The 57,671-nt window shown below is 57.5% G+C and carries 50 protein-coding genes (1 of these 50 running past the window's edge); all 50 read left to right on the top strand.

Annotated features, from left to right (window positions below):
• Window positions 1–226 precede the first annotated feature (226 nt).
• Window positions 227–1,474 carry a serine hydroxymethyltransferase gene (locus PD282_RS25230; RefSeq protein WP_274654321.1) on the top strand — a complete coding sequence of 416 codons (1,248 nt, stop codon included), beginning with the start codon at window positions 227–229 and terminating at the stop codon, window positions 1,472–1,474.
• Window positions 1,475–1,686: 212 nt separating this feature from the next.
• Window positions 1,687–2,316, top strand: a complete 630-nt coding sequence (gene upp, locus PD282_RS25225; protein WP_274654319.1) for a uracil phosphoribosyltransferase — start codon at window positions 1,687–1,689, stop codon at window positions 2,314–2,316.
• Window positions 2,317–2,529: 213 nt separating this feature from the next.
• Window positions 2,530–3,669 (top strand): non-hydrolyzing UDP-N-acetylglucosamine 2-epimerase, encoded by a 1,140-nt coding sequence (wecB, locus tag PD282_RS25220; RefSeq protein ID WP_274654317.1) that lies wholly within the window; start codon window positions 2,530–2,532, stop codon window positions 3,667–3,669.
• Between the two features lie 295 nt (window positions 3,670–3,964).
• Window positions 3,965–4,183 carry an AtpZ/AtpI family protein gene (locus PD282_RS25215; protein WP_274654315.1) on the top strand — a complete coding sequence of 73 codons (219 nt, stop codon included), beginning with the start codon at window positions 3,965–3,967 and terminating at the stop codon, window positions 4,181–4,183.
• Complete coding sequence (locus tag PD282_RS25210) at window positions 4,184–4,585, top strand: ATP synthase subunit I (protein ID WP_338045229.1); 402 nt, start codon at window positions 4,184–4,186, stop codon at window positions 4,583–4,585. It begins immediately after the preceding gene.
• 2 nt (window positions 4,586–4,587) lie between these two features.
• Complete coding sequence (gene atpB, locus PD282_RS25205) at window positions 4,588–5,370, top strand: F0F1 ATP synthase subunit A (protein WP_274654310.1); 783 nt, start codon at window positions 4,588–4,590, stop codon at window positions 5,368–5,370.
• Window positions 5,371–5,435: 65 nt separating this feature from the next.
• A complete protein-coding gene (gene atpE / locus PD282_RS25200; protein ID WP_274654308.1) occupies window positions 5,436–5,660 on the top strand; it encodes a F0F1 ATP synthase subunit C in 225 nt (74 codons plus the stop codon).
• A gap of 149 nt (window positions 5,661–5,809) precedes the next feature.
• Window positions 5,810–6,310: a F0F1 ATP synthase subunit B gene (gene atpF / locus PD282_RS25195; protein WP_274654307.1), complete on the top strand. Its 501-nt coding sequence runs from the start codon at window positions 5,810–5,812 to the stop codon at window positions 6,308–6,310.
• Window positions 6,307–6,846 carry a F0F1 ATP synthase subunit delta gene (locus PD282_RS25190; RefSeq protein WP_274654305.1) on the top strand — a complete coding sequence of 180 codons (540 nt, stop codon included), beginning with the start codon at window positions 6,307–6,309 and terminating at the stop codon, window positions 6,844–6,846. The genes atpF and PD282_RS25190 overlap by 4 nt, the downstream gene beginning before the upstream one ends.
• Window positions 6,847–6,870: 24 nt before the next feature.
• Window positions 6,871–8,385 (top strand): F0F1 ATP synthase subunit alpha, encoded by a 1,515-nt coding sequence (gene atpA / locus PD282_RS25185; RefSeq protein WP_274654303.1) that lies wholly within the window; start codon window positions 6,871–6,873, stop codon window positions 8,383–8,385.
• Between the two features lie 95 nt (window positions 8,386–8,480).
• Window positions 8,481–9,344, top strand: coding sequence for an ATP synthase F1 subunit gamma (gene atpG / locus PD282_RS25180; RefSeq protein ID WP_274654301.1), 864 nt, complete (start codon window positions 8,481–8,483; stop codon window positions 9,342–9,344).
• 87 nt (window positions 9,345–9,431) lie between these two features.
• A complete protein-coding gene (atpD, locus tag PD282_RS25175) occupies window positions 9,432–10,838 on the top strand; it encodes a F0F1 ATP synthase subunit beta (RefSeq protein WP_274654299.1) in 1,407 nt (468 codons plus the stop codon).
• A 24-nt stretch (window positions 10,839–10,862) separates the two neighbouring features.
• Window positions 10,863–11,270 carry a F0F1 ATP synthase subunit epsilon gene (locus tag PD282_RS25170; RefSeq protein WP_274654297.1) on the top strand — a complete coding sequence of 136 codons (408 nt, stop codon included), beginning with the start codon at window positions 10,863–10,865 and terminating at the stop codon, window positions 11,268–11,270.
• A gap of 261 nt (window positions 11,271–11,531) precedes the next feature.
• Window positions 11,532–13,064, top strand: a complete 1,533-nt coding sequence (locus PD282_RS25165) for an alkaline phosphatase family protein (RefSeq protein ID WP_274654295.1) — start codon at window positions 11,532–11,534, stop codon at window positions 13,062–13,064.
• Window positions 13,046–13,834, top strand: coding sequence for a glycosyltransferase family 2 protein (locus tag PD282_RS25160; protein ID WP_274654293.1), 789 nt, complete (start codon window positions 13,046–13,048; stop codon window positions 13,832–13,834). Before PD282_RS25165 ends, PD282_RS25160 begins: the two co-directional genes overlap by 19 nt.
• Window positions 13,835–13,921: 87 nt before the next feature.
• Window positions 13,922–15,604 (top strand): glycosyltransferase family protein, encoded by a 1,683-nt coding sequence (locus PD282_RS25155; protein ID WP_274654292.1) that lies wholly within the window; start codon window positions 13,922–13,924, stop codon window positions 15,602–15,604.
• Between the two features lie 157 nt (window positions 15,605–15,761).
• A complete protein-coding gene (locus PD282_RS25150) occupies window positions 15,762–16,550 on the top strand; it encodes a hypothetical protein (protein ID WP_274654290.1) in 789 nt (262 codons plus the stop codon).
• A gap of 20 nt (window positions 16,551–16,570) precedes the next feature.
• Entirely contained in the window at window positions 16,571–17,665 is a 1,095-nt protein-coding gene (locus PD282_RS25145; RefSeq protein WP_274654288.1) for an FTR1 family iron permease, read from the top strand.
• Window positions 17,666–17,829: 164 nt separating this feature from the next.
• On the top strand, window positions 17,830–18,303 hold the full coding sequence (locus PD282_RS25140) for a DinB family protein (RefSeq protein ID WP_274654286.1): 474 nt from the start codon (window positions 17,830–17,832) through the stop codon (window positions 18,301–18,303).
• A gap of 184 nt (window positions 18,304–18,487) precedes the next feature.
• Complete coding sequence (locus PD282_RS25135) at window positions 18,488–18,859, top strand: NADH-quinone oxidoreductase subunit A (protein ID WP_274654284.1); 372 nt, start codon at window positions 18,488–18,490, stop codon at window positions 18,857–18,859.
• A complete protein-coding gene (locus PD282_RS25130; RefSeq protein ID WP_274654282.1) occupies window positions 18,844–19,362 on the top strand; it encodes a NuoB/complex I 20 kDa subunit family protein in 519 nt (172 codons plus the stop codon). Before PD282_RS25135 ends, PD282_RS25130 begins: the two co-directional genes overlap by 16 nt.
• The gene (locus PD282_RS25125) at window positions 19,359–20,336 is read left to right on the top strand and encodes an NADH-quinone oxidoreductase subunit C (protein WP_274654280.1); all 978 of its coding nucleotides are present in this window, start codon (window positions 19,359–19,361) and stop codon (window positions 20,334–20,336) included. The genes PD282_RS25130 and PD282_RS25125 overlap by 4 nt, the downstream gene beginning before the upstream one ends.
• A 6-nt stretch (window positions 20,337–20,342) precedes the next feature.
• On the top strand, window positions 20,343–21,443 hold the full coding sequence (locus tag PD282_RS25120) for an NADH-quinone oxidoreductase subunit D (protein WP_274654278.1): 1,101 nt from the start codon (window positions 20,343–20,345) through the stop codon (window positions 21,441–21,443).
• Entirely contained in the window at window positions 21,443–22,453 is a 1,011-nt protein-coding gene (nuoH, locus tag PD282_RS25115; RefSeq protein WP_274654275.1) for an NADH-quinone oxidoreductase subunit NuoH, read from the top strand. Before PD282_RS25120 ends, nuoH begins: the two co-directional genes overlap by 1 nt.
• A gap of 112 nt (window positions 22,454–22,565) precedes the next feature.
• A complete protein-coding gene (gene nuoI, locus PD282_RS25110; RefSeq protein ID WP_274654274.1) occupies window positions 22,566–23,021 on the top strand; it encodes an NADH-quinone oxidoreductase subunit NuoI in 456 nt (151 codons plus the stop codon).
• Between the two features lie 3 nt (window positions 23,022–23,024).
• A complete protein-coding gene (locus tag PD282_RS25105) occupies window positions 23,025–23,543 on the top strand; it encodes an NADH-quinone oxidoreductase subunit J (RefSeq protein ID WP_274654272.1) in 519 nt (172 codons plus the stop codon).
• Entirely contained in the window at window positions 23,544–23,846 is a 303-nt protein-coding gene (gene nuoK, locus PD282_RS25100) for an NADH-quinone oxidoreductase subunit NuoK (RefSeq protein WP_274654271.1), read from the top strand.
• 7 nt (window positions 23,847–23,853) lie between these two features.
• Window positions 23,854–25,725: an NADH-quinone oxidoreductase subunit L gene (gene nuoL, locus PD282_RS25095; RefSeq protein WP_274654269.1), complete on the top strand. Its 1,872-nt coding sequence runs from the start codon at window positions 23,854–23,856 to the stop codon at window positions 25,723–25,725.
• On the top strand, window positions 25,725–27,359 hold the full coding sequence (locus tag PD282_RS25090; protein ID WP_274654268.1) for a complex I subunit 4 family protein: 1,635 nt from the start codon (window positions 25,725–25,727) through the stop codon (window positions 27,357–27,359). The genes nuoL and PD282_RS25090 overlap by 1 nt, the downstream gene beginning before the upstream one ends.
• A 3-nt stretch (window positions 27,360–27,362) precedes the next feature.
• Window positions 27,363–28,907: an NADH-quinone oxidoreductase subunit N gene (locus PD282_RS25085; protein WP_274654266.1), complete on the top strand. Its 1,545-nt coding sequence runs from the start codon at window positions 27,363–27,365 to the stop codon at window positions 28,905–28,907.
• A gap of 276 nt (window positions 28,908–29,183) precedes the next feature.
• A complete protein-coding gene (locus PD282_RS25080; RefSeq protein ID WP_274654264.1) occupies window positions 29,184–32,327 on the top strand; it encodes a S8 family serine peptidase in 3,144 nt (1,047 codons plus the stop codon).
• Window positions 32,328–32,343: 16 nt separating this feature from the next.
• The gene (locus PD282_RS25075; RefSeq protein ID WP_274654263.1) at window positions 32,344–32,595 is read left to right on the top strand and encodes a DUF1146 domain-containing protein; all 252 of its coding nucleotides are present in this window, start codon (window positions 32,344–32,346) and stop codon (window positions 32,593–32,595) included.
• A gap of 265 nt (window positions 32,596–32,860) precedes the next feature.
• Complete coding sequence (gene murA, locus PD282_RS25070) at window positions 32,861–34,276, top strand: UDP-N-acetylglucosamine 1-carboxyvinyltransferase (RefSeq protein ID WP_274654262.1); 1,416 nt, start codon at window positions 32,861–32,863, stop codon at window positions 34,274–34,276.
• Between the two features lie 172 nt (window positions 34,277–34,448).
• On the top strand, window positions 34,449–35,624 hold the full coding sequence (gene spoIID, locus PD282_RS25065) for a stage II sporulation protein D (protein WP_274654260.1): 1,176 nt from the start codon (window positions 34,449–34,451) through the stop codon (window positions 35,622–35,624).
• 175 nt (window positions 35,625–35,799) lie between these two features.
• Window positions 35,800–36,537, top strand: coding sequence for a M23 family metallopeptidase (locus PD282_RS25060; RefSeq protein ID WP_274654258.1), 738 nt, complete (start codon window positions 35,800–35,802; stop codon window positions 36,535–36,537).
• A 191-nt stretch (window positions 36,538–36,728) separates the two neighbouring features.
• Window positions 36,729–37,016, top strand: coding sequence for a sporulation transcriptional regulator SpoIIID (gene spoIIID, locus PD282_RS25055; RefSeq protein WP_274654256.1), 288 nt, complete (start codon window positions 36,729–36,731; stop codon window positions 37,014–37,016).
• A 106-nt stretch (window positions 37,017–37,122) separates the two neighbouring features.
• On the top strand, window positions 37,123–38,118 hold the full coding sequence (gene mreB, locus PD282_RS25050; RefSeq protein ID WP_274654254.1) for a rod shape-determining protein MreB: 996 nt from the start codon (window positions 37,123–37,125) through the stop codon (window positions 38,116–38,118).
• A 122-nt stretch (window positions 38,119–38,240) separates the two neighbouring features.
• Window positions 38,241–39,101: a flagellar hook-basal body protein gene (locus PD282_RS25045; RefSeq protein ID WP_274654253.1), complete on the top strand. Its 861-nt coding sequence runs from the start codon at window positions 38,241–38,243 to the stop codon at window positions 39,099–39,101.
• Window positions 39,102–39,141: 40 nt separating this feature from the next.
• Entirely contained in the window at window positions 39,142–39,963 is an 822-nt protein-coding gene (locus tag PD282_RS25040) for a flagellar hook-basal body protein (RefSeq protein WP_274654251.1), read from the top strand.
• A 16-nt stretch (window positions 39,964–39,979) separates the two neighbouring features.
• A complete protein-coding gene (locus PD282_RS25035; protein ID WP_274654249.1) occupies window positions 39,980–40,330 on the top strand; it encodes a DNA-directed RNA polymerase subunit beta in 351 nt (116 codons plus the stop codon).
• Window positions 40,331–40,529: 199 nt separating this feature from the next.
• Window positions 40,530–41,114: a CDP-alcohol phosphatidyltransferase family protein gene (locus PD282_RS25030; RefSeq protein ID WP_274654247.1), complete on the top strand. Its 585-nt coding sequence runs from the start codon at window positions 40,530–40,532 to the stop codon at window positions 41,112–41,114.
• Between the two features lie 182 nt (window positions 41,115–41,296).
• Window positions 41,297–41,728 carry a 3-hydroxyacyl-ACP dehydratase FabZ gene (fabZ, locus tag PD282_RS25025; protein ID WP_274654245.1) on the top strand — a complete coding sequence of 144 codons (432 nt, stop codon included), beginning with the start codon at window positions 41,297–41,299 and terminating at the stop codon, window positions 41,726–41,728.
• Window positions 41,729–41,791: 63 nt separating this feature from the next.
• Window positions 41,792–43,495 carry a phospho-sugar mutase gene (locus tag PD282_RS25020; RefSeq protein WP_274654243.1) on the top strand — a complete coding sequence of 568 codons (1,704 nt, stop codon included), beginning with the start codon at window positions 41,792–41,794 and terminating at the stop codon, window positions 43,493–43,495.
• Between the two features lie 85 nt (window positions 43,496–43,580).
• Window positions 43,581–45,698, top strand: a complete 2,118-nt coding sequence (locus PD282_RS25015) for a DUF5693 family protein (RefSeq protein ID WP_274654242.1) — start codon at window positions 43,581–43,583, stop codon at window positions 45,696–45,698.
• Window positions 45,647–46,858 (top strand): polysaccharide pyruvyl transferase CsaB, encoded by a 1,212-nt coding sequence (gene csaB / locus PD282_RS25010; protein WP_274654240.1) that lies wholly within the window; start codon window positions 45,647–45,649, stop codon window positions 46,856–46,858. The genes PD282_RS25015 and csaB overlap by 52 nt, the downstream gene beginning before the upstream one ends.
• Before the next feature lie 18 nt (window positions 46,859–46,876).
• On the top strand, window positions 46,877–47,656 hold the full coding sequence (locus tag PD282_RS25005) for a WecB/TagA/CpsF family glycosyltransferase (RefSeq protein ID WP_274654239.1): 780 nt from the start codon (window positions 46,877–46,879) through the stop codon (window positions 47,654–47,656).
• A 102-nt stretch (window positions 47,657–47,758) separates the two neighbouring features.
• Window positions 47,759–48,892 (top strand): glycosyltransferase family 4 protein, encoded by a 1,134-nt coding sequence (locus PD282_RS25000; protein WP_274654237.1) that lies wholly within the window; start codon window positions 47,759–47,761, stop codon window positions 48,890–48,892.
• Between the two features lie 157 nt (window positions 48,893–49,049).
• The gene (locus PD282_RS24995; RefSeq protein WP_274654236.1) at window positions 49,050–53,207 is read left to right on the top strand and encodes an S-layer homology domain-containing protein; all 4,158 of its coding nucleotides are present in this window, start codon (window positions 49,050–49,052) and stop codon (window positions 53,205–53,207) included.
• A 497-nt stretch (window positions 53,208–53,704) separates the two neighbouring features.
• On the top strand, window positions 53,705–56,653 hold the full coding sequence (locus PD282_RS24990; RefSeq protein ID WP_274654234.1) for an S-layer homology domain-containing protein: 2,949 nt from the start codon (window positions 53,705–53,707) through the stop codon (window positions 56,651–56,653).
• Window positions 56,654–56,832: 179 nt separating this feature from the next.
• Window positions 56,833–57,671 carry the 5' end (the start) of a hypothetical protein gene (locus PD282_RS24985; RefSeq protein ID WP_274654232.1) on the top strand. The gene runs 1,765 nt beyond the window's last position, so 839 of the gene's 2,604 nt are visible here — the first part of the coding sequence; it begins with the start codon at window positions 56,833–56,835; the stop codon falls past the right edge of the window.

The following is a 57,671-nucleotide window of genomic DNA, read 5'->3' as shown; positions in this document are numbered from 1 at the left end:
ACTCTAAGCATATGCTTCCGAAGTGAGTTTTTGCTCGCACGGATGCAGTTCAGAGAAGCTATCACAAAAACTCTAAGCATATGCTTCCGAAGTGAGTTTTGCTCGCACGGATGCAGTTCAAAGAAGCAATCATAAAAAACTCTAAGCATATGCTTCCGAAGTGAGTTTTTGCTCGCACGGATGCAGTTCAAAGAAGCTATCACAAAAACTCTTAGGAGGTCCCATCATGGAAAACCTGCGTAAACAAGATCCCGAACTGGTGAAAGCGCTCGGTCTCGAGCTGCAGCGCCAGCGCGACAACATCGAGCTGATCGCTTCCGAGAACATCGTCTCCGAAGCGGTGCTGGAAGCGATGGGCACCGTGCTCACGAACAAATACGCCGAAGGCTATCCGGGCAAACGGTATTACGGCGGCTGCGAGCACGTCGATATCGTCGAGGATATCGCCCGCGACCGTGCGAAAGAGCTGTTCGGCGCCGATCATGCCAACGTTCAGCCGCATTCCGGCGCGCAGGCGAATATGGCGGTTTATCTCGCGGCGCTGAAGCCGGGCGATACGGTGCTCGGCATGAACCTCGCGCACGGCGGCCACCTGACGCATGGCAGCCCGGTCAACGCCTCGGGCCTGCTGTATAATTTCGTCGCTTACGGCGTAAACGAAAACACCTTTACGATCGACTATGAAGAAGTCCGCAAAACGGCATTTAAGCATCGTCCGCGCCTGATCGTCGCCGGCGCATCCGCTTATCCGCGCACGATCGATTTCGAGAAGCTCGGCAAAATCGCGACTGACGTCGGAGCCTTGTTTATGGTCGACATGGCCCATATTGCCGGACTCGTCGCTGCGGGCCTGCATCCGAATCCGGTGCCGCATGCGCATTTCGTCACGACCACGACGCACAAAACGCTGCGCGGACCGCGCGGCGGCATGATTCTCTGCACGAAGCCGTGGGCGCAGGCGATCGATAAAGCGGTTTTCCCGGGCACCCAGGGCGGCCCGCTGATGCACATTATCGCGGCAAAAGCCGTTTCCTTCGGCGAGGCGCTTCAGCCGTCGTTCAAAACCTATGCGCAGAACGTCATCGACAACGCCAAAGCGCTGTCGGAAGCATTGGTCGTACACGGCTTGAACCTCGTGTCCGGCGGTACGGACAACCACCTGATGCTGATTGATCTGCGGAACCTGAACATTACCGGCAAGGATGCCGAGCATGTGCTCGATTCCGTCCAAATTACGGTCAACAAAAACGCCATCCCGTTTGATCCGACGAGCCCGTTTATTACGAGCGGCATTCGTATCGGCACGCCGGCGGCGACTTCGCGCGGCATGGGCGTCGACGCGATGAAGACGATCGCCGAGGTGATCGCGATGACGCTGAAAAATCCGAAGGACGAAGCCGTCCTCGCCAAAGCGCGCGGCATGGTCCGGGATTTGACGGCGCAGTATCCGCTCTATCCGCAGCTGAACTACTGATCACAGACGCCCTTCGCGGCTGCTTATCGCTTTCCGCAAGGCCGCTCCTACCGTCCTCCACGGACGCGGAGCGGCCTTCTTTTTGTACCGCAAAAGCGGGCCTTCGTTCGGAGTGCACAAACCGGTGCCGGATGCTATAATAAACAGGATTGTTCGGAAAAAACCGCTCAATTCGAGTGCCGACGATGCTTCCACGGGAGGGCGAACGACCTTTGGGCAAACTGACGATTTGCGACCATCCGCTTATTCAGCACAAGCTGACGCATATCCGCGACAAGCAGACGAATACGAAAAATTTCCGCGAGCTCGTCGACGAAGTGGCGACGATGATGGCTTATGAAATCACGCGAAATTTGCCGCTTGAGCCGGCTCCGGTTTCCACGCCGGTGGCGGATGCGGTCGGCAAGGTCATTGCCGGACGCAAGCTCGGGCTGGTTCCCGTGCTGCGCGCGGGGCTCGGCATGGTGGACGGCATCCTGAAGCTGATTCCGGCGGCGAAGGTCGGCCACATCGGATTGTACCGCGATCCCGATACGCTGAGCCCGGTCGAATATTACGTCAATCTTCCGACGGATGCGACCGAGCGGCTGTTGGTCGTCGTCGATCCGATGCTTGCGACCGGCGGCTCCGCCTGCGCGGCCGTTCAGACGCTGAAGGACCGGGGCTGCACGCAAATTGTGCTGATGTGCCTCATCGCCGCGCCCGAAGGCGTAAAGGCGGTGCAGGACAAGCATCCCGACGTCGATATTTTTGTCGCCGCGGTTGACGAGAAGCTGAACGAACACGGGTATATCGTACCCGGACTCGGGGATGCCGGCGACCGGATGTTCGGCACAAAATAAAGGGCTGACGAAGCCGCTTTTTTCTACGGAAACGAAAGTTCATGCTAACGAAGTCGCGTTTTCTACGAAAACGCCAAAGCCTATGCTTACGAAGTCGCGTTTTCTCCGAAAACGCCTGAGTTTATGCTTACGAAGCCGCGAATTCTCCGAAAACGCCAAAGATTATGCTTACGAAGTCGCGTTTTCTCCGAAAACGCCTGAGGAGTGACCAGATTGAAAAAGCTGAACGTAATGACTGTCTTCGGCACGCGCCCGGAAGCTGTGAAAATGGCTCCGCTCGTGCTCGAGCTCGAAAAGCACCCGGAACACATCGAATCGATCGTATGCGTGACGGCGCAGCACAGGCAGATGCTGGACCAGGTGCTCGATTTCTTCAACATCAAGCCGAAATACGACTTGAACGTGATGAAGGACCGCCAAACGCTGATGGAAACGACGCTTCGGGTGCTTCAGGGGCTCGAGCCCGCATTAAAGGAAGCGAAGCCGGATATCGTGCTCGTCCACGGCGATACGCATACGACCTTTCTGGCCAGCTATGCGGCCTTCCTCCAGCAAATCCAGGTCGGGCACGTGGAAGCCGGTCTCAGGACGTGGAACAAGCTTTCCCCTTACCCGGAGGAGATGAACCGGCAGCTGGCCGGTGTGCTGTCGGATATTCATTTTGCGCCGACGGACCAGGCCGCGGATAACCTGCGCAAGGAAAACAAACCGGAATCGGCGATTTACGTAACCGGCAATACGGCAATCGATGTTTTCCAATATACGGTCGACCGGGCGTTCGCGCATCCCGTCCTCGATTGGGCGAAAGGCAGGCGAATGATTCTGATGACGGCGCACCGCCGCGAGTCGCTCGGCGAACCGCATCGGAACATTTTCCGCGCGGTCAAGCGGATTGCCGACGAGTTCGAGGATGTCGCCGTCGTTTATGCGGTCCACTTGAACCCGGCCGTGCGCGAACCCGCAAACGAAATTCTCGGCGGCCATCCCCGCGTCAAGCTGGTCGACCCGCTGGACGTATTCGAAATGCACAATTTTTTCCCGCATACGTATATGATTATGACGGATTCCGGCGGGCTTCAGGAGGAAGCGCCTACCTTCGGGGTGCCGACCCTCGTGCTCCGCGATACGACGGAACGGCCGGAAGGGATCAAAGCTGGAACGCTGGAGCTTGCGGGCACTGACGAGGAGCACGTGTACGAACGGGCCCGCGCGCTGTTGACCGACAAAGAGCTGTATGACCGGATGAGCGGCGCGTCCAATCCGTACGGCGACGGACAAGCCTCCAAACGGATTGTCGGCGCGATTTTACATCATTTTGGCAGGGGCCAGAGACCCGAGTCGTTCAATTCATGAACAATGTGTGAAAACTATACATCATACAGTGATACTGTACGGTTTTGCGGACTGCGAGAAAACGCTGCCAACCTTTGATTTATCGCGGTTTTTGCATTTTTTTGAACGCCAGAATAAGAATTGACAAAAGCGATTCCCTTTGGATAAAATAAATGAGGATTCCGAGGGGAAGGCGCTTCTTGGCCGCGAAAATTGTTATATTCCTTCCGGTATTTGGTCATAATGACCAAGTGTGTCAACAGGGCCGAGCAAACTTTTTTGCAGGATGTCACAACGTTCCGGTGGTGATCGGCTGTTGGGAAAAGCAACAGGACCTTGGAAAGCCGTGGGTTTGGTCGGTTTGATCGGCGCGGATCTTGCTTTCACGACCGTCGGAGGGTTTTTGGTGGGCCGGGCGATAGACCGGGCTGCCGGTACGGAACCCGCATTTCTGATTGTCGGCGTGCTGGTTGGACTCGGAGTTGGGATTTATTCGATCACGAAGCTGGTCAAGCCTTTTCTTGGGGATGGTTAAATGATTCCATTCTCTCTCTTCATGCGAGGGATATTTGCTACCGCTTTCTTTTTGCTGGCGGCAACCGTTTTGGGCTGGATGCTGTATCCTTCAGGCCGCGTTTACTTTGCGGGATACGGGCTGGGACTGTTTTTCAGCCTGTTGAACGGACTGATCACGATGCAAAAGACGATCAAGACCGGCGAATATGCGCAGGGTCTGATCAAAAGGCGGCCGGGCATCGGCACGCTGCAGCGTTTTTTGCTCGCGGGATTTGCCGGATACGTCGCCATGAAATTTCCGGGGTTGTTCCATTGGGCGGCTGTCATTGTAGGGCTCACTACGGTGACTATGATTTCGCTGGTCATTGCGCTGGTCTATCATTACCGACAGAAAAAATCCGTGGAAAGGGGTGAAAGATAGACATGGAAGAACCACTAAGTCCCACGCGAGAGTGGCTGGGAATGGTATTTGACTGGTCGACCTGCCTTATGATGGTCGTTACCTGCGCGCTTGTATTTCTTATTATTTATCTGGGAACCCGTCGAATGACGAGCAAGACGCCGAAAGGCATGCAAAATTTTCTCGAGTGGGTCATTGATTTCGTCCGCGGTATCGCCGGACAGATGATGGACACCAAAACCGCGGAACGTTATGTCGGACTCGGGCTGACGCTTTTCCTTTACGTGTTCATTGCCAACCAGCTCGGTTTGATTCTCAATTTCGTTACGGTTCACCCGCATCCAAGCGCAGCGATCGGCATTACGCAGTCCCTTATTGACGAAGCCGTTTCTGGCGGAGTTCACGTCAACTGGTGGAAATCGCCGACTGCGACCATCAGTATTCCGGTTGCGCTGGCGATCATCATTTTGCTGTATACGCATTGGCTCGGTCTGCGGCGCGGAGTAGGCTCCTATCTGAAAAGCTATGTATCGCCTCACTGGGCGCTACTGCCGCTTAACCTTGTGGAGGAGCTGTCCAAATTCTTGTCCTTCCCGCTGCGGCTCTTCGGCAACATCTTTGCCGGCGAAGTTCTGCTTTGGGTGCTGCTGCCGACGATTGTCATGGGCGGGCTGTCCACGGTCATGGCGATACCGCTCATCATCTGGATCGGCTACTCGATTTTCGTCGGTGCGATTCAGGCGTTCATTTTCACGATGCTGACGATGGTTTACATTTCTCACCGCGTGAGTCATCATTCCCATTAACCCGGGAGTGAGAAACATAAACACTACAAATGCTGCTTGACCACTTTAAGGAGGTACATCTATTTATGGATTTTGCAATCGCTATGGGTATCGTATTCGGCTTGGCGGCAATCGGTTCCGGTATTGGCATGGGCTTGATTGTCGGCCGTACGATTGAAGGCAGCGCGCGTCAGCCTGAACTGCGCGGCAGCTTGATGGGTCTTATGTTCCTTGGTGTCGGTTTGGTCGACGCACTGCCGATTATCGCAGTCGTCATTGGATTCATGCTGATGGGTAAAGCTTTGGCTTAGGCCCCTGCGATCAATAATTACGAACGGCGAGGGAACCCTCCTCGCCTTTCGTATGATCATGCCCTTCCGCCGAACAGATTATAATCGATCATTTTCCGAGAATCAGCGTTCGGGGCTTGGATTCGATTGATAAGGAGTGAAACGCATTGTTGACGATCGGGAATCTTCACCTGGAGTACGGCACCATGCTGGTGCAGCTGATCTGTTTTGTGATCCTGCTGTTCCTCGTCATCAAATTCGCCATGAAACCGGCGATGAGAGTGCTGAACGAACGGCAAAACCATATTCATGCCCAAATTACCGGGGCTGAAGAAGCAAACAAGAAAGCTGCGAGCCTTGTCGAAGAGCAGCTGGCCAAGCTGGAAGAGGCGAAGCGCGAAGCGCAAGCCATTATCGAGCAGGCGAAAAAACAAAAGGATGCCGAAGGCGATCAGATCATCAAGGCTGCGCAGGAGCGCGCCGAACGATTGATCAAGGACGCCGCTTCGGAAATCGAGAACGAGAAGAACCGGGCGATTGCCGAGCTTCGCGAGCAAGTCGGCACGTTGTCCGTTTTGCTGGCTTCGAAGATCATCGAGAACGAAGTCGACGACAAGTATAACGGCGCGATGATTAACGATTTTCTTAAGCAGGTGGAGGGCCGGGTATGAGCGAAGAAGTCGTCGCGAAACGATACGCCCGCGCTCTGTTTGAAATTGCAGCCGAACAGCAGACCCTAGAAGCCTTTGCGCAGGATCTGGAATTGATCGGCGACTCGCTTCTGGGAGATAAGGATATTTCAAGCTTCCTCACGCACCCGAAAGTGGATGTCAACGTCAAAAAAGCGACGCTGAAAAAAGCTTTCGAAGGTAAAGTCTCCCCGGATGTACTCTCGCTGCTTGTGCTTCTGGTCGAGAGAGGCCGGGAAAATATTTTGCGCGATGTGGTGAAATCGTATACCGCAATGGCCAATGAAGCCCGCAATGTCGTAAATGCCACCGTCTCGACGGCATTCCCGTTATCCGCCGAAGAAACGGCCGATCTTTCGGCTCAATTCGGCAAAACGATTGGCAAAACGGTTCATATGACCAATGTGGTGGATCCGTCGATCATCGGAGGTCTTATCGTCCGCATTGGCGATCATTTATTTGACGGCAGCGTTAAAGGGAAGCTGTTACGCTTCAAGCAGGCGCTTGTCCACTCTTAATGCAAAGACAGGGGTGAAGTTCACTTGAGTATCCGACCTGATGAAATCAGCAAGCTGATTAAAGAACAAATTCAACAATATAAATCCGAAGTTCAAGTGGTCGACGTCGGAACCGTCGTACAAGTCGGCGACGGTATCGCGCGCGTCCACGGTCTGGAAACTGCGATGTCAGGCGAGCTTTTGGAGTTTTCCAACGGTGTCGTGGGCATGGCCCTGAACCTGGAAGAGAGCAATGTCGGTGTCGTTATCCTCGGACCGTACACCGAAATTCGCGAAGGCGACGAAGTGAAACGTACCGGCCGCATTATGGAAGTGCCTGTCGGAGAAGAACTGCTCGGCCGCGTCGTCAACCCGCTCGGCCAGCCGGTTGACGGCAAAGGCCCGATTAATACGACCCAATTCCGGCCGGTTGAATCTCCCGCTCCGGGCGTTATCGACCGGAAGTCGGTTCACGAGCCGATGCAGACCGGCATCAAGGCTATCGATGCGATGGTTCCGATCGGCCGCGGTCAGCGCGAGCTGATTATCGGCGACCGTCAAACAGGTAAAACCGCAATTGCGATTGATGCCATCATCAATCAAAAAGGCAATGGCGTGAAATGTATTTACGTGGCCATCGGCCAGAAGCAATCCACCGTTGCGAACGTGGTGGAGACGCTTCGCCGGAACGGGGCGCTCGATTACACGATCGTCGTTACGGCAGCCGCATCCGAACCGGCACCGCTGTTGTTCCTGGCGCCGTACGCAGGCTGTGCGATGGGCGAATATTTCATGTACAAAGGCGAGCACGTGCTCGTTATTTATGACGATTTGACCAAGCAAGCAGCGGCATACCGCGAATTGTCCCTGCTGCTCCGCCGTCCTCCGGGCCGGGAAGCTTACCCGGGCGACGTATTCTACCTGCACTCCCGTTTGCTGGAACGCGCTGCGAAACTTAACGATGAGAACGGCGGCGGTTCGCTGACGGCACTACCGTTTATTGAAACGCAGGCATCCGACGTTTCGGCTTATATTCCGACGAACGTGATCTCGATTACGGACGGTCAGATCTTCCTGGAAGCAGACCTGTTCTTCTCCGGACAACGTCCGGCGATTAACGTCGGTATCTCCGTCTCCCGCGTAGGCGGATCGGCGCAAATCAAAGCGATGAAGAAGGTAGCCGGTACGCTTCGTCTTGACCTTGCGGCATACCGCGAGCTGGCGGCATTCTCGCAATTCGGCTCCGACCTCGACAGATCGACGCTTGCGCGTCTGAACCGCGGCGTTCGTACGATGGAAATTTTGAAGCAGGGCGTGAACCTGCCGATGCCCGTTGAGAAGCAGGTCATCTCGATCTATACGGCGGTTAAAGGCCACCTGGACGACATTCCGGTTGCCGACGTTCTCCGTTTTGAACGGGAGTTCCTTTCGTTCATCGAGTCGAGCCACCCGGAAATCGCGGCTTCGATCCGCGATACGAAGGACTTGACGGACAGCAACGAACAGGCGCTGATCGACGCCATCACGAGGTTCAAGAAAGGCTTTGCCGTAACGGCTTAATGCATATTCGCTGCGCCGATCGTTCGCGCGCAGCTTTCCACTTCGTTTGACCGTTTTAACGGTTACAGTCCAAGCAGCAAAGGCGGGTGAACCAAATGGCTAAAGGCATGCGCGATATTAAGCGGGAAATCAAGAGCAAACAGAACATGAAGCAGATTACGAAGGCGATGGAAATGGTGGCGGCTTCCCGTCTCAGACGCGCTCAGGAGGCCGCTCAGGCAGCTAGGCCGTATGCGGAGAAAATGAAGGAAGTCGTATCGAGCATTGCGGCGGGCACGAAAGGCGTCAAGCATCCGATGCTGCAGTCCCGGCCGATCAAAAAAACCGGCTACCTGATTATTACTTCCGATCGCGGTCTGGCAGGCGGATACAACGCCAACCTCATTCGTAAGCTGACGAGCACCATTCGCGAGCGGCATAAATCGACCGACGAGTACGTCATTTTCGTTATCGGACGAAAAGGGCGCGATTACTTCCGCCGGCGGAATATGCCGATTGTCGAAGAAGTGACCGGTTTGCCGGATTCCCCGTCCTTCGCGGACATTAAATCCATTGCCGGCTCGGCCGTGAAAAATTTCGAATCGGAAGCGTATGACGAGCTGTACCTGTATTACAACGAATTCGTCAACGCGCTGACCCAGGTCCCGACGGAGAAACGCCTGCTTCCGCTGGAGGATGTCGGCGGCAGCGGCAATGCCATTTCGAATTACGAATATGAGCCGTCGGCTGAGGAAGTTCTCGAGGCTCTGCTTCCCAAATATGCGGAAACGCTGATTTACAGTGCGCTGCTCGACGGCAAGGCGAGCGAGTTCGGCGCCCGGATGACGGCGATGGGCAATGCGACGAAGAACGCGACAAAGATGATCAACAGCTTGACGCTGACGTATAACCGCGCTCGTCAGGCGGCGATTACGCAGGAGATTTCCGAGATCGTGGCGGGCGCGAATGCGCAGTCTTAACCCGAATGATTCGAATAAAACGAGCGATATCGTTTGAAACGGATAGAGCAGCATTGTAAACCATGAAGGAAAGCAGGAGGGAAAACCATGAAAAAAGGACGCGTTATATCCGTCATGGGTCCGGTTGTCGACGTTGAGTTCGAACGCGGACATCTGCCGGAAATTTTGAACGCGCTCAAAATCGAGCGGAAGGCGCAAAGCGAGAGCGAAAAGGATATCAACCTGACGCTTGAAGTTGCGACTCACCTCGGCGACAACCAGGTTCGCACGGTTGCGATGAGCTCCACCGACGGTTTGGTTCGCGGGGCCGACGTCATCGACACGGGCGCCCCGATTACAATCCCAGTCGGCGCTCCTACGCTCGGCCGCGTATTCAACGTGCTTGGCGAGCCGATCGACAATGCCGGCGAAGCCAAATCCGAACGCAACCTGCCGATTCATCGCCCGGCGCCAACCTTCGAGGAATTGTCCACGCAGGCGGAAATTCTTGAAACGGGCATTAAAGTTATCGACCTGCTGGCTCCTTATGCGAAAGGCGGCAAAATCGGCCTCTTTGGCGGCGCGGGCGTCGGCAAGACGGTCACGATCCAAGAGCTGATCAACAACATCGCGCAAGAGCACGGCGGTATTTCCGTATTTGCCGGCGTTGGCGAACGGACGCGCGAAGGCAACGACTTGTATCATGAAATGAAAGATTCCGGCGTATTGCCGAAAACGGCAATGGTGTTCGGCCAGATGAACGAGCCGCCGGGCGCCCGCCAGCGGGTAGCCTTGACGGGTCTGACGATGGCGGAATATTTCCGCGACGAAGAAGGCCGCGACGTGCTTCTGTTCGTCGATAACATTTTCCGGTTTACGCAAGCGGGTTCCGAAGTTTCCGCGCTTCTCGGCCGCATGCCGTCCGCGGTCGGTTACCAGCCTACGCTGGCAACCGAGATGGGCCAGCTTCAGGAGCGGATCACCTCGACGAAGAAAGGTTCCGTTACGTCCATTCAGGCGATCTACGTTCCGGCGGATGACTACACCGACCCGGCTCCGGCAACGACGTTTGCCCACTTGGACGCCACGACCAACCTGGAGCGTAAAATTTCCGAGAAGGGCATCTTCCCGGCCGTTGACCCGCTGGCTTCGTCGTCGCGGATCCTGACGCCGGAGGTTGTCGGCCAAGAGCATTACAATGTCGCACAAGAAGTGAAACAAATTTTGCAGCGCTATAAAGAGCTTCAAGATATTATCGCAATTCTTGGCATGGACGAGTTGTCCGAGGAAGACAAAACGACCGTCGCACGCGCGCGGAAAATCGAACGCTTCCTGTCCCAGCCGTTCCACGTAGCGGAACCGTTCACGGGCACGCCAGGCAAATACGTACCGGTTAAAGAAACGGTCCGCAGCTTCAGGGAAATTCTCGACGGCAAGCATGACGATCTTCCGGAAGCGGCATTCATGTACGTCGGTACGATTGAAGAGGCCGTGGAGAAAGCCAAAACGCTGTAATAGCGAAAGGCAGGAGGGTTCCACATGAGCACCTTTTTATTGGAAATCGTAACGCCGGAGCGTATCGTCTACGCGAAGGATGTCAACATGGTCATCGTGAAGGGTGCAGCGGGGGAACTGGGGATTTTGGCGAATCATATTCCGCTCGTGACGCCGCTTAAAATTGCTCCCGTGACCGTGAAACGCGATAACGCCATGGATTTTATCGCCGTCAACGGCGGCTTCATCGAAGTGCGCAAGGACAAGGTTGTCATCCTGGCGGAAAGCGCCGAGCTTCCGGAGGATATCGACGTCGACCGCGCCGAGCTGGCCAGGCAGCGTGCCGAGCAGCGGATTTCCGGCGGCGGCGGCGAGATCGATGTGAAACGCGCAGAGGCAGCGCTCCACCGTGCGCTGAATCGCCTGGATGTCAAGCAGCGGGTGCGGGCGTAACCATTCGGCCGCAGCCTGAAAGACCGTCATTCCGTCCGGAATGGCGGTCTTTCGTATTTATATGGCGACAGCGGTTGCCCCGTTGCTAGAGCCGATTTTGGATCGAACACGATGTGGCGAACCGATTGAACCGCTCCGTTTTCATTCGATGGAGATCCGATCTGTCCGGATATTTGGCGGACGCGATTTGACGTTCACGCCTCGGGCATACTATACTAATTGAAAATGGTTCTCACTCGAGAGAAGGGGTCGAATACGGGAATGAAGAAGGCGTCGGCTTTTGAAATCGCGGCGGCGCGCGGATGGAACCTGCTGAACGAGGGAAAGCCGTTTACGCCGATCTTTACGCTGTTCCTCTATGCGATTTATCATGCGTCGCGATGGGACGTGCCTTCCTTTTGGGGGGCGTTCGCGCTTGGAGCCGTCATCGCGCTCCCGGTATTTGCGCTTTATTTTAAGTACGATTTCCCTCTGTTTCTGCGCAATTATTTGTGGCTGCCGCTTGTGGCGGCGATCGTACTGTGGAAGGACGGCAGGATCGATATCGGTCTGTATGCCGGGGCCGTGCTGGTATTCCTTTTTTTTACGGTGTATTTCTGGGGAACGTTTTATTATCATCTGCGGATCGGCACGTCCTGGTGGAATTTCCGCCGGTTTTGGAAGCTGGTGCTGAAAAACAGCGATTCGACGAGCGGGAACGCTCAAGAGCAGCTGCCGAAGTTTCTGCTGCTGTTGTTCCTGATGGATACCGCGGCCGGGCATTGGACAAGCGGCGGACTGTTTGGAGGCACGTTTTCATTTGTCTCGTATGCTCTGTTTGTCATCGCGCTCGGGCTGTATGCCTGGGTGCTGCACCGGAATTTGTTTGACTGGAAGCCGAAGGAAATTCCAACCTATACGCATAATGCCGAGCCGCCGAAAGAGGCCGTCAGCGGCAAAGTATTCGTGCTGGTCGTCGACGGCATGCGCAAGGACCGGTTCGAAGAAGCGGATGCGCCTTTTATGAAAATGATGCGGACCGCCGGAACGGAATATACGCAGATGGAAACGGTGTACCCCGCCCGGACGGTCGTCTGCTTTTCGTCGATGTTTACCGGGACGTATCCGCGCGAGCACGGCATCACGTCGAACATGGTCTGGAAGCTCGGCATCAAGGTGGAATCGATTTTCGACAGCCTGCGGAAAGCCGGGAAAAAAGGGCGGCTGCTCGGCATCGCCCACCTGATCGATTCGATGGGAGACGACGTGGAGAGCGTTACGGCTGTCATGCATAACGACAAAGCCGACCGGAACATCATGGAGCGGGCGAAGCTTGTGATGCAGGAGCAGGATCCGGATTTGCTGGTCGTTCAGTTTATCGCCACGGACCAGACGGGGCACAGCATGGGGGCGCTGTACGACGAATACCGGATCAAGATCGAAGAGGTCGACCGGCTGATCAAGGAATTTGTGCTGTGGCTGGAAGCGGAAGGGTTCGCCGACAACGCGACGTTCATCGTATGCGCCGATCATGGGCAGGCGGACGGAATCGGCGGTCACGGGCATTTGGACGAAGGCGAGCGTTTCGTGCCGTTTTTCTTATGCGGACCCGATATCCGCGCCGGCGTCAAGGTGGAAGAGAAGCATTCGCTCGTCTCGGCAGCGCCGACAATCGCCTATTTGCTGGGAGCGCCGTATCCGAACCGCAGCCGGGGGCCGGTGCTGCTGGAAGCGGTCGAATCCAGGACGGAACCGGAACCAGAATCGACATCATCAGACGAAGGAAGCGAAGCGGCTTGGAAAACCGGAAGTTGATCGTTTTTTTGCCGGCCTACAACGAAGAGCTGAATATTGCGGACGTCATTCGGCGCATCCCGCGCGTTGTCCGTCCGGGCTGGAGCGTCGAGGTGCTTGTCGTCGACGACGGTTCGGCGGATAAAACCGTGGCAAAAGCGCAGGAGGCCGGTGCCGACCATATCGTCCGGTTTGAGCGCAACCGCGGTCTGGGCGCGGCGGTGCGCGAAGGGCTCGCCGCCTGCGTACGGCTCGGCGCCGACATTGGGCTGATGATTGATGCGGACAACGAGTATCCGGCGGAACAAATTCCGGAGGTCATCGCGCCGATCTGGGACGGCACCGCCGATTATACGATGGGATCGCGCTTCAAGGGCGAGATCAGGGGCATGAAGCTGCACCGGCGGCTCGGCAATATCGCGTTTACGCTGCTGCAGGCGGCGCTGCTTCGGCGGTTCATCTGGGATGGGCAGTCGGGCATGCGCGGCTTCTCGCGCGAAGCCATGGAGCATGCGGACATTATCCACGATTACAATTACGCGCAGGTACTGACGCTGAATCTTGTGCGGCAGGGCTTCCGGATGCAGGAGGTGCCGATCCGCTACAAGGTTCGCGTGCACGGGGAGTCGTTCATCCGTTTCCGGAAATATTTGTTCAAGGTGCTTCCGGCCGTATGGAAGGAAATGCGCCGCCCGGTCTCGAAGCGTGACCGGCGTTCTCCGGACACGTCGGCCAAATCGAAAAACGGCGCGGCGCTCGTCCTGGAGAACGGCACCGGTTCAGGTGAATAAGGGGAGACGAACGGACAAGGGCCGGAGCGGGCTCCGGAGCACCATGAGCGAAACGCGGCTTGCACGACCGTATGGAGGGAACAGGAGTTGCTGAAAAGGATCATGCGGCTGCGGAAAGCGGCTGCGGCGCTTGCTGCTGCTCTTTTTGCCCTGCTGTGGACGGTATACAGTCTCATGCACGTGAGCCCATACGCCGCATCGTGGGACGAGGTCGATTTCGTGCTGGCGCTGGACCGGTTCGATCTGCTGGCGATGCAGCCGCATTTTCCGGGCTATCCGTACTTTGTGCTGGGGGGTATGGCCATGCGCCGGTTTGCGGGAGACAATCCCGTACTGGCGTACGGTATCCTGAATACTTTCTTGGCGGCGCTCTCGGCATGGCCGGTTTGGCGCCTGGCCCGGCGGATGCTAAGTCCGGCATGGGCATGCACCGTGGTTATGCTGGTCCTGTCGGCGCCTTACGTATGGCTGCAGGACGCCGGCCCGATGTCCGAAGGTGCGGGCATCGCGCTCCTTTGGTGGTTTCTTTGGAGCTGGCAGTCCGCCATGGAGCGGCGCGATTGGAGGACGTCGCTCGCCGCGCTGTTCGTCTTCGGTCTGCTGATGGGCGTGCGCCTGTCGTATGCGCCGTTCGGGCTCGCTCTCGTCTGGCTGCTCGGCGTCATCTGGGCCGGCTGGCGGGCGGCGGGGCGGAAGGCGCTTCCGCGCGCGTTATTGTTCACGGCGGCCGGCGCGGGGTGTCAATTGCTGTGGCTTGGCGGACTTGCGCTAAGCGAGGGCGGACTTGCCGGCTTCGCCAAGCTGGCCGAAGCGTTCACGGCCGGGCATTTCAGCGAGTGGGGCGGCGGCGTCGCAGCCGACCCGTCGCTGCCCTTCGGCGAGCGGCTGCTCCGCTTCGCCGGCGGCAATGTGCTGTGGACCGGCATGTTTGCCCGGTCCGCGGCATTAATGGCGGCGAGCGCCGCGCTGCTGCTCGCCGCGCTGCTCTGCGCGGGCGCGCGGCGCCCGCCGGGCGGCGCCGGGCGCCCGCGCCTTGCGCGCCGGGCGGCGGCATGGCTCCGCCGCCCGGCGCCGCCGGGGGCGCTCGCTGCGCTCGCGGGCGCCTACGGCGCGTGGGCGCTGCTCGCGCAGAACATCGACAAGCCGCGCCACATCACGCCGCTGATCGGCGTGATGTGGCTGCTGCTGGCGGCGATGTTCCGCGCTCCAGCGCCCGCTTCGCGGCCCGCCGCGCCGGGCGAAGCCGGCGCGGCGCTGCCGCCCGCCGCGGGCGCGGTGCCTCCCGCGTGCGCCGCGGGCCAGGCGCCGCAGGCGCCCCGCGCGGCGCGCATCCGCCGCGCGCTGCGCGGCGCAGGCGGGCTGCTCGCCGCCTGCGTTATCGCGCTGCAGGCCGGGCGCGGGGCATCGCTTGTCTCGCGGCAGGCGGCGGAGCGGCCGGCCGTCTACCAGCTGGCCGATGCGCTCCGCGAAATGGCGCAGCAAAACGGCGGCCGCCGCATCGTCGTTTACACGTGGGAGGAAGACCGGGTGCTCGATTACCTGCGCACGCCGGTCGAGGCCAGGCAAATTTTGACGTACGATTATTTCAGAGCTAATACAAAAGCGGACGGGGACGCGCTTATATTGCTGACCGATCATGTGCTGGGCGGCTTCGAAGCGCAGGCCGGACCGCTTCGCGATCACGTCAAACCGATCCGCACCTTCAGAAGCGACCCGTTGTTCGAACCGGTCTATGCCGACATTACCTTGTATGAATGGAAAGGCGGATAAAACGGGTTCCATATGATTGCTTTCATGATTGACACTAATATTGAAAATGATTATCATTATCTCGTATATCATTTTAGAGTTTCTAACGAATCGCAGCCGCTGCTGCATCAGCCGGTTTCCTGAATGCCGCTGTTAATTAAACACAGAAGGTGAATTCATGCACACGCGTTTGAAAGCCGTCATGCTGACGATCTTCATCTTGCTCACTGCCGCTCCGGGAAACGCCTTGGCTTATTCTTACGGCGACGCAAACACCGAGGATGTGGCGGAAACCTTCAAGCTGGTTACAGCCGATTTGAGCAAATCGCCGCCGGATTGGAACGGAGCCTCGGACGCTCACAAGGCGCGCCGCGCCGAAATCGCTTCCCATTTCGGGGAACCGGTTGCCGCAACGCTGGACCAGAATATATCCTCCAAAAATATGGACGACACGATCGCCAATTATAAAGCGGTGCTCGTCATGAACCTGAACCGCCGCTTCGAAAACACCCTCGAATCGATTGCCGATTATTCGCAGGCGAAACTGCTGCTGGCTAAAGCGAAGGCAACCTTCGAAACGCTGAAGCCGTATGCCGAGCCCAAGCTGACCCCGTCCGGCGTTGACGCGATCGAGCAGGATTTTCAAACCGCTCTTGACGCGGTCGGCAATCCCGGCCTGTTCGGCGTCGGCAAAAAAGAGGCGGAGCCCGAGAAGGTGAAAGCGGCCGTGAACCGAATCTATTCCCAGCTGAAGCCGCTGTTTCCGTATAAGGCCGCTCCCGGGGAATCGTCCGCCGGGCCTTCGGAAGGCGGAGCCGCGAACGATGCGGCCGCCGGCGGTTCGCAAAACGCGCCGATGAAGCGGGAGAACGATACGAATGCGGCCGTCACGTTCGGCGTCATCGGCGGCGTTGTCGTCATCGCGGCGCTCGCCGTCTGGTGGGCAAGGCGCAAAGGCTTTTTCTAGGCAAGGAGTGAGTGAGCGTCATGAATGTGCAGGCTTTTCTCATCACGTTTCGCGAAGCGTTCGAAGCGATATTGATCGTCGGCATCATCATTACCTACTTGAACCGGATCGGGCAGTCGAAATGGAACAAATGGGTCTATACCGGCGTCGCCCTGGCTATACTGGCCAGTCTGGGAGTCGCGTTCGTGTTCCAGACGATACTGGTCGGGTACGAGGCGATGGGCAGCCAGGATTATTTGCGGATCGGGATCCTGTTCGTATCGTCCGGGCTGCTCACCCATATGATCCTGTTCATGAGCAAGCAGAACCGTGAAATGCGCAGCAAGCTGCAAAATAAAGTAGCGCTCATTTTATCGGCGGGCGGCGCGCTGAACATGATCGTGCACTCTTTTCTCGTTACGCTGCGCGAAGGCGTGGAGACGGTGTTTTTCTTCGCCGCGATCGCGCAGGGCAACATTTCGCAGGCGCTGCAAAGCTGGGGCGCGCTGCTCGGGCTTGCGACGGCGGTTTTACTCGGTTGGATCGTATTCAAAAGCAGCAAGCGGATACCGGTCGGCTCGTTTTTCAAAGTTACGGGCGTATTCCTCGTGATGATTGCCGCCGGGCTGTTCGTGCAGGCGATCGGGGTCATGCAGGATTTGCGGCTGATGGGCACCTTCTACCATACGGCCGGCGGCGAAATCGGCCATGTATACAATATCGTATGGCTGATGCCGGAGCATCCGATCGACGAGGCGAACTATATACGGGATACGGGGCATCACCCGCTGATTAGCGGCCAGGTCGGCGTCTTTTTCAAAGCGTTTCTCGGTTACTCGCAGGCGCCTTCCGTCGAAGAATTCGTCGGCTACTGGCTGTACTACCTGTTCGTATTCGCGCTGCTCGCCAGACAGAAGAAGCTGGCGGCCCTTCAGGCGGCGCAGGCCGGGAAGCCGCAGAGCGGCGGTATCTCCGCTTCCGCAGGCGAAGCGGCATCCGGTTCCGGCGCTTCGCACCGGCCAGCGGACGGCCGCGTCCCATCCGCCGGCTGCGGACAGCCGGGGCAGGACGCAGCGAGCGGCGGCGAAGTCAAACAAGCTGGGGCGTCCGCGTTTACGGCAGGCGCAAAAACATAACCTCTATCAGGCTCCCCTCGGAAAAGGGCTTCCGGGATGGGGAGCTTTTTTGTTTCCGGACATGCGCGCGGGCCGCCGGCGAATCCCTAACGGTAGAAAATAAAGGAATTTGCCAATGGTACGCCGAATTTTACACGTACCTTATCTAGAGGGAGGGGCAACCAATGGAAGCTGATTTTAACCGGACTTGGCTGATCAACAAATTTGAAGAAATTCGGCAACGGATCCTCCAAGCGCTGGAACAGCTTGACGATGAGCAGGTCAATTGGCAGCCCGATCCGACAAGCCACAGCATCTCAACGTTAATCCGGCATATCGACGGCAACATTCAAGAGCGCATCCTGAAAGGAATCCTTCATCACGATATCCGTCGAAACCGCGAGAAAGAACTGAAGCAGGCGCAAGCAGCAAAATCGGATCTGGAGACCACCGTGCGGGACCGTCTGCAGCTCGTCATCGATACCGTTCGTGACAGCACGGACGCACGGCTGGTGCAGACGCAAACGGTGCGAGGCCGGGAACGGACCCATCTCGACCTTCTGCATCAGTGCGCGGCGCATTATTCGGAGCATATGGGGCAAATTTTCTTTATTGCAAAGCAGATCCTGAAAGAACGTTACATCTCCACTTCAATATGATTTTGCTGCAGCAGCACCTCTGAATAGGATAATGATGTCAAATACTCCTCGGTGCCGCGTCTCGGGAAGCGCATTCAATCGGCAATAGACGAGGATGACAGCTTTTGTTATAATTGTGAGGGAAATTTGACCGAGCGGCGCGGCCTCTGTTCCCGCCCCTATTCGATCCCGCGGAGGCGATGATATGGAGAAGTACATCAACAATTATGTGATTGTGACGATCTTCATTTTGCTTGGGATTTTGCTTCCGGCTGTAGCGCTGACAACCGGCCGGCTGCTTCGGCCGAGCAGGCCGACGGAGGAGAAGAAGACGACGTACGAAAGCGGGAACGAACCGGTAGGGGAAGGCCAGGTCCGTTTCAATGTGCGTTATTATTTGTTCGCGCTGATGTTTGTCGTATTCGATGTGGAGACCGTCTTCCTATATCCATGGGCCGTAGCGTATAAGCAGCTCGGCTTATTTGCGCTTGTCGAGATGATTATTTTTGTCGGGTTGCTTCTGGTCGGCCTGATCTACGCCTGGAAAAAGAAGGTGCTCAAATGGAATTCAATTTAGAATCGATTTCCCCGGAAGAGCGGCAGGAATTGGAACGGAACGTGTTTATGGGCACGCTGGAGCAGCTGAAGGCGTGGGCGCGGAGCAATTCGCTCTGGCCGCTTACGTTCGGGCTGGCCTGCTGTGCCATTGAAATGATGGGGACCGGCGCATCCCATTACGATCTCGACCGCTTCGGCGTTATTTTCCGTACGTCGCCGCGCCAATCGGACGTCATGATCGTCGCCGGCACGGTCACGAAGAAAATGGGACCGCTGCTGCGGCGTCTGTACGATCAGATGCCGGAGCCGAAATGGGTCATCGCGATGGGCTCGTGCGCGACGGCGGGCGGACCGTACGTTAAATCGTATGCCGTTATGAAGGGCGTCGACCAGATCGTGCCCGTAGACGTTTATATACCCGGATGTCCGCCGAATCCGGCGGCGCTGATTTACGGGATCAACAAGCTTCAGGAGAAAATCCGCTACGAGGCGAAAACCGGGAAGCGGGTGACGAGCCGATGAGCGAAGAGAAGGATAAAGAGCTGAAGCCGGACGGAAGCCGCGGCGATGAGGCTGGAGACGGCGCGTCATCGGCGCCTGAGGAAGCGGCGCCGCCCGCGGAGACGACAGCCGCCGAACCGGCTGCGTCCGGCGGGCAGGCTTCCGAAGCGGACAGCGGCGCACCTTCGGCTGCCGATGCGGAAACGCCGGAAGCCCCCGCCGCGGCGAAGGCCGCTGGCGAGGGCGGTGGAGCGCCGGCGGGCGAAGCACCCGCGGCCGACCCGGAGCGCGAGGCGAAGCTGAAGGCCGCCGCGGAAGCGCGCGCGGCCCGCGCCGCGGCGAAGGCTGCCGCCGCGGGCGGCGAAGCGCCGGCGGGCGGCGGAGCGCCGGCGGGCGAAGCACCCGCGGCCGACCCGGAGCGCGAGGCGAAGCTGAAGGCCGCCGCGGAAGCGCGCGCGGCCCGCGCCGCGGTGAAGGCCGGAGCGGGCGCGGCCCCCGCTGAGCCGAAGCCGCCTTCGCCGAAGCAGCCGGAGCTTGACGAGATCGTCCGGCTGCTCCGCACGCACGTTCATGATGGAGCCGTCGAGGAAGCGGTCATCAACGAAATGAACGGCGATTTGCCGACGGTAACGGTGAAAGCCGATTATTGGAGCGAAGCGGCCCGTTTGCTGAAAACGGATTCTTCGCTCGGCTTCCATTATTTGCGCAACGTGTCGGGCGTTGATTACGAATCTTACATGGAAGTTGTATATCATCTCGTTTCCCTGGAAACGAAACGCGAAGCGGCCGTCAAGGTGAAGACGGACCGCGAGGAGCCGTCCGTGCCGTCCGCGACGCCGGTCTGGGCGACGGCGAACTGGAACGAGCGGGAAATTTTCGATCTGCTCGGCATCGATTTTCCCGGTCACCCCGATCTGCGCCGCATTATGATGCCGGACGACTGGGTCGGCCATCCGCTTCGCAAAGACTATGAACCGCTCGACCCGGAGGTGTAAGCGCCTGTGATCCGTACCGAAGAACTGCTGCTTAACGTCGGCCCGCAGCATCCGAGCACTCACGGCGTTTTCCGCATCGTCGTCAAGCTCGACGGCGAGGTCATCAACGAGGCGATTCCGGTTATGGGCTATTTGCACCGGGGAACCGAGAAGCTGGCGGAAAACCTGAACTATACGCAAATCATACCGTACACCGACCGGATGGACTACGTGTCCGCGATGACGAACAACTACGTGCTCTGCCATGCCGTCGAGACGATGATGGGCATCGAGATTCCGGAGCGCGCCGAATTCATGCGTTTGATCGTCATGGAGCTGCAGCGCGTCGCAAGCCATCTCGTCTGGTGGGGAACCTACCTGCTCGATATCGGGGCGATGAGCCCGTTTTTGTACGCCTTCCGCGACCGGGAGATCATTATCGACCTGTTCAACGAATTGTGCGGCGCCCGGCTGACCTATAACTACATGCGCGTGGGCGGCGTGAAGTGGGACGCGCCGGACGGCTGGATCGACAAGGTGCGGGAATTTCTTCCGTACATGGAGAAGAAGCTGGAGGAATACGACAACCTTGTCAGCGGCAACGAAATCTTTCTCGCCCGGATTAAGGGGGTCGGCGCCTACGACGCGCAAACCGCAATCGATTACGGCCTCTCCGGCGCCAACCTGAGGTGCACCGGAGTAGACTGGGATATCCGCAAGGCGGAGCCGTACAGCCTGTACAGCCGCTTCGAATTCGACGTTCCGCTGGGGAAAAACGGCGACTGCTACGACCGCTATCTGATCCGGCTTGAGGAAGTGCGCCAGAGCCTTCGCATCCTGAAACAGGCGGTGGAGCAGTTTCCGTCCTCGGGCGAAACGATGGGCAAAGTGCCCCGCGTCATTCGTCCGCCGGCCGGCGAGGCGTACGTCCGGATCGAATCGCCGCGCGGCGAAATCGGCTGCCATATCGTATCCAAAGGCAAGGCGGAGCCGTACCGGCTCAAATTCCGCCGTCCGTCCTTCGTCAACCTGCAAATTTTGCCGAAGCTGCTGGTCGGCGAGACGATGACGAACCTCATCACGATTTTGGGCGGCATCGACATTGTCGTCGGGGAGGTGGACTGCTGATGGGCTCCTGGCTGAACGAAACGCTGACGTGGGGACACGCCCTCATCTTCTTTTTATGGGGGGTCGTTCTGCTCGCGCTGGTGCTCGGCTTTGTCTCCTACGCGATCTATTTCGAGCGAAAGGTAATCGGCTGGATGCAGCTGCGGATCGGCCCGAACCGCGTCGGTCCTCTAGGGTTGTTCCAATCGTTCGCCGATATTTTGAAGCTGCTGATCAAGGAGGACACCATTCCGCGCAAAGCCGACCGCGCACTGTTCGTACTCGCGCCGGTGCTCGCTTACGTCCCGGCCTTCGCGGTTCTGGCGGTCATCCCGTATACGCAAAAGCTTTATTTCGCCGATATCAACGTCGGGCTTTTGTATTACGTCGCGCTGTCGGGCATTTCCACGATCGCGATCGTGCTCGGCGGCTGGTCGTCAAACAATAAATACGCGCTGCTCGGCGGCATGCGTTCGGCGGCGCAAATGATCAGCTACGAGGTTCCGCTTGTCATTTCCGTCGTCGGCGTCGTCATGGTATCCGGAACGCTTAATCTGCGCGGCATCGCCGACCAGCAGGGCGACTGGTTCTGGCAGTGGAATTTCCTGCCGCAAATTATCGGCTTCGCCGTATTCGTCATCGCGGCGGTGTCCGAGCTGAACCGGACGCCGTTCGACCTGCCGGAAGCGGAATCGGAGCTTGTCGCCGGTTATCATGTCGAATACAGCGGCTTCCGCTTCGCTTTCTTCATGCTGACGGAATACGTCTACGTCTACGCGATTGCCGCGCTGACGACGGTGCTGTTTCTCGGCGGGTGGCATGCGCCGCTGGCTTTCCTCGATTTCGTGCCGGGGATTATCTGGTTTCTGCTGAAGTTCGGGTTTATCGTGTTCTTCTTGTTCTGGCTGCGGGCGACGATGCCCCGGATCCGGGTCGATCAGCTGATGGGCCTCGGCTGGAAGGTGCTGCTGCCGCTGGCGATCCTGAACGTGTTCGTCACGGCTGTTTATTTGGAGCTGTTCGTAAAATAAGCCGAAGCTTTGCTTCTTTTCCAAAGGAAGAAACTTGCTTCGCCGCCGAAGAGGCGGCCGCTCTCGCGAAGTCAAGTTTTGCCTGATGCAAAACTTCTTAGGAGGAACGGGAATGAAAGGTCTACTCAAAGGGCTTGGCGTTACGCTGAAATCGATGACCTCGAAAAAAGTCACCATTTCCTATCCCGACGAGCCGATTATTATGCCGGACCGCTTCCGCGGCATCCAGCATTTCGAGCCCGACAAATGTATCGTCTGCAACCAGTGCGCGCGTATTTGCCCGACGGAATGCATTACGCTGACCGGCAAGCCGAATCCCGATCCGGACAAAAAAGGGAAAGTCATCGATACCTACGACATCAACTTCGAAATCTGCATTTTGTGCGACCTGTGCACCGAGGTGTGTCCGACGGAGGCGATCGTCATGACGAACAATTTCGAGCTGGCGTCCTACAGCCGCGACGAGCTGTTCAAGGACCGGGAGTGGCTGGACGACAACAACGTGAACGTCCGCCAGGACAACAACAATATCGGCGCTCCGCAAGCCGCCAAGGGGGGCGCGAAATAAACCATGTTCAATCTGAATTTGACCGGCGAGTTCATCGCGTTTTTCATCTTTGCCGTGATCATTATTTGCGGCTCGGTGCTGATGATCAGCTTTACGAAGGTCGTGCATATGGTGGTCTCGCTCGCCGCGGTCTTCATCGGCGTCGCCGGCATGTTCGTCCTGCTTCAAGCGGAATTTCTGGCGTTCGTGCAGGTGCTTATCTATGCCGGCGCCGTGTCGATTCTGATGATTTTCGGCATTATGATGACCAAGCACCAGGAAGGCGGGACGGAGCCGGTACGCCCGCTCAAGGAAACGCTGGCTGCGGTCGGCGCACTGGCGCTGTTCGGCATCCTGTTCTTTGCCATCCGGCAGACGGATTTTCCGGAGCCGCCGCAGCCGTTTCAGCCCGGGGCGGACAATACGCTTGAAATCGGCAAGCAGCTGTTCAGCGCTTATGTCGTGCCGTTCGAGCTTGTATCGGTGCTGCTGACGGTGGCGTTTATCGGGGCGATTGTACTTGCGAAGAAGGAGGCGGACTGAATGTTATCGTCCTATTTGACGATGGCGGCCATTCTGTTCTGCATCGGCCTGTACGGGGCGCTTGTGAAACGGAACGCGGTCGTCGTGCTGCTGTCCATCGAACTGATGCTGAACGCGGTTAACCTGAACCTGGTCGCGTTCTCCAAATACGGCGTCGTGCCTTCGCTGAAGGGGCAAATGTTCTCGCTCTTTACGATCGCGGTCGCGGCAGCGGAAGCGGCGGTCGGCATCGCGGTGCTCATCGCGCTGTTCCGCGCGCGCGGCACGGTAAACGTCGACGAATTCGACGAAATGAGGAGGTAAGCTTAGCGTGAACACGACTTTTTCGGAGCTTGCCTGGATCATTCCGCTCTTCCCGCTGGCGGTTTACGTGCTGCTGCTCGCTTTCGGCCGCAATCACGGACTGCTCGGCGTTCTGCTCGGCACGATCGGATCGCTGGGCGCGCTTGTGATGTCCGTGCTTGTGCTCGCCGAGCATATGAGAGACGGCTCCTCTTATTATCAATATTCCGTCAATTGGCTCAGCGCCGGCAGCGTGCAGCTGAACGCCGGCTTTGAAGTGACGAACCTGACGGCGCTCATGCTTGTCGTCGTTTCGCTCGTCAGCTTTCTCGTCAATCTGTATTCGGCGGGGTATATGAAGGACGACGAGCGGATTTCGGTGTTTTACAGCTACGTGGCTCTGTTTACGTTCTCGATGCTCGGGCTCGTGTTGGCCGACAATATGCTGACGCTCTATATTTTCTGGGAGCTGGTCGGCGTCTGTTCGTTCCTGCTCGTCGGCTTCTGGTACACCAAGCCGGAGGCGAAGGCGGCGGCCAAAAAGGCGTTTATCGTTACCCGGATCGGGGATGCGGGGCTGTTGCTCGGCATCCTGCTGCTGTTCTGGTACATGCCGGACCATCAGCTGGATTTCGTGCATATTCATAACGCGTTCCAGCCTGAAACCGGCACGATTGCCGCTGGCGTGACGACGCTGATCGCACTGCTGATCTTCGTCGGAGCCGTCGGCAAATCGGGCCAATTTCCCCTGCACGTGTGGCTGCCGGACGCGATGGAAGGCCCGACGCCGATCTCGGCGCTCATCCACGCGGCGACGATGGTCGCGGCGGGGGTTTATTTGGTCGCGCGCACGTTCGATATTTTTACCGCTTCTCCTGCGGCGATGGATACGGTGGCGTGGATCGGCGGATTTACGGCGATTTTCGCGGCGACGATCGGCGTCGCCCAGAACGATATCAAGCGGGTGCTCGCTTACTCCACGGTCAGCCAGCTCGGCTACATGATGATGGCGCTCGGACTCGGGTCGCTTACAGGCGGCGTGTTCCACCTGTTTACACACGCGTTCTTCAAGGCGCTGCTGTTTCTTGGCGCAGGCAGCGTCATTCATGCTGTACATACGCAGAATATCCAGGAAATGGGCGGTCTCGGCCGGAAGATGAAAATCACGGCGTGGACGTTCGGAATCGGCGCGCTGGCGCTGTCGGGTATCCCCCCGTTTTCCGGATTCTGGTCCAAGGATGCGATTTTGACTGCGGCGATGCACGAGAAGCCGGCGCTGTTCGTCGTCGGCGTGGCGGCCGCCTTTTTTACGGCCTTCTACATGTCGCGGCTGTTCTTCCTCGTCTTCACCGGCAAGCCGAGGGGCGAATCGCATGCGCACGAATCGCCTTGGACGATGACCGTGCCGCTTGTCGTGCTGGCGGTGCTGGCCGTCGTCGCCGGCTTCGTGCAGACTCCGTGGAACGATACGCTCGGCACCTGGCTGAACGGAGCGTCCGAGCCGGAGCCGGGCGGAGGCGGGCTTGTAATGGTCGTCTCGATCGCGGTAGGGCTGCTCGGCATCTATCTGGGCTGGCTCGTATTCGTCAAAGGCACGATTTCGCGGGACGCCGTCTCCTCGCGTGCGCCCTGGCTCGTCCGGCTGCTGGAGCGCAAATATTATATCGATGAGCTGTATCATTACGTTTTCGTTAAAGGGCTGCGCGGAATCGGACTGCTGCTGAATGCGATCGACGATTATATCGTGGACGGTATCGTGAAGCTCGCCGGAGGAGCGGCCGTTCTGTTCGGCCGCGGCGGCACCCGTCTGCAGAACGGACAGGTTCAGACGTACGGCCTCATTACGGTGCTCGGGCTTGTCGTGCTCATCGTCGCGGTCGTCGGAAGGAGGTTCTGGTAATGCCGTCGAACATCCCGATTTTATCGCTCATTACCTTTTCGCCTCTGCTCGGAATATTGGTCATTCTGTTTCTGCCGAAGCAGCGCAGCGGATGGCTGAAGACGGCGGGAATCGTGACGACGCTGATCCCGCTGGCGCTGACGCTCTGGCTGTACGCGAACTATGACAGCGCCGCCGGAGGCAAGGCATTTGAAGAGACGGCGACCTGGATCAACGCCTCGCTCAACAAGGAAGCCGTCGGCGCCTCGGTCACGTCGTACGCGTTCCAATTCCAGTACCATATGGGGATCGACGGGCTGTCGCTGCCGCTGCTGCTGCTGACGGCAATTGTTGCGGCTATGGCGGCGCTGGCTTCGGTCCATGTGAAAAAACGCTGGAAATCGTATTTCATCTGGTTTCTGATTTTGGAAATCGGCATGCTCGGCGTCTTCCTGGCGCGCGACGTGTTCCTGTTCTTCATTTTCTTCGAACTGACGCTGATTCCGGTGTTTTTCCTGATCGGCATCTGGGGCTTTATGGACCGCGAGCGGGCCGCGAACAAATTCCTGCTCTATAACGGCGTCGGCTCCGCCATAATGCTGATTGCGTTCGTGCTGCTCGTCTCCACGGCCGGCTTCAGCATCAACCAGGCCGCGTCAAACCAGGAGGTTCATCTCACCTACAGCGGCAGCTATGAAGTGATCGGAAGCAATCTTACTAACCCGCAGGCCTATGTGAACCTGCCTCCCGATCAGACGCAAGGAGTAACGGGGACGATTTTCATGACGGATGCGATGCGATGGGCGGCGTTCATCCTGCTCTTGATCGCGTTCGGCATCAAGCTTCCGATATTCCCGTTCCATACATGGATGCTGAAGGTGCATGCGGAGGCGCCGCCGCCTGTCGTCATGATCCACTCCGGGGTGCTGCTCAAGATGGGCGCTTACGGTCTGATCCGGTTCGGGCTGTTTATGTTCCCGGGGCAGACGAAGGATTGGGCGGTCGTCATTGCGGTGCTCGGGGTCATCAACATTTTGTACGGCGCGGCGATTGCGTTCGTGCAGAAGGAATTCAAGCTCGTGCTGGCGTATTCGTCCATCAGCCATATGGGCATCGTGCTGCTCGGCCTTGCGTCGCTCAACGAGACGGGCCTGCAGGGAGCGGTTTTCCAGCTTGTCTCCCACGGTCTGATCTCTGCGCTCCTGTTCCTGCTGGTCGGCACGATATATGAACGGACCGGCTCGACGGAGCTTGCCGATCTGGGCGGTCTTGCGCGGAGCGTGCCGTTCATCAGCGGCATCCTGCTGGCGGCGGGGATGGCGTCGCTCGGCCTGCCGGGCTTGTCCGGCTTCATCGGGGAATTTCTGTCGCTGCTCGGCCTGTTCGGCACGATGAAGACGCTGACGGCGATTGCCGTCCTTGGCGTTATTCTGACCGCGGTTTATGTGCTGCGAGGGGTGCTCGGCATTACGTTCGGCCCTCAGCCCGAGCGTCTGGCGTCGATCCGCGACGCGCGCTTCATCGAAGCGGTCCCCATGATCGCACTGCTGGCGTTTATCGTGCTGATCGGGATATATCCCGCGGTGCTGACCGAGACGATGAAACACGGCTTCGACGCCTTTTTGCAGCAGCTTAACGCGAAAGTGGGGGGATAGACGATGAATTTGAATGAGCTTCATTCGTTTACATGGAGCGATGCGGCCTATCTCGCCCCGGAATGGATTCTGATCGCGCTCGCGATCGTACTGGCGCTGGTCGACCTGGCACTGCCCAAGAGATCCGACCGATCGGTGATCGGCTGGCTGACGCTGGCCGGACTGCTTGCTTCGCTCGGCGTCGTCATTTGGCGGCTGCTGGACATGAATGCGGGAGCCGGCGGTCAGCCGATCCGGCTGCTGGCCGACAGCTACCGGATCGACGATTTCTCGAGCATGCTGAAAATCGTCTTCCTGTCCGCGACGGCGCTCATCGTGCTGATGAGTCTCGGAACGGTGAAGCGGGAGGACATCCCGGAGAAAGGCGAGTTCTACTACCTGCTGCTGCCCGCGGTCGTCGGCGCGATGGTCATGGCGTCCTCCGGCGATCTCGTCACCCTGTTCGTCGGCCTGGAACTGCTCAGCATTACGACCTACGTTCTTGTCGGCGTCCGCAAATACGCCGTGGAGTCGGCGGAGGCCGCCTTCAAATACGTCGTGACAGGCGGAATCTCGTCCGCACTCGTTCTGTTCGGCATGTCGTACCTGTACGGCCTGACCGGCGCGACGAACCTCGGCGATATCGCGACGGGCGTGCAGCAGCACGCGGGCGATTTCAAGGCGCTGCTGTACGTGGCGTTTTTCATGCTCATCGCGGGCTTCGGCATCAAAATCGCGGCCGCGCCGTTCCACGTCTGGGCGCCGGATGTCTACCAGGGCGCGCCGACGCCGGTCACCGCGTTTCTTGCAGTCGTCTCCAAAGGCGCCGCGTTCGCGATTCTGTTTCGGATCCTGTATAACGCGGCGACCGGCGCTTCGGCTGACAATGCCCCGATCGGCAGCGACATTTTTCTGACGCTCCTGATCGTGGCGGCGGCCGCGATGATCATCGGTTCGACGGCCGCGCTTCGGCAGCGCAACCTGAAACGGATGCTTGCGCTGTCCGGCGTGGCGAACGCCGGTTACCTGCTCGTGCCGCTCGGCATGTCGTTCAAAGGTTTGCATGCGGCCAACTTCGGGGAATTTATTTTTTACCTGACGGCGTATGTGCTGATGAACGTCGGCGTATTTGCCGTCTATGCGGCGGTGGAGCGGACGAGCGGCCATTCCGATTTGAAAGGGCTCGCCGGTCTGTATTACCGCGCGCCGTGGACCGCGGCCGCCATGGTCGTCTTCGTCCTGTCGCTGGCGGGGCTGCCGGTGACGGGCGGCTTTTTCGGGAAGCTGTTCATTTTGCTCGGCGCCGCGCAGTCGCGGTTGTATTGGATCGTCGCCGTCATGGCGGGAACAAGCGTCATCACGTATTATTTCTACTTCGGTTTGGTGCGGCAAATGTTCATGCGTTCCACGACAGACGAAGGCGACGTGCACATTCCGGTTACGACCGGTGTCGTCATCTGGCTGTGCGCGCTGCTGACGGTTGCGCTCGGCGTCGTTCCGAGCCCGCTGCTCGATTGGGTAAACGCGCATTTCTCGGTCATCAACGATCTGTTTGTGACGCGTTCTTAAGCCGAATGTTTCCTAAGGTCCCGGTCTCGATTGCTGCAGATCGGGGCCTTTTTTTCATCGACTTTCGCCCCGTTGGAATTTAGGCATGAAAGTGCCGGGGGGCCGCATAAGAATCGGTGAATGACGATGAAAGAGCATCGGGACGGAACGGGGGGCAGCTGCGGCAGGGTGTCGTCGAGCGCTTTAGGAAGATTTAAATAATTTGCCACAAGGAAAACGGCAGGGCGAACGCGAATCGTTTCATAACCAATTTTGCAAGGTTAAAGGCAGAATATGATGAACGAATCGCAAACCCCGCCAAACGACAACTACATATACGCACCGGATGAAGCGTCCGCTTCGGGCGGAACGCAAAGCCGTGCAGGAGAAAAGAAGCGCAGTCGAGCGGCACGGAGACGCGCGGCGTACCTTACGGCAAAGAGCTCGCTGGCAGCGCTGCTGCTGTGGGGCGCCTTTGCCGCACAAGCCTCGCCTGCGATGCATGCCGCCGGCCGAGATGCGGCGTTATCGCAGGCTGCGCCGGCGGCGGAGGATGCGGCCGCCGTGAAGCCCGCCCCGCCGCAGGGAGCATCGGCGGCGGGGCAAGAGGCGCGCGCGGCCCGGCTCGGGCATGGCGGCGCCGGGAGCTCCCCGGCGCCGCACGATTCCCGGCCCGGGCAGACCGCGGCAGGCGCGCCGTCCGCGGCTCGGGCAGCCGCGCCGCCGGATGACACGGCGAAGCCGGCCGGCTGGCTTGTCAAATGGCGCGGCGCCTCGAAAGCCGGGCCCCTTGCCGGAACGCGCGTGCTTCGCCGGCTCGCGCTTCCTGATGGAGCCGTCGACGTCGTCCGCCCCGGCCCGCAGGAGACGGACACGGCCGCCTGGCTGTCCCGGCTGCGCAAAACGCCGGGCGTCGAATACGTTCAGCCGAACAGCCGGGTGGCTGTGCTCGCGGCGCCGGCGGCAAACGATCCCGCACTGCCCAAGCAGCGGTATCTGGATCAGATCGGCGCCAAAGAAGCCTGGGCGACCGTGAACGGCCAGACGCAGCTCACGATCGCGCTGGTCGATACCGGCGTCGACCTCGATCACCCCGACCTGAAAGACAATCTGGTCGCGGGCACCAATCTGGTCGAACCGGGCACGCCGCCGAACGACGATAACGGCCACGGCACGGAGGTCGCGGGAGTGCTGGCCGCCGCAGGCAACAACAAGGCCGGAGTCGCCGGCATCCTGTGGCGGGCCAAAATCATGCCCGTCAAAGCGCTCGACGCGGAAGGCTTCGGCGATGAGGAGCGGCTTGGAGAAGCGATCCTGTACGCCGTCAAGAACGGCGCCAAAATCGTGGTCCTTTCGGTAGGCCTGTACCGCTATTCCGCTTATTTGGCGGATATTGCCGATTATGCCGAGTCGAAGGGCGTGCTGCTTGTCGCCGCCTGCGGCAACGACGGAGAGTCGCTTGGCGCGAAGGCGGATGTGAAATACCCCGCCGCTTACCCGACGGTACTGGCGGTCGGCGGAGCGACACCCGGCGACAAACCGGAGCCGCGCTCGAACAAAGGCCCGGAGCTCGATCTGGTCGCCCCGTGGACCGTCTATACGACGGCGGTCGGAGGCGGTTACAAGACCGACGAAGGCACGTCGATGTCAGCCCCGCAGGCTGCGGCGGCGGCGGCGCTCGTCTGGGCCGTTCATCCCGGCTACAAGCCCTACCAGGTGCGCGCACTGCTCCGCCAAAGCGCCCAGGACATCGGAAGCCCGGGCTTCGACGAGGCGAGCGGCTACGGGCTGCTCCGTATCGACCGGGCGGTGAAGCAGGCGCTGAAGCCGGACGGCTTCGAGCCGGACGACACGCGGAGCGCCGGCAAGCTTTTTCCGCTCGGCAGCGAAATCGCCGCCCAGCTCACCGGGGGAGCGGACACGGACTGGTTCCGCTTGAACGCTCCGTTCGACGGCGTGTTGTCGCTGAAATTTCAGGGACTCGTACCGGGAAACGACAGCATGCCGCCGGTTCAGCTGTCGCTTTATTCGGACGGGCAGGCGTCCGGCGTCCCGAAAACGGTGAAGCTGAGCAGCGGAACCGTGGAATGGCACGTCAAAAAGGGCCGCAACGATCTGCAGCTTCGCTTTTACGACCGTCAGGTCAAAACGGTGATGCCGGTCCTGCTTACGTCAAGCTTTACCATGGCTGCGGATCCGTACGAGAACAACGATAAACCATACGAAGCCTACTCGCTGAGCCCGGTCAGCCAGACGGTAACGGGTAATTTCAGCAAAAAGGGCGATGAGGACTGGTTCGCCGTCCGTTTCGTGAACGGGGGCACCGTTCAGCTGACGGTTACGACGGACACGGCGCGCATCGACCCCGCGATAACGATTCAGCATGCGGGAACGCCGCAGGAGGACATCGACAGCGGCGGCGAGGGAGAAACCGAGGTGTCGCCGATGATCAGCGTGACGCCGGGAACGTATTATTTTGAAGTCCGCAACGCAGCGTCGGCAAATGCCGAGCCGGTCATCGGAGAATATCATTTCAAGCTCGATTACCGGACAAAATATACCGATCCCAACGAGCCCAACAATCGCGCATACGAGGCGACGGACTTGAATCCGGGCTCTGTTTACTCCGGCGTCATCGGCACCAAGGACGATTCCGACTGGTATCAGTTTAGGGTGACGGAGAAAAGCGGTGTAACGGTGAAGGTATCCGGCATTCCGCAGGGAATCGCGATGAAGGCGGAATTGCTGGACAAAACCGGAAAGCCGGTTGCCGCATTTCAATCTTCGCCCGGCAGCGGCGAGATCGCGGGCGAGCAGCTGCTGGATGCGGGCGTCTATTATGCGAAGCTGACATCGGACGCTCCGTTCGATAAAATGATGTACCGGCTGCGCATCGGTCTCGAGCCGCTCGTCGCCGGCTTCCTGGATATCGGCGGTCACTGGGCGGAGGCGCCGATTGCGGAACTCGCCGGCAGGGGCATCGTAAGCGGCGGCGGCAGCTACCGCTTTAATCCGGATCGCGGCATTACGCGCGCCGAAGCGTCCGCGATGTTGGTGAAAGCCTTTGAGCCGGAGGCGGACGGCACCGTGCGCTTCAGCGACGTCTCTCCCGGTCACTGGGGATACCGTGCGATCACCAGAGCGGTTCAGGCCCGCTATATGGCCGGTTATCCGGACGGCTCTTTCCGGCCGGACCAGGGCCTGACGCGGGAAGAAATGGCGAATCTGCTCGCTCGGGCGCTTGGGCTCAGCTTAGGGAGGCCTGCCGCATCGCCCTACAGGGATGTGCCCGCAGCGCGCTGGTCGGCTCCCGCCATCGCCTTGCTCAAGGAGAAAGGGATTGCCGGCGGATATCCGAATTCCCTTTTCCTGCCGGGGCAGGACGCCAGCCGCGCGGAATTCGCTTCCGCCCTGCTGCGGGCGCTGAATGCAGGCCGATAGAAGGAGGAAAAACAAGATGGGAATCGATCAGGCGGCCCACGCCGCCGCCATGAACGCCCTCGGTTCGATCGTCATCGAGCTGCTGTCCATACTGCTGGCTTATTACATCCTTCAGGAGGTGAAGCTCGACGTGTTTTTCCGCCGGCCCCGCAGTTTGCCCGCCAAGCTGCTGCAGGTGATGCTGGCCGTTATCGTCGGGCATCTGTTCGCCGGGTTTCTGATCGATTACTGGAACTGGTCAAACCTGCTGAAGGGGCTTGTCGAATAACAACGAACAAACATGTAAACAATGGGTAATAGTACGGTACCAAATGAACGACCGGGCACGAATGTTATAAAATGTGTGTTTTCGACAGGAAGAAAATAACGCTTGTCGATTAATGTTACCAGGTGATATGATGAAATTTGGGTGTCGACTTTAGTTCCATATTTTGCATCGGACAGTAACATGATCCAATGCCGGCGGACAAGGGCACATCGAACTATATTTTAATGAATCCAAAGAATCCACTGCGCGCGGAGGGAACCTGAAGATGAGCAAAATAATCGTCCGCGGCGGCCAGCGACTATCCGGAAACGTACGTGTCAGCGGCGCCAAAAACGCCGTGCTTCCGATACTTGCGGCCTCGTTACTTGCTGAAGAAGGAGAAAGCGTCATATCCGATGTCCCCCTTCTTGACGATGTCATTACGATCCAACAGGTGCTGGCCGCATTGGGGGGAGAAACCGCCCGTAACGGCGAGACAATGCGCGTCTCCGCGCGGCAATTGACATCATATGAAGCGCCGTACGAACTGGTGCGCAAAATGAGAGCGTCCTTTCTCGTGATGGGACCGCTGCTTGCCCGGATCGGCAGGGCGAGAATATCGCTTCCGGGCGGCTGCGCGATCGGCACGCGTCCGATCGATCAGCATTTGAAGGGCTTTGAAGCGATGGGCGCGGAAATTATGCTCGGGCAGGGATTTATCGAAGCGGCGACACCCGGGCGGCTGAGAGGCGCCAAAATTTATTTGGACGTGGCCAGCGTCGGCGCTACCGAAAACATCATGATGGCCGCCGCACTCGCGGACGGAACGACGACCATCGAGAATGCCGCCAAGGAGCCGGAAATCGTCGATCTGGCCAATTATTTGAACGCCATGGGCGCCAAGGTGCGCGGGGCGGGCACCGGTATCATACGAATTGAAGGCGTCGACCGTCTTGTCGGCGTTTCACATACGGTTATTCCAGACCGCGTTGAAGCGGGTACTTACATGATCGCGGCCGCCATTACGGGCGGAGACGTTCATATCGAAGGCGCCATTGCCGACCATCTGGCGCCGGTGATTTCCAAGCTTCAGGAGATGGGCGTCGACATTGCGGAGACGGATAACGGCCTGCGCGTTCAGGCGCCGGGACGTCTCAAGGCGGTTGACGTCAAAACGCTGCCTTATCCCGGCTTTCCGACCGATATGCAGTCGCAGATGATGGCGCTGCTCATGGTTTCGGACGGCACGAGCGTCGTGACGGAGACGGTGTTCGAGAATCGTTTCATGCATGTCGAGGAATTCACGAAAATGAGCGGCCAAATCAAAGTCGAAGGCCGGACGGCCATCATCAGCGGCGGCATTCCGCTGGCCGGGGCGAAGGTGTGCGCCACCGACCTCCGCGCGGGAGCGGCACTCGTCTGCGCGGCGCTGTGCGCCGACGGCGAAACCGAAATTACGGGCGTGCACCATGTCGACCGCGGCTATGTAGATCTTGCCGGAAAGCTGGCAGCGCTCGGCGCAAGCATTAGGCGGATCGACGACCCGGAAGCGTCCGAGGCGGCGCACATGGAGGAAACGCGCGAGCAGCCTTATTCCGGCCGCTTGGAGCCGGTGATGGCCGTATCCGTCGAACCGGCCGAGCCCGTGCAAAGACGCGACAAAGAATTAACCCGAATCAAACCGCAGCCGACGTGGGCTTAACGAGACCTTCACGCGGCTGAAAGTCAGCACCCTGTTTTCGCCGGAAGCGCGAAAACAGGGTGTTTTTGCGTTAACTCGGGGGCATATCCTATCATTTCCGCTCATAGACTGTAGCAGGACGCAAGCTTAAGAGATAGAAGAATCGTTTCGAAGCGGAAGGGAGCCCGGCACGATGCGGATACGATGGAGCACTGGCGGACGAGGAGGGCGGCTGAAGTTTGGGACAAGACCGTGGTGGATCCTTTTTGCCTGCGGGTTTCTGGCAATTCTAGCGATCAAGACGGCGGACCGGGCGCATCTGCGGCAGCAAGAGAATCAGCGGGAGCCGGCGGCGTGGACGGTGGAGACGGAATCGGCGCCCGTCGTGCCGGAAAAGGACGACGGACCCGCTACGAACGGGAAGCCCGCAAGCGGCCCCGCTGCATCGGACAAGTCCGGAGGCATGATAGGAAACAGCCCGCTCCGCAAGCTGAGCGATTACGACCGGCTGTTCGTCAGCGTTTATTTGACGAAGGAAAAACGGATCGAGAAGCTGCCGATCGAGCTCTATGTCCGCGGCGTCATTGCCGGCGAGATGCCGGTCGATTTCCAGCTTGAGGCGCTCAAGGCGCAGGCGATCGCGGCGCGGACCTACATATACAGAAGGCTGGCGGATGACGATCGGAGCGGGATGCCGGAAGGCAGCGGAGACGCCGAGGTTACCGATACGACCCGGCATCAGGTGTATATCCCGCTTGCCGAGCTGCTCGGCCGCTGGCAGGGCGAAACGAAGCTGGCCAACCTGGAGAAGCTGAACCGCGCGGTGAAAGAGACGAAGGGGCTGATCGTCACCTATCATGGACAGCCGATCCAGGCCGCATTTTTCTCGACCAGCAACGGGTATACGGAGAACGCGTCGGATTATTGGAACGTCGATCTGCCGTATCTCCGAAGCGTGGCAAGCCCCTGGGACGTCTCCCTTTCACCCAGCTACAAGACGACGACGGAGCTCGGCATCGGCGATTTCAGCGCCAGGCTGGGCGTATCGGAACAGGATTCGCGCGGCATGCGCGTGCTGGAAACGACGGCGGGCAAGCGGATCAAGTCGGTCGAGATCGGCGGAAAAACGCTCAGCGGCCGGGAGGTGCGGGAGAAGCTCGGGCTTTCCTCCTCCGAATTCGACTGGAAGATCGACGGCGATACGGTCCGGATTACCTGCTACGGCAGCGGCCACGGCGTCGGCATGAGCCAGTGGGGGGCGGACGGCATGGCGCTCGATGGAATGAAGGCTCCGCAAATTTTGGCTCACTACTATTCGGGTACCGAGCTCGAGCAAGTTTCGAAGCTTCCTTTTGCCGGACTATCTTAACCTCTAAGGTTCCGTATCCCAATCTTGCAGACGAAGCATGGCGGCTCAAAAGGAGAGATCCCCAAACCCCCGGCAGCAAGGCGTTGCCGCCGTCTTTCGAATCTTAAAAAATGTTAAATCCCTCACGTATAAACTGCTAGGTTCTGGCAACAATGGCTAGTGAGGTGATCAAACAATGAGTGATCAAAACAAACCGAAGCTTCAAGAGGAATCTCCCAAAACTGCAATGGGGGGAACTGCCGTCAAACCTTCCGCCTGGAGAAAAATGCTGTCGAAGAAATGGGCAGCGCCAGCAGCGTTCATGGCCGCGGCGGCAATTATCGTAACCTTAATGTGGATCTACCGGGGAGAAGATCAGACACCTGCGGCGACGACAACGACTTCCGGCGTGGAAACCAGTCAAGGCGGCGATCAAACGTCGGCAGCCGATACGCCCTCGAGCGATACGCTCGAAGTGTTGAGCGGCAACGAAACGATGCAGTGGCCGGTCGTCAATCAGAAGGACGTGAAGGTCGTAGCTCCGTTCTATGACGCGAGTGCTTCCGATCAGGATCGCCAGGCTGCGCTCATTCAATCGGGCAACACGTTCATGACGAACACGGGGATCGACCTCGCCCGGTCGGACGACAAAACGTTCGACGTCACGGCAGCGCTGAGCGGTACCGTCGTCGTAGCGGAAAAGCAGCCGCTTAACGGCAACGTCATCGAGATCAAGCATGCGGACGGCGTCGTGACGCTGTATGAAAGCCTTGCGGATCTCCAGGTCAAAGTCGGCGACGTTGTGAAGCAGGGAACGCTGATCGCCCATGCCGGACGGAGCGAGCTGGAGCAGGATCTGGGCAACCATCTTCACTTTGAAGTCCGCAAGGACGGCAAGCCGATCAACCCGAGCGCGCTGCTCGCAGCCGAATAACCGTTCCCGCTTGCGGAATCAAACGGGTCATGCAGGGGTCATTCCCCTGCTTTTTTTTGTTTTTTTCCGGTCATGCGGCGGTTTTTTGAAAATATTTGCACAACTTGGGCTTGTCACGCTTGGCCATAAAGAATATATACCCGTACCCCTCATATAATGTACCAAACTATCTCGAGCAGGGAGGCGGGAGCGTGCACGATTACATCAAGGAACGGACGATAAAAATCGGCCGGTGCATCGTCGAAACGAAGCATACGGTACGGACGATCGCCAAGGAATTTGGCGTTTCCAAAAGCACGGTGCACAAGGATTTGACCGAGCGGCTGCCGGAAATCAACCCGGATTTGGCAGATCAGGTCAAGCATATCCTGGAGTACCACAAATCGATCCGGCATTTGCGGGGAGGAGAAGCGACGAAAATCAAGTACAAAAAGTCCAGCGGACGCAGGCGCGAAGTGCTCACCGCCGCAAAAACGTAAGCGATTTTTTCTACAAAAATAGAGGATTTTCGCTTTAGGTTAGCGAATATTGAACGATATGCGCTAGTTCGATCGACCATTATTCGCTTTGGGGGACTTCAGGCTTATGTTTAGCAAGGACATCGGAATCGATTTAGGCACGGCGAACGTATCCATTCATGTTAGAGGGAGGGGCGTCGTTCTGGATGAGCCTTCGGTCGTGGCGATCGAAAGCGACACGAAGCGCGTGCTCGCCGTAGGCGAAGAAGCCCACCGCATGGTAGGAAGAACGCCCGGCAACATTATTGCCATCCGCCCGCTCAGGGACGGGGTCATTGCGGATTTTGAAGTGACGGAAATTATGCTGAAGGCGTTTATCGACCGCGTCGGAGGCCGCTCGTGGCACAGCCGTCCTCGCATCCTCATCTGCGCGCCGACGAACATCACGTCGGTCGAGCAGAAGGCGATCCGCGAGGCGGCGGAACGAAGCGGGGCGAAGGATGTGTTCCTCGACGAAGAGCCGAAGGCGGCGGCCATCGGGGCGGGTATGGACATTTATCAGCCGAGCGGCAATATGGTCGTCGATATCGGCGGCGGAACGACGGATGTAGCCGTGCTATCCATGGGCGACGTCGTCACCGCCTCTTCTATTAAAGTTGCGGGGGACAAGTTCGACTCGGCGATTATGAAATATATAAAAAACAAATACAAGCTGCTGATCGGAGAACGGACAAGCGAGGATATCAAGATCAAAATCGGCACCGTCTATGCGGACGGGCGCCAGGATGAAATCGATATTCGCGGGCGGGATATGGTATCCGGGCTGCCGCTGACGGTGACGATCCATTCGGAGGAAGTGCGCGAAGCGCTTTGGGAGCCGGTGGCGTCCATCGTTTCGGCGGCCAAATCGGTACTGGAACGGACACCGCCGGAGCTGTCGGCGGACATTATCGACCGCGGCGTCATTTTGACCGGCGGCGGAGCGCTGCTGGACGGCCTCGACGCGCTGCTGGCCGAGGAGCTTAAGGTGCCCGTGCTGATTGCCGAGGATCCGATGCACTGCGTCGTGAAAGGGACCGGCCTGCTGCTTGACCATCTGGACCGTTCGCCGCGCAAGAAGTAGCCGTCCGCCGGGAATATGCTATTCAATGCCGGGACCGGTCATCCGATATAGAAGTCATGTTGAGGCTTAGCCGTAAGAGGACAGGCCTCAAGCATCAAGCGCAGCCATCAGGAGGAGTCCCTATGCTCAGAGGCTTATACACGGCGGCGGCCGGCATGATCACCCAGCAGCACCGCCACGACACGATAACGAACAATATTTCCAACCTGAATACGCCGGGCTACAAGGCGAACGAGGCCGTCGCGCGCTCTTTTCCGGATATGCTGATCAAGCTGACGGGAACGGGCGGCACGCCGCAGCAGACGGTCGGACGCGTCAATTCCGGCGTATTCGCCGAGGAGAGCCTGCAGCTTCAGCTGCAGGGGGATCTTGTCCAGACGAACAAGTCCGGCGACTTCGCCATCGTTTCCGACATCGAGGTTCCCGGCGTATCCTTCGACGAGTCGGGCAGGTCGGTTGCGCCGGACGGTACGGTTACCTTCCGGCCGCAGGCGTTTTTCACGGTGCAGAACGCAGACGGCGAAACCCGTTATACGCGCGACGGTCAATTTTCATTGGACGACCGGGGCGATCTGCTTGCTACGGACGGCTCCCGGGTGCTCGGAACGGGCGGGCCGATCCGGCTGCCGGCAGGCGTTTCGCTGGATCAGCTGACGCTTACCCCGGACCGGCGGCTGGTCGACAGTACGACCGGCGCTGATTACGGTCAGCTGCTCATTACCCGGGTCGACAATCCGAATGCGCTGATCCGCGAAGGAAACGGCAATTTCCGGCTGACGGGGGACCCGGCCGGAGCGAGGCCGGCCGCCGCGGCGGCCAACGTCGAAGTGAGGCAGGGCTATATCGAACGGTCCAACGTGGACGCGGCCCGGTCGATGGTCGATTTGATGGCGGCGCAGCGGGCCTACGAAGCGAACCAGAAGGTCATCCAGTTCTACGACAAAAGCCTGGATGAAGCCGTCAATCAAGTCGGCAAGGTATAGGGTGTCGGGCTGTGCCGGCAGAACGAAGGAGGCTTGAAGCGTGAACGGCTCCATGATTAATGCAATGGTTTCCATGAACGGGCTGCAAGTAAAGCTCGACATGATTGCCGATAATATGGCTAACGCGAATACGGCCGGCTACAAGCGCAAGCAGGGTTCGTTCGAGGATCTGCTTACGACGCTTAAGCAGCAGCCGCAGGGTTTCGCCCAGCCGGGGAGGCTCACGCCGCTCGGTTTGAACCAGGGATGGGGCTCTCGCCTTGTTGCGGCCCGAACCGATTTCGCTCAGGGATCGCTGCAGCAGACGGATCAGCCATACGATGTGGCGCTTACAGGCGATGCTTTGTTTGAAGTGATGACGGACGGAGCGGGTGGACGGGCTTACACGCGGGACGGAGCGTTTCAAACTGTCCTTGACGGGGAGGGCAATCGGATCCTGACGACCCAAAACGGGTACCCGGTCTCCGCCGCCAACGGTACGAGGATTGTCATTCCCGCAGCAGAGCGCTCTGTGCGCATCGAGCGGGACGGCCGCGTCGTCGGACTCTCGGATGGCGGCGCCGAAACGCAGCTTGGCCGGATCGCGGTCGTTCGGGCGATAAAGCCGGAGCTTCTCGAGCAAACGGCGGACAACCTGTTCGCCGTCCCCGCCGGCATGAACCGGACGGACGTGGTGGAGGACGTCGTGCCCGATGCGGGTAACGGAATCGCACTCAAGCAGGGCTTTATCGAGCAGTCGAATGTCAACATGACGGATGAAATGACAGAACTTATGAGCGTGCAGCGCGCTTATCAATTAAGCGCAAGAGCGCTGACATCGAGCGATACGATGATGGGGCTTGCCAACAATTTGCGCGCGTAAGAAGGCTGGTGAGGAAGTGGAAACGAAGAAGGATATGGCCGCCGGCGCCGAAAGCGTGTCCCGTGCCGAAAGAACCGGTCTGCTCGGGGTAAGCGCCCCGGACGGCGAAGCGGCGCTCAAGGAGACTTCGAAGTCACAAAGCGGAGGCAATGCCGCGGACAAGCACGCAGAAGCCGGGAAGCGCCATCCGGCGCTGCGCGCGCTGCTTTGGACGCTGCGCAAAAGCATCGTCCCCGCGCTGTTTGTGGTCGCGCTGATCGGCGGATTATATGTCGGCTATACCGTTCTCGGCAAAAAGCCCGGCGAAGACGTATTTGAGTGGCATACCTGGAAGCATATGTACGATCTGGTATTTGCGGATTCGTAAACGATCATCCAAGAAGCCTTCTGCACAACCTTTGCAGAAGGCTATTTATTTGCCCGCAGCGCGGCCCGGGCGCTGTGCAATACCCGTTTGGCGCGCAGCGGCCGCCCCGGCAATCCGTTTTATTTTTCCTGACATACGCGGTATAATGGTTGAGGAACTTTTGGGCGTCATCCAGAAAAAGGGAAGGGGGCGCGTGCGCATGAATTTGCCTAATCTGCTCACAATGCTGCGATTTGTTCTCATTCCCGTATATATTGCCGTTTTTGCTTCAGGTCATATGATCTGGGCGTTCGTTGTCGTGTTGGCGGCGGGGCTTACGGATATTCTGGACGGCTATTTGGCGCGGCGAAACGGCCAGGTCACGGCAGTCGGCTCGATGCTCGATCCCCTTGCCGACAAAACGATGATGATCGCCGTTATTTTATCGCTGCTCATCACCGGGCATATTCCTTGGAGCGCCGGCGCAGCCATATTTTTGCGGGATCTCGGCATGATTGCCGGGTCGGCCTTTTTTCATTTTCGGGGCAAGAAAACCGTGCCCGCGAACTGGATGGGCAAGCTGACGACCGTTTTGTATTATACCGCCATCCTGTTTATTTTTTTCGAGGCGCCGTTCGCGAAGGCTTACTTATGGGGTGTCATCGGCTTCTCGTTTTTGACCGCGATTATTTACATCTTCCTGTTCGTCGCCCTGAACGACAAGGATCGCGGAAGCGATTCGAGGCCTTCGCCGCTTAAGAACGAAGCGGACGGCCTGGACGACGACGCCCGCCACGGCGCTTAACGAAGCGTCATGCGGCAGCCGTTCGCATAAACAAGCATAAAAAGGAGCCTGGCCGGTCGGCGCTTCGGGCCGTCCGGTCAGGCCCCCTTATCTTAACCTTGCGTGACTGCAGTTCACGAAGGATGTTGTTAGTGTGGCACATTGGCACGCATTTTATAACTAAGCCCGGAGGAGATCTTATCATGCTCGATAGCAGACAAATTCAGCAGCTTATTCCGCACCGCCCGCCGTTTTTGCTCGTGGACCGGATTTTGGAGGCAGAGCCGGGCAAACGGGCCGTCGGCCTGAAAAACGTCACGATGAACGAACCGTATTTTATCGGCCATTTCCCCGAGTATCCGGTTATGCCCGGCGTCTTGATCGTCGAGGCGCTTGCGCAGGTGGGGACTGTGGCCATTATGCTGATCGAAGAGAACCGGGGGAAAATCGGGTTTTTCGCCGGGATCGACAACTTCCGTTTCCGCGGTCAGGTGACGCCGGGCGATACGCTGACGCTAGAGGTAGTCGTCACCCGCTGGAAAGGATCGATCGGCAAAGGACAAGCCACGGCGAAGGTCGAGGACAAAGTCGTGGCGGAAGGCGAGATCATGTTCGCGCTTCGCGATCCGGAATAAACCTTCTATATAATAGTAACAACAATAAATATAGAACTTTTATTTGGAGAGGATGGATGGATGATGACACAATCGGCTAAGCAGCGTTATGAGGGATGGCTTGCGGACCCGGCGATCGATGAGGGGACGAAGGAAGAGCTCCGGTCGCTGGCCGGCAGCGACAAGGAAATCGAAGACCGGTTCTACCGCGATTTGGAATTCGGCACCGGCGGATTGAGAGGCGTTATGGGCGCGGGCACGAACCGGATGAATGTCTATACGGTTGGCAAAGCGACACAGGGGCTCGCGCAGTGGGTGCTCAGTAAAGGCGGCAGTCCGGCCGTCGTCATCGCTCACGATTCCCGCAACAATTCCCCCGAATTCGCGCTGGACGCCGCGCTGGTGCTGGCGGCCAGCGGCGTCAAAACGTATCTGTTCCCGTCGCTCCGGCCGACGCCGCAGTTATCGTTCGCCGTCCGGTCGCTGGGCGCGGCGAGCGGCGTCGTCATAACCGCCAGCCACAACCCGCCGGAATATAACGGCTATAAAGTATACGGTTCGGATGGCTGCCAGCTCGTGCCGGCCGACGCCGAGCAGGTGATCGCCGCCATTCGCGGCGTCGGCGGCTTCGATCAGGTCGGCCGGATAAGCCGCGAGGAAGCGGAAGCGAAAGGGCTGATCGTCTGGCTGGGCGAAGCGGAGGACCGGGAATTTATCGAAACGGTCGCTGCCCAAAGCCTGAACGGGGAACTGCTGAAAGGCGAGCTTGGCGAATCGTTCTCCATCGTCTATACGCCGCTGCACGGGGCGGGCAACTGGCCGGTGCGCCATGTTCTCGAACGGGCCGGCTTCCGGAACGTGCATATCGTCGCCGAGCAGGAGCAGCCGGACGGCTACTTCAGCACGGTCAAATCGCCGAATCCGGAAGAGCGGGACGCTTTCGAGCTGGCCATACGGCTGGGCCGGGAGAAAAATGCCGACATCATCGTCGGGACCGATCCGGACTGCGACCGGATGGGAGCGGTCGTTCGCAACCATAACGGCGAGTATGTCGTCCTGACCGGCAATCAATCCGGCGCCATTATGGTCGATTACGTCCTGGGCACGCTGAAGCGCCGCGGGGAGCTTCCGGCGAACGGCGCCGTCATCAAGACGATCGTAACGAGCGAAATGGGCGCCGACATCGCCCGATCCTACGGAGCGGCCGTTATCAACACGCTGACCGGCTTCAAATATATCGGCGAGAAAATTACGCAGTTCGAACGGACGGGAGACCATACTTTCCTGTTCGGTTATGAGGAAAGCTACGGCTATTTGACCGGGACATACGCCCGCGACAAGGACGCCGTCGTCGCTTCGCTGCTCATTTGCGAAGCGGCGGCTTATTACAAATCGCAGGGCAAGACGCTCTACGACGTGCTGCTCGAGCTGTACGCCAAATACGGCACCTATCTGGAGCAGTTGGAATCGCGCACGCTGAAAGGGGTGGACGGCGTGCACAAAATCGGCGCCATTATGGACGACTGGCGCAGCAATCCGCCGGAGGAGGTAGCCGGCGTGAAGGTCGAGCAGGTGCTCGATTATTTGCCGGGCCTGGACGGTCTGCCGTCCGAGAATGTGTTGAAATACAAGCTGGCGGACGGATCCTGGTTCTGCCTCCGCCCTTCGGGAACGGAGCCGAAAATCAAGGTGTATTTTGCCGTACGCGGCGGCTCGCAAAGCGAGGCGTCCGCAGCGCTCGGCAAGCTGACGAAGCAGGTCATGGAGCGGGTGGACGGCAAATCATAAGGCGCAGGCTTCCGAAGTGAGTTTTCTGCAGTCGAAGAAGAATCACTTAAGGGAAGAATGCAGAAAACGTTGAGGGAGTGGGAATGTGCTTCGACATTGGCATCAATGGGAACGCAGAGCGCGGAAAGTGTTGTGGGCGCTTGTCATCTTGGGAATCGCCGCATCGCTGCCGCTTGCCGCGGCCCGCTGGCAGATGGAGAAAACCTCGAATCAAATCGAGTATATATTCGATTATCGCGATCTGGTTCAAATCGCCGCCTATCAGGCGCACCCGCAGCAGTTCATCGCGGACCAGCTCGGCCCGATGAAGCAAGCGGGCATCAATACGATGGCCGTATATGAAAGCACGCTGCAGGAGCTGAGCTGGGCGGGCAGACTGACCATTTACGATTCGGCCCAGGCGGGCGAGCTTCGGCACAAGCCGGTACCGGCCGATGAGAACTATACGTACGTGCTTTTTGCCGGCAGCGCGGAAGAGACCGCTCTTCGCCCGGTAATCGAGTCGGTATTCCGGCAATGGGATATCGGCGTCGATCCCTGGAGCCTGGACGGGCGGCCGGGTCTCATTATCGAAACGCCGGTTCAAAATGCAACGCTGAAGGCTTTGCCGCCGGACCCGATCGCGATGCAAACGCTGCATGAGGCCGGGTTCCAGATTTTGCCGCGTCTCTCCGACCGCGCCCCGTACAACCAGCAGGATGTCGACGCTCAGCTGGCGTCCTTTAAGGAGCTTGGCGTAACCCGGATCCTGTTCGAGGGCAATGCGGTGAAAGGCTTTGCCGATCAGGCGGACAAGAAGACGCTGAACGCTTTCGCGGAGCTGTTGAATAAATACGGCATCGGCATCGCCGTGATCGAAAATTCCAAGCCGCAGCAGGGGCTGAATACGCTCAGCTACTTGATTCATTACAATGTCGCCCGGCTGTATTCCCTTCCGGAGAACGACGCCGCCTCGCTGAAGCCGGTGGATATTACCGACCGCTTCCTGCTTGCGGCGAAGGACCGCAGCATCCGGCTTTTCTACATCAACGGCGCGCCGTCGAGCAACCCGGACAAAGCGCAAATTACAACGCCGCTGCAAAATATTTACGACGCGCTCCAAGGCGCGGACGGACAGGAAGGCGCCGTGCAGAAGCTGACGGATTTCGGCTTCCCGGCCGGTACGGCAACACCGTTCCAATACGAGACGGCTTCCTGGAACAAACCGCTTAAGGCCGTCGTTTCGGCCGGCGCCGTCGCTTATATCGCGCTGCTGATCGCCACGTTCCTGCCGGGCGTGCTCATTCCGGTCTTCCTGCTCGGCCTCGTCGGCAGTGCCGGCCTGTACGTGCTGTCGACATCGGTGCTAGAGCAGGGGCTGGCGCTGGGCGCCGCGATCAGCGCGCCGACGCTGGCGATTATATGGGCGCTCGGAAGAGTGCGAGCCCATACGGTCGGGCCGCTTCGTCCGATCGGAGGCCCGGACGGTCCGCCGTCCGGAGCTTCCGGCGAGGCATGGGTGTTCCGCGGTATCGGCGCGGGCCGCAGACTCGGCATGGCGCTCGCGATTTTTATCGCCACGGCTGTCATTTCGTGCTCCGGCATTCCGTTTGTCGTGGGACTGCTCAACAACATTACGTATAAGCTCGTACTGGAGCAGTTCCGCGGGGTCAGCCTGCTGCACCTGGCGCCGATTGCGCTGACGGCCGTTTACGTCTTCCTGTATACGAACCGTTATTCGGTGATCGAAAGCCTGCGCAGGCTGCTTAATATGAAAATAACGGTGCTGTGGGTCGTTGCAGCCGCCGTCATCGGCGCCGCCGGCCTGTATTACTTGTCGCGCACGGGCAACTCCGGACAAGCCTCTTCGATCGAGCTCGTGTTCCGCAATGCGCTGGAGACGACGTTCGGCGTGCGTCCGAGAACGAAAGAATTTTTGCTGGCGCATCCGCTGTTTATATTTGGCTTGTTCCTTGCGCTTCGTTATCGCGCGGCATGGGTATTGTTTATCGTAGCCTCCATCGGACAGCTGTCGATGGTGGATACGTTCGCCCACATTCATACGGCGCTTCATATTTCGTTGATCCGCATTCTGCTTGGCCTGGGCCTCGGCCTCCTGATCGGTCTTGTGCTGATCGCGGTATGGCAGATCGGGGAAGGAGTTTGGAAACGATGGACGCCTCGTTCGGCGGAAAAACATCCGGACGTCAAGTCCGGCGCGTAGCGATATCCGGCTATTACGGCTTTCGCAATAGCGGCGACGAAGCGGTGCTGAAATCGATTCTGTTCGCTCTTAAAGAAGAGGGAGACCGCCAGGGGCTCGTGATCGAGCCGCTCGTGCTGTCGGCGGATCCGGCGTGGACGACGGCGATGTACGACGTCGAGTCGGCGCACCGGATGCGTCCGGCCGAGCTGCTGCGCGCGATCCGCAGCTGCGATGCGCTCATCAGCGGCGGCGGCAGCCTGCTGCAGGATGCGACCGGAGCCGGCTCGATTCCCTATTATACGGGGATCATGCGGCTGGCCCGGCTGCTGCGCAAGCCGGTGTTCGTCTACGCGCAGGGCATCGGGCCGGTGAACCGGGGCTGGATGGCTCCGCTCATCCGCGGCGCGATGCGGGGCAGCGCGTATGTGTCGGTGCGGGACGCCGAGTCCGCCGCGCTGCTCGGGCGGCTCGGCGTAAGCCGGGACCGGATCGAGGTCGTACCCGATCCGGTGATGGGGCTGCCGCTGCCCGCGGATGCGGCAGCGGCAGCCGGCGCAGCCGGCGGGGGCCCAGGCGCCGCGGCATCCGCGGCGGCGCCGGGCCCGGGCGCGCCCCCGGCGGCGGAGCGCCTGCCGGTGGTCGGCGTGTCCTTGCGCCACTGGCGCAAGGACGGCGCCGACCTGGCGCGCGCCGCCGCCGCGCTGGGCGCGCTTGCGCGCAGCCGGGCCGTGCGGCTTCGGCTGCTGCCGTTTCACACCCCCGCGGACGCGGATGCGTCCCGCCGGGTGATCGAGCTTCTCGGCGACCTCGCCGCCTGCGGCAGCGCGGCCGAGCTCGCCGAGCCCGGCGACGACCCCCAGCGCATGCTGCTGGAGGTCAGCCGGTGCGATGCGCTGCTCGGCATGCGCTTGCATGCGCTTATCTACGCGGCCAACCGAGCCGTGCCGATGCTCGGGCTGTCGTACGACCCGAAGATCGATCAGTTTCTCGCCCGTCTCGGTCTAACCCCGATCGGGACAACCGAAACGCTCGATCCCGATGCGTTCACGGCGGCCATGAACCGCCTGCTTGACGATCCGGACGGCTGGCGGTCCCGGCATGAAGCCGCGATCGACCGGCTGAAGCAAGAAGCGCTGAAGCCGGCGAAACAAATCTGTTCGCTTTTGCGTCAAATATGATATGAGGTGACATCTTCGATGAGCCAGTCCGTGCCCGTCAATAAACCCGTTTCGACTGTTTCCATCTACGGCATCCGGTTTTCCAAAATGAACATGGACGAAACGGTCCGCTATTTGACGGACCGCGTGGAGCGCCGCATCCCGACGCAGGTCATTACCGGCAATCCGATTATGGTCATGACCGCGCTTGACAGCACCCGCTATTACGAAGTGATGACCGGCGCGGAGCTTGTCGTGCCGGACGGAACGGGCGTCGTGTGGGCGGCCTCCTATATCGGCGACCCGGTTCCCGAGCGGGTACCGGGCTTCGATTTGATGCACAACCTGCTTCGCGAAGGAGAACTTCGCGGCTGGCGAGTTTTTTTGCTGGGAACAGCGCAAGATATTATCGAGAAGGCAGCGGCTTCACTCACCGAGCAGTACCCGGACATTATCATTGCGGGCTATCGCAACGGTTATTTCGGACCCGATGATGATGCCGAGGTGGTGCGGCAAATCCGCGAGGCCCAGGTTGACCTCCTGTTCGTCGCCCGCGCGGCGGACACGCAGGAGCCCTGGATTGCGCAGCATAAAGAAGCACTTGGCGTACCGGTCATGATGGGCGTCGGCGGCTCCCTGGACATCATCGCGGGCGTGCTCAAGCGGGCCCCGGTTCTGTTTCAGAAGCTGCGTCTCGAATGGTTATACCGGCTGCTGCAGCAGCCCTCCCGTTACCGGCGGATGTTCGCGTTGCCCAAATTCGTCGTGAAAGTGATGCGCGATAAAGAGAACGTCGCAAAACATCGTCCAACCACTTAAAACGCCCGATATATCGTGAAAATCGCATGAAAACGGCAGTGGAGTTTCTTTTTCAATCGGAGTATAATTCATTCCGGCGATAGCATTGAAAGGGGAATGAAGATGGCTGAGGGCTTTCTTTACGGAATCGGATTTATGATTGCGCTGGTTTTGGCGCTCGCGTTCACGCCGCTGGTCATCAAGCTGGCCTTTAAAATCGGGGCGATAGACAAGCCCAACCATCGCAAAGTCCATACGAAAATTATGCCGCGTCTCGGCGGCTTGGGAATATATGCCGCGTTTATCGGCGGCTACTTTGCCGTCAAGCCTTTCATTCCGGACGGGCTGCTTCGCCAATACGATATGAATTTGATCAACGCGCTGCTTGCCGGCGGAAGCATCATCGTGCTGATCGGCGCGCTGGACGACCGTTTCGAGCTGTCCGCCAAGGTGAAGCTTCTCGGACAAATCGCAGCCGCTTGTGTCGTCGTGCTCGGCTTCGGCGTCAAAATCGACCTGCTCAACATTCCGTTTGGCGGATCCATTCAGCCGGTAGCCGCCTGGATCAGCGTTCCGCTGACGATCGTCTGGATCGTCGGAGTGACGAACGCGATCAACCTGATCGACGGCCTGGACGGCTTGGCTGCCGGCGTATCCGGTATCGCAATCACGACAATTATGATTATGTCGGCTATTATGGGGTTTGTTCCGGTTATTTTGCTCAGCGCGATTTTGCTCGGCGGCATCATCGGCTTTCTCGTCTACAATTTTCATCCCGCCAAAATTTTTATGGGCGATACCGGCTCCCTGTTTCTCGGGTTTCTGCTGGCGACGCTTTCGATGATCGGCTTCAAGCAGGTCACGATCGTATCGTTCGTCACGCCGCTGCTCATTATCGGGGTCCCGCTGTCGGATACCTTTTTCGCAATCGTCCGCCGCTTGGTGAACAAAAAGCCGATATTTGCACCGGACCGCGGCCACCTGCATCATTGCCTCCGCGAGCTGGGCTTCAGTCATCGGATTACGGTACTTATTATTTACGGCGTTGCGGCTTTCTTTGGGTGCTGTGCGGTCTTGCAGTCCACCATCGTTCAATCGGACGCCGCGTACTGGATTACGTTCGGCGTCATCCTGCTGCTCGTCTTCTTCCTGCAGATCGGCGCGGAGCTGATCGGCATCGTCGACAAAACGCGCCGCCCCGTCCTTCATTTCCTGCAGCGATTGTTTTTGCGGGCGGGCGAATCGCGATCCGAATAGCTTTACGCATGGACGACTTGCTCCCCTTCCAATTGGAAGGGGAGTTTTTTATGGATGGAGTGCCGGTACCTTCTTCGAGCCTAAACTTTGCCTCGGCAGCAGCCGATAACAACAGTACGGCTATACGAAATTGGAATGCAATTGAAGGAGGCTTACCGTGGTTAAAAAACTGGGTTTATGGTTCCTGCTGCTGGCTCTCGTTATTCCATTGCTGCCCTTCGGAGGCATCGAGACGGCCTCTGCGGCAACCGGCAATTTCACATTTCCGAGCGAAAGCGACGATCCGGGGTCGCCCCGCATTACGACGGATCAGCGCGTTACGCTGACGGGGACGATCAATAATGTCGACCCGAGCTCGATTTCGTACAGCATCTACCAGGTGGTCGATGTCGGGTCGACCGCAACGACGGACGACGATGAAATTGGCAGTAAGAAGGAAAACCTGACCAGCAACGTCACGCTGACGGGATCGGCGATTCAGGTGTTTAACCTGCAGCTCTTCCCGGGTTTAAATAAAATCACGTTCCAGGGAACCCGCAGCGGCGGTCAAATTTCCAACTCGATATATATCGAATACCGCGACAGCCCGCTGCTCTATAATTTGACGGCCAATCTAAACGGCAACAGCTTTCCGATCGTCGAGACTGGCACGACGGTCGTACAGTCCGCGAATTCGAACGGCCGCGCTACGGCTGATATCAGCATTCTCGGCAACGCGCCGAACGCCAATAACGTAACCGTCATCGTCAACGGCAACAGCAAGACGTATTCCGTGAACAGCTCGGACAACGATTCGTTCGTGGCGTCCCCGGTTACGCTGAACAAAGGCAAAAACCAGGTCACAATCAAAGTGTCCAACGGCACGCAGGTGATCGAGACGACGCGCAATCTCGCTTTCTATAACGGAAGCGTCACGTTTTACGATGTCAATATTAATGAAAACAGCGGGGCGGCGACGGTCGATTCGGGAGCTTTGGAATTTACCCCCGACCTGACGGTCGATGCCGATCATAATACGGTGAATATCACCGGTACCGTCATCGTGCCAAACAGCGTATATGCCGATACGTCGACAGGCGTTGTCTCGGCTCATCCCAATCCGGCCGCACCGCTGTCGACGCTGGAAGCCAATCTGACCGATGTTGCGAGCGGGAACGATATTTCGCTAACAAGCTCTATCACCAGCAGCGCTGCTGCACAAGGCCCGTATACGTCAACGGATTCTTATTTTATTTACACGCTCGCCATTGCGCTTCCGTCCATATCGGGGATGTCAACCGCCGGTTGTACCAGCTCGCCTTCAGAGCTTTGCGCCGATACCCTTTACAATTTGCAGCTGACCGGCAAAAACGAAGTCAACGACCACCTGGGGTTGACGCCTGTCAGAGAAACGACGGACAATTTGAATTTCTCGCTGCGCAATGAAAACACGCCCTATATTGCCGCAATCAACTATTTGCCCGGCTACAAATCGACTTCGTATGAAGGGTTGACGGGAACGGCGCTGGATGGCGCGACGCTTTACGGCCTTCCGGTCGGCATCGAGGTGCTCGTCGGCAACCCGGGGACGTCCAATAACGTTACGGTTACGAGCATTACCGACAATTTCGGGAATTCGAAAACGGGACTGACCGCTCCGTCGGACTATAAGATGATGAGTCTGACCAATTCGCTCGTTACCCGGACCGTCGACGGCCAAACGCAAACCTTTTACCGCGTCGTCCTTGAATTTGCGAAGCTGCCGTTCGAAGGCACCCAGACGATTAAAATCAAGGTCGGCTCGTCCAAGGAGGCAAGCGCCAAGTTCACGGTGGTGTACGGACTTTACGCCAACTTCGATTCCGCTTACGACGGCATGACGATTGAAGACGATACGACCGTCGAAACCAGCATAAGAGCGCAGACTATCATAGGCGATACACTCGGGTTGTTTTCCGGCGAGCTTCTGAATGTCAGCGATCCGAACGATATTCGTTATACAGGGGATACGACTTCGCCGCGAACGGTCTATTTTTACATTAATAATGTCCCTGTCGCGATCAAGAACAAAGATAGTACCAATGCGCACGATCCGAACTTTATTCTGGATACGGCCAATACCTCGGTTGAAGCAGCATTCGACGCCATGTTCAGCGGGAAAAACGAGATCAAACTCATTTTCCAAAGCGCAAAAACGTATTACGAGAAAACGATCAGCATCACCCTGACGCCGACCAACCTGCCGATCATCCCGGTCGATGCGTCCGGCGTCTATCCGTTTACGTATAACGAACAGGACAGCAACCCGCAGCCGATTCCGAACGACCCGAATTTTTCGCTCCAGGGCTCCGTCTACACGACGACCCAATCGGAGATGAACGTATACGGAACGTTCGATTTCATCGACTTGGGCAAAAGCCAGTCGGCGGTCGCGACCAAGCTGGCGTCGCTTAACAGCCCTACCGGCCAGGCGACAGATTATATTTTGAAAATCAGCGGCACTTCGCTTACGAGTGATATCACATGGGATTTATCGCAGCCGTTTCAACTCTATAATGGCTCAACCTTTGTTTCGAACGTCGGATCTCCAGCCGGCAATTTGGTCGTCCGATACGATATGGATAAACAAACGTTCTCGTTCCTGCTGAAGAAACAGGAGCTGAATGCGGACGGCAGCTCAAGCGTATATGTATTCAGCGTGTACAACAGCGGCTTGTACGGACCAAAGGCGACATACCGTTTGGAGGTCGATCCGACTGCGCTTCCGTACAAAATTTTGCGTCCGTATTTGCCGGCCGAAGAAACGGTCAACAAAAACTTTGTCGACGTCATTATCGACGCCAAAGGCGCCACCAGCGTCACGGTCAACAAACTGGCCGGACAGAAATTCGCTTACGATTACAATAACGATGGCGTCATCACGGACGGCGTCGATTATCCGAACGCCTATAAGGTTACGCTGACGGGGCTTAAGAAAGGCACGAATAAAGTATCGTTTACGATCCAGAACAGCAACGACAAAGTGAACGGCTCCTTCAATATCAATTACGTTCCGACGAACATTCCGAGCGAAGAGTATACGGAGGAGATGAAGAGCTCGCACAAGCTGTTCGACGGCGCGCTCAACCTGACGTTCCCGAAGGGAGCCGCGCTGATTCGGACCGATTACAATACGCCGACCAATCTGAAGGATCAGGTGTATGCGGGCAACAATCTGCTGTTCGCCATCGCCAATCCGAACGACGGCGTTGTGGACCGACGGGAATACGACATCCTGCCGGCGAATTTCGATTTGATCATGCAAAGCTTCGGCGCCCGGTTTAAAGCGTCGTTCCCGACCCGGTTTACGAAATCAAGCCCGGTCTTCTGGATCGACGCCGGTCTGGCGGACGATCTCTCTACGCCTGCTTACGACCCGCTGACGATGGGGGTGGACCCTTACCAGTACCCGGGAGCAAAAGGGCCGAACGGAACGAGCATCCCGACCTACGACAATCGCCCGGCGGACCGCGAGCTGGTCGCGTCCAAGCGAGGGACGCTGACGCTTGCATTCGATCCTAATCTGGTAAACAGCATCACGACGGATGTCAGCGTGTTCCGTTACGATCCGACGAATAAATATTGGGTAAACCTCGGCGGCGTCGTCGATACGAAAAAAAATACGATTTCCGTGCCGTTTGACCAATTCGGCTATTATGTCGTTGGAACGCTGACCTATTCGTTCTCCGATATTACCGGTCATCCCTATGCCCGCAACTATATGGAAGCGGCGTTTTCGAAGGGGATTATGAATGCGGCGAATTTTGACGATTTTGGTGCGGATATGTATACGTCCCGCGGCGAGTTTACGCGAATGGTGGTCCAGGCGCTTGATCTTCCTTTGAAATACGACCTGTCAAGCGGTCATTTCGACGATGTGGCGCATGTCATCAATCCGGACGGGCTTTGGGATTACAGCTATATCGAAACGGCGGCAAACGCAGGTATCATTCGCGGCACACAACCGCGCACGTTCTCGCCTTCGACGAACCTGACCCGCGAGGATGCGGCGGTATTCCTTGCGAGAGCGCTCAACCTGAAGCTGGAGACGGACCCGGCCAAAATCGACAAGAACCTGCAGAAAGTGTTTAAAGATTACAACGACATCAATTATTATGCGAAAGCAGCCGTGCTTGCAGTGGCGAAAAAAGGTTATATTCAAGGCTCGCCGATTGACGCGAGCGATCCGAAGAAAGGCTCGGTCTTCGAACCGAAGTCCAATCTGCTTCGTTCCGACGCAGCCATCATTATCGGGAAAATGCTTGCCGGATTAAAACGTTTGCCGAACCTGACTTAACGAAAAGCTATAGCGCCGCAGGCTTCCCGAAATACCGGGAGGCCTGCTTTTTTAACGCCAATGCAAGCCCTAAAACCATGGGAAGTTTTACATATCGACGCATGGGCGAGTACGAGCTATACTTAACTTCGTCACTAGAAAATATCGGCACTCCAGCATAGATAATACAACCTGACGGCAGGTTGAAACGTGACGAAATTTTTTTCGAAGTTTTTTTTCCGGCATCGCAACTTTTTAAAACCTTCTGCGTTTAATTACATGAACGCGGCAAGGCAGTGAGAATGGTAACATTGACAGAATGGCACATATTCTCAAAATTCTCTTTACGGTAGAATAAGCCCATTGTATAATGTTATAGTGATTGAGCACTCTACCAATTTTTGCTTTTGTTCACCAGTTTACAAGTTTCTGCGACATGATCCTACATAATGCTGGAAAGCGTCGTAGACATTACTTTTATAAATCTGCTCTACTCTGGGAAGGGGGTGAAAACGGCAATGAGAGAAACGAGCAACTTATACGCTACACAAAACTCTCAACAACCGAAGCAATTTAGAGGAGGAGAAAAAAAGGTTATGAAGAAAAGTTTAACTGCGATCGTCGCATCTGCTATGGCATTCTCCGCTTTCGCATCCGCAGCATTTGCTGACGACCAAGCGCTCGACTCGCAAGGCAAATTCGACGCGCTTAAAGCGGCTGGCATCTTCTCCGGCTATCCGGATGGTTCCGCCGGTCTTGACAAAAATATGACTCGTGCCGAATTCGCGAAGGTTCTGGCTCTGCTGGAAGGCCTCAACACGAATTCGTCCACTTCTACCTACTCTGACGTAGCTTCCAACCACTGGGCTAAAGGTTATATCAGCGCAGTTACGGATGCTGGTTTGATGAACGGCCTTGGCGGCGGGAAATTCGGCCCGAACGGCACGGTAACCGTTGAGCAAATCGCTAAAGTTGCCGACATCATCGAGAAAATTTCGCCGGATGGCACTGCACCTGGCACTTCCGCTTGGGCGTCGGGATATGTTGCCGCTGCTCTTAAAGCCGGCCTGATCCCTCAAATGACTTCCTACACTGGCGCAGCTTCCCGCTCGATGCTGGTTGATGTTGCGTACAGCATTTATCAAGGAGCGTCGGAAGAGGCTGCTAAGGCTTCGGTTACGGATGCTAAAGCAACGGGCGTTCAAACGGTAACGGTTAACTTCAACAAAGCGATCGATACGACGAAAGCAACCTTGACGCTGACGAAGAACAATTCGACGGTAGCGACCACAACGAAGTTTGCCGACGACGCTAAATCCGCTACGCTGACGCTGACGGATGCCAAGATTACGGCTGGCGACTATACGGTAACGCTCGGCGGTCTTGACGCTTCCACTGTCGATAAAGGAACGGCTTCGTTCACTGCTGAGAACGAGAAAGTAACGAAAATCGACTTTGTCGGCGCTGGCGATACGATCGCTCACGCAAGTAAAGTTCTTCTGAAAGTTCTTGTCAGCAACCAGTATGGTGAAGCTGTTTCGAACTCTTCCCTGAATGTCATTGCAAGTGGTGCGACGGTACTGAATACGACGAAAGCAAGCGATGGTTCGTATCTGGTTACCGTTGACACCTCGGACAGCCAGCCGAACATCGGTCTTGTAACGATCAACATTTTGGACACGAACAGCTACGTTTCGGCGTCCAAAACGTTTAAAGTTGGTACGGATCCGATCATTTCCAAGATCGATCTGGGACCGGCAACTTATGCAAACGGCAAAACGGCCCTTTCGTCCGCCGGCGATACCGTAACGTACGATTTGAACGTTTACGATCAATACGGCGGAATGATCACCTATGATAGCTCGGTGTATTCGCAAAACGAGCCGCGCTTCGTCCTGAATCAATACGAGCCGAAAATTACAAGCTCGTTCCAGGATAACGGCAACAACGTTCCGCAGCTTAAAATCAGCTTGAGCGATGGAGTCGACAAGTCGGGAGACTATACGTTTAATGTATATGATCAAGCTGCTGTTGCGAATGGGACGGTTACCGTTTCTTCTGCCAATGTTGCAACGAAAGTACAAATTGGCGATATTGACGGCGTTGTGGCTGCAGGCGATACCGACGCATACATTCCGATTATCGCTTATGATGCCCAAGGCAATCAGCTGAGTGCAGATGATTTGACCAATGATACGAATATTCAAAGAATTACCTTTAGCGTGACTGGTGCTGATAACGGTGGGCTGATGACAAGTGGTGACCATAAAGGTTCGCTGCATCTTACCAATATCAATAAGCAAGCAAATGGTGTGATCGCTGTATCGGCTCTGATTGGAACGATCAATGCGAATAGCGTTGACAACAAAACATTCCAAGTACAGCCTGTACGCGTACCGGATCATTTCCAAATTGCAACGGCACCTACTGCTTCGGGTGTTAAAGGATCGCACAGCAGCTTTGATATTAATGTAATTGATCAATACGGCGCTCAACTTGATAATGCACTGAAAACCGACAACAATGGCGGAGTGGGCAGCTCGGTTGTTTACAGCGTATACCTGTCCGCTAAATCTTCTGACGGAGTATCGTTAACCAGCGATGCCGATAGCAATGCAAAAGATTACAGTAATACGACAACTTCTTTCACTGGTGATCAGTTCGGAACGTTCAACGGTGGATTGAGATTTACTGTCGCTCCAGGTGCAAGCAATGACGGAACTTCGACTTTCACTGCAAAGTTGATGAAATCCGTTAACGGTGCAACGCCGCAAGAAATTTCGAGCGTGTCGAAGACCTTTACCGTTGCTTCTTCTTCCACTTCTTTGACCTATAAACTGAATGCGATTAGTGATCTGTTTAATGGTATTGATAGCGGACTGATTTCGAATCAGGATCCGACTACGAACGAATTTGCTAATCAGGTCACAGTATCCGCTGTGGATGCAGCAGGTAATACGGTTGCACTGCCTGACCAAATTACGTCGATCTTCAGCTCTAATACGAATGTGGTTAAAGCAGGCGTCGTAAATAATAAAGCTTATGTCCTTGGTGACAAAGTAGGTACGGCTACTTTAAGCGTAACGTTTAAAGGCAACGATGGAACGCAACGGAATGCAACGGCAACTGTAAATGTTAAGAGCGATGCGCTTACGGTTAATAGCTTGACTGTGGGCAACACCGAGAATACGATTAAGGCTTCGTCTCCTGGTAATGCCTTCAGCGTTATGGACCTGCACGTCCTTGACAATTATGGCCATGACTTTGAGTCTACGACTGCAAAAGACCTTAATAAACTTTACGGTGTATCGTTCACGGCATCTGATGTTAAAGGTGATACCAACGCTGCTGTATCGATCGACAGCAATGGTAACATTTGGATCTCTGGTAAAGTGACCAGCTTCGATCTGACGGCTGTATCGCCGAACGGTAAGAGCGTCACGACAGCAATCACGCAAGTGAACTAATAGAGCCGTAAACACCAGCAAGTTACAAAAGGCCAGTTACAAAAGTTTATCTTTTGTAACTGGCCTTATTTTTACTTTCGAAATCCTTCTATTAATAAATATGAAATTTTCTTAAATACCGAAACAAGACCTGTTGATGAAACGTCTAACTAGGTAGAATACCGACAGGAGGAGTACAGGTGAAACGAAAACTTTTGAAAAATGGTTTAACCGCTGCAACGGCGTTCACGATGCTTCTGCAGCCCGCGCTTGTCGGCGGCCATCTGCCGAGCGTTTCGGCGGCTTCTGCAGTGAAAGCCAAAAGCAGCACGATTGCCAACCAAATCGTTAAATTAAATGCATCCAGCTACATACAGGTACGTGATGCACAGCTCTTGATGCAGAGTCAGGGTTTAGTGGTTGCCTATACAGTTACGGTTGTGAACAACAGCTCTACCGAGCTGGATCTACTTGATTATTTTATTCGTCTCAAAGGGAAGAACGGGAAAATCTTTAAATCGAGCATCTCTAGTGCCGATTCCAATACGACCACTGTGGCGCCGAAATCTTCCGTTAATTTGAAATATTATGCGGTTATTGATAGTGGGACGAAGGCGACGGACCTTTCGTTTCAAATTGTGAAATGGGATTTCTCGCTGCCGAATTACGAGCGAAATTTGGGCACGATTAAATTTCCAACGAATTCTTCGGAAAAAGTAGCGGCTTTTCAACCTTACACGATGATTATTGGCAACAGCAAAATCAAAGGCGCGCTTAAGCAGTACATTGTCACGCAAGACGATACGAACGGGTATGTCACGATCAGTTTTCTCCTTGAAAATGTGGGTTCAAGCAGTATCGATTTAAGTACGCTTAATTTTGCGCTTCAGACCGACAGTTATTCCGTTTACGATGTCAGTTCCTCTTCCTTGACGGGCATGACTTTGCAGCCGTATCAGCGTAAAATCGTTACGGTTCATTCCGTTATCCCTACCGCTGTGTTGGGTAAACCGGCTGCTCTTGTTGTGTTTTCAAAGGA

The organism is Paenibacillus humicola (assembly GCF_028826105.1).
GTDB lineage: Bacteria > Bacillota > Bacilli > Paenibacillales > Paenibacillaceae > Paenibacillus_Z > Paenibacillus_Z humicola.
Note: the sequence above shows the minus strand (reverse complement) of the source record. Positions and strands in the feature narration are given on the sequence as shown.

Coding starts and splice junctions, on each gene's coding strand:
- atpE (WP_274654308.1), top strand. CDS start 5,436: ATGGATTTTGCAATCGCTATGGGTATCGTATTCGGCTTGGCGGCAATC.
- PD282_RS25140 (WP_274654286.1), top strand. CDS start 17,830: ATGGAAGCTGATTTTAACCGGACTTGGCTGATCAACAAATTTGAAGAA.
- PD282_RS25145 (WP_274654288.1), top strand. CDS start 16,571: ATGAATGTGCAGGCTTTTCTCATCACGTTTCGCGAAGCGTTCGAAGCG.
- PD282_RS25190 (WP_274654305.1), top strand. CDS start 6,307: ATGAGCGAAGAAGTCGTCGCGAAACGATACGCCCGCGCTCTGTTTGAA.
- PD282_RS25030 (WP_274654247.1), top strand. CDS start 40,530: ATGAATTTGCCTAATCTGCTCACAATGCTGCGATTTGTTCTCATTCCC.
- PD282_RS25170 (WP_274654297.1), top strand. CDS start 10,863: ATGAGCACCTTTTTATTGGAAATCGTAACGCCGGAGCGTATCGTCTAC.
- PD282_RS25000 (WP_274654237.1), top strand. CDS start 47,759: ATGGCTGAGGGCTTTCTTTACGGAATCGGATTTATGATTGCGCTGGTT.
- atpD (WP_274654299.1), top strand. CDS start 9,432: ATGAAAAAAGGACGCGTTATATCCGTCATGGGTCCGGTTGTCGACGTT.
- mreB (WP_274654254.1), top strand. CDS start 37,123: ATGTTTAGCAAGGACATCGGAATCGATTTAGGCACGGCGAACGTATCC.
- nuoH (WP_274654275.1), top strand. CDS start 21,443: ATGGGCTCCTGGCTGAACGAAACGCTGACGTGGGGACACGCCCTCATC.
- PD282_RS25020 (WP_274654243.1), top strand. CDS start 41,792: ATGACACAATCGGCTAAGCAGCGTTATGAGGGATGGCTTGCGGACCCG.
- PD282_RS25125 (WP_274654280.1), top strand. CDS start 19,359: ATGAGCGAAGAGAAGGATAAAGAGCTGAAGCCGGACGGAAGCCGCGGC.
- PD282_RS25165 (WP_274654295.1), top strand. CDS start 11,532: ATGAAGAAGGCGTCGGCTTTTGAAATCGCGGCGGCGCGCGGATGGAAC.
- PD282_RS25150 (WP_274654290.1), top strand. CDS start 15,762: ATGCACACGCGTTTGAAAGCCGTCATGCTGACGATCTTCATCTTGCTC.
- PD282_RS25105 (WP_274654272.1), top strand. CDS start 23,025: ATGTTCAATCTGAATTTGACCGGCGAGTTCATCGCGTTTTTCATCTTT.
- atpG (WP_274654301.1), top strand. CDS start 8,481: ATGGCTAAAGGCATGCGCGATATTAAGCGGGAAATCAAGAGCAAACAG.
- PD282_RS25135 (WP_274654284.1), top strand. CDS start 18,488: ATGGAGAAGTACATCAACAATTATGTGATTGTGACGATCTTCATTTTG.
- PD282_RS24990 (WP_274654234.1), top strand. CDS start 53,705: ATGAGAGAAACGAGCAACTTATACGCTACACAAAACTCTCAACAACCG.
- PD282_RS25085 (WP_274654266.1), top strand. CDS start 27,363: ATGAATTTGAATGAGCTTCATTCGTTTACATGGAGCGATGCGGCCTAT.
- atpB (WP_274654310.1), top strand. CDS start 4,588: ATGGAAGAACCACTAAGTCCCACGCGAGAGTGGCTGGGAATGGTATTT.
- PD282_RS25045 (WP_274654253.1), top strand. CDS start 38,241: ATGCTCAGAGGCTTATACACGGCGGCGGCCGGCATGATCACCCAGCAG.
- csaB (WP_274654240.1), top strand. CDS start 45,647: ATGGACGCCTCGTTCGGCGGAAAAACATCCGGACGTCAAGTCCGGCGC.
- PD282_RS25130 (WP_274654282.1), top strand. CDS start 18,844: ATGGAATTCAATTTAGAATCGATTTCCCCGGAAGAGCGGCAGGAATTG.
- spoIID (WP_274654260.1), top strand. CDS start 34,449: ATGCGGATACGATGGAGCACTGGCGGACGAGGAGGGCGGCTGAAGTTT.
- PD282_RS25005 (WP_274654239.1), top strand. CDS start 46,877: ATGAGCCAGTCCGTGCCCGTCAATAAACCCGTTTCGACTGTTTCCATC.
- PD282_RS25090 (WP_274654268.1), top strand. CDS start 25,725: ATGCCGTCGAACATCCCGATTTTATCGCTCATTACCTTTTCGCCTCTG.
- PD282_RS25060 (WP_274654258.1), top strand. CDS start 35,800: ATGAGTGATCAAAACAAACCGAAGCTTCAAGAGGAATCTCCCAAAACT.
- murA (WP_274654262.1), top strand. CDS start 32,861: ATGAGCAAAATAATCGTCCGCGGCGGCCAGCGACTATCCGGAAACGTA.
- nuoI (WP_274654274.1), top strand. CDS start 22,566: ATGAAAGGTCTACTCAAAGGGCTTGGCGTTACGCTGAAATCGATGACC.
- PD282_RS25080 (WP_274654264.1), top strand. CDS start 29,184: ATGAACGAATCGCAAACCCCGCCAAACGACAACTACATATACGCACCG.
- PD282_RS25075 (WP_274654263.1), top strand. CDS start 32,344: ATGGGAATCGATCAGGCGGCCCACGCCGCCGCCATGAACGCCCTCGGT.
- PD282_RS25230 (WP_274654321.1), top strand. CDS start 227: ATGGAAAACCTGCGTAAACAAGATCCCGAACTGGTGAAAGCGCTCGGT.
- nuoK (WP_274654271.1), top strand. CDS start 23,544: ATGTTATCGTCCTATTTGACGATGGCGGCCATTCTGTTCTGCATCGGC.
- fabZ (WP_274654245.1), top strand. CDS start 41,297: ATGCTCGATAGCAGACAAATTCAGCAGCTTATTCCGCACCGCCCGCCG.
- PD282_RS25210 (WP_338045229.1), top strand. CDS start 4,184: ATGATTCCATTCTCTCTCTTCATGCGAGGGATATTTGCTACCGCTTTC.